We start from the raw sequence: 56,911 nt of genomic DNA, 5'->3' as shown, positions 1-56,911 counted from the left end.
CTCGCTGTCCAGGATGAAGACAAGATCATCTTCATCGAGCCGGACGCCATCCTCTACATATTCCGGGAAGAACGTGAAACGTATATCTGCACGGGGAAAAAACGATATACGTGCCGGCTTCCGATCAAGGAACTCGAGGCAAAGCTTGCCACCTATCCATTCTTCCGTGTCCACAAGAGCTACCTTGTCCAGCTGCCATTTGTAGAGGAACTCATCCCATGGGGGAACGGGGTCTACCAGCTGAAGGTGAGCGGGGCGAAGGAGAAAATCCCGGTTAGCAGGAATTATGTGAAAGAGCTTCGGGAGAGGCTAGAGTTGTGATGAAAAAAAGATGCGAAGCGAGGTGCTTCGCATCTTTTTTGAATTAATTCAGCTTCATTTCCTTCATTGTTTCTTCCAGTACGTCCGGATAATTCGTGAACATCCCGGTTGCTCCCCATTCAAGCAGCTGTTTCATATCCTCTTTGTTATTGACTGTATATGGGTGGATCAAGAGATCATGTTCACGGACTTTTTGTACATAGTCCTGGTTGATTTTCTTGTAGCTCATCCCAAGGCCGGCTGCGTACTCGGAGTAGTGATCAAGCTCCTCATCCGTAATCGTGGCTGTCCCTTTGTAATCAAGCAGCTGGACAAGCGGGATATTTTCATTCAGGTTGTGAACCTTTTGGAGGCTTTCCTCACTGAATGACTGGATGATCACGCGGCTTGACGGACCATTTTGCCTTGTCAGGTTGTAGTCTTTCAAGATCTCAAGCAGCTTTTCCTCCATTCCAGGGTAGACATCCGGTGATTTCGTTTCGATATAATAATTCTTATTTTTACCGAAGTGTTCAATCACTTCCTGAAGCGTCTGAACCTGAAGCCCGTTATATTCATCTTTCGCTTTTTCCGGATATGCTTCATTGAACCATGAGCCGGCATCCAATGACTTGATTTCTTCAAGAGTGTGATCTTTGACCTGGCCGGTGCCGTTTGTGGTGCGGTCGAGTGTCTCATCATGCATGGCGATAAGCTCTCCGTCTTTCGTCATCTGAAGATCAAGCTCTATGTAGTCTCCACCCATTTGGTCGCCAAGTTCGTAAGAAGGCAGTGTATGTTCAGGCGCGTACCCCGAAGCCCCGCGGTGTGAAATGTTCAGGATCTGGTTGTCGTTCAACTGGGGATTATTGCCTGATTGAGCTCCTGCAGGGGTGACGGCACCTGCCCCGATACCGATTACGGCTGCTGATAAACAGATGTTCCTCATGAATTTATTCATTGTCATTCTCCTCTCAAATAACGTTCTATTTAAGGGTAATGAACATACATAAAGAGAGGATGAAAGAGTTGAAAAGGCTGTGTGAAGATTCCATTAAGGGAGCGTTACAGGCAGGGAGAAAGGACTGGGAGGAATGGTCTGTACAGCGCGATTATCGGCATGAAACCCCACTGCACGTCAACCAGTCTGGAACGCATGTCAGTCTGTATTTTTGACATGTTGGACATGAATGTGACGATACTGTGACATTGTTTGATATGATGTAAGCGTATTCATTTTGAACGAAAGGGGATCAGCATCATGGTCACATTTCTTGTTGCAATCGCATTATTAATCGTTGGTTACTTCACATATGGAAAATTCATCGAAAAGCTCTTTGGTGTAAATGAGGGACGTACGACACCTGCTTACGCAAAAGCGGACGGCGTCGATTACGTGCCGATGAACACGAAGAAGAATTCGATGATCCAGCTTTTGAACATCGCCGGTGTCGGGCCGATCTTCGGACCGATCATGGGGGCATTGTATGGACCGGTCGCATTTTTATGGATCGTCCTCGGGGCTATTTTTGCAGGGGCCGTTCATGATTACTTGACTGGTATGATTTCAATCCGCAACGGAGGCGCTCATCTGCCTGCCCTTGCAGGTAAGTTTTTAGGAAAAACAATGAAGCACGTCGTGAATGGATTCTCGATTTTACTTCTGGTTCTTGTAGGTACGGTATTCGTAACAGCACCTGCAGCATTGATCGCCGATTTGACTCCGGCATGGATTTCATTGGGCGTGATCATTGCCGCGATTTTCGTTTATTACCTTTTGGCAACATTGCTTCCGGTCGATAAAATCATCGGCCGCGTGTATCCGCTGTTCGGGGCACTGCTTCTAATCAGTGCTGTCGGTGTCGGTGCAGGACTTGTGATTACAGGTGCTGATATCCCTGAAATCACATTGACAAATATGCACCCTGATTCTGTCGCTATCTTCCCATTATTATTCTTGACGATTTCATGCGGGGCGCTGTCAGGATTCCATGCGACACAGTCTCCTATCATTTCAAGAACGACTCAAAATGAAAAGAATGGACGCAAGATCTTCTACGGCATGATGATCCTTGAAGCCATCATCGCGATGATCTGGGCAGCGGCAGCGATGAGTTTATTCGAGCCGGGTGAACTGAGTGCGATCTTAGCTGAAGGCGGACCTGCTGCAATCGTCAGCGAAGTGTCCATGTTAATGCTTGGTTCCATCGGCGGAACACTTGCGATCCTTGGTGTCATCGTCCTTCCGATCACATCAGGTGACACTTCTTTCCGAAGCGCCCGTATGATCATTGCTGATTATATCAACGTGAAGCAGGTAAAAATGTCAAGCCGACTTTGGATTGCCGTTCCATTATTCGCAATCTCAATCGCTCTGACACAGATTGATTTCAACTTACTATGGAGATACTTCTCCTGGGCAAACCAATCAACGGCCATGATCGCACTGTGGGTAGGCGCCATGTACCTTGCCCTTCAGAAAAAACCTCACTGGGTGGCGAGTGTACCGGCCGTATTCATGACGATGGTCACGTTCACGTATATCCTGAATGCACCGATCGGGTTCGGGTTATCGAAAGGTACTGCTTATGCAGGAGCGACGGCTGGTACGATCGCTGTTATCATTGCCTTTGCTTGGAGCCTGAGAAAACGACTGAACGCAGGCGGTGTGATCCAGGTTGATGAGGATGTTCCTCAGCCAGCGGCGTAAAGGTCGCAGGAGTTACTGGAGGCCGCTTTGGAATATGCCGGCTGCAGCCTGAACGTGGTTTTTGAAGCGGCCGGATGGGAAGAGGTTCCTCATCCGGCGGGGCTGCTGCTGAATTTCACCGGCCAGGATGGAAAATGATTTCAGCACCCTGAGCAATGACATTTTTCTGTTATCCCTGATGAGTTTTCCGGTTATTACCGGGAAGCTCTTTTCTTTTTTTGCACAAAATAAGAATGGTTCATAAAACCATTGTTTTGTTTAGCTGCCGGTACTGGCTCTGGCTGCAGGGATGTATGAGTTGCAGCGGGACGGGGGGACAGGTCCCTTGTCCCGCCACGGACCGGATGCAGATTTTACGACTTGTTTTTAATCTAATGAAACAGGAGTGATTCAGCATGACAAAGAAAACGAAAAAAGACGGCGGAACAAAGCAGAATAAAAACCACAAACCTAAGCAAAAGACATCTGGTTCTGCAAACGGGCAGAATGGATATCACTAGGATTTAGTGAGGGGCCAACCTCTTTGGGGGTTGGTCTTTTTTTGGTTTGGCGGGGTTGTGATGACGGCGACGGTGGTGCGTTCTTATGCTGCCGTTTTGGAAGCAACGCCTCGCAGCGAGGGCGGCGTAAGATTTTTCGACAAGTTGCTTGAAAATCGATGAAAGTGGTTCATAAAATTGAAAAGTGGCACGTAAATTTGGAAAGTGGCACGTAAATTCTGAAAGTGGATCGGAAAATGTGAAAAGTGGCTTGAAAAGAGGTTGGCATCCAAAATTTTCACTTGAAGGGACACGTCGGAGTGCGGGATGACGCTGTTTTTAACCGGAAGCATTCAAAAAACAAGCTGTTTTCCCTGAAAAGATGTATTATAATGGAGAAATAGAAGGTTTTCACCTCAAAAGGGGGTTTCAAGATGACGGAAAAGAAAAAGATCAGCCTGCAGGAAGCGATGAAGCAGCAGCTGGCGAAGAAGAAAGAAGCCCAGTCAGGCGGCAAGCAGTCGAAGAACGGTCTGGCTTCGAATCAGCGCATGCAGAGTCAGCAAACGAAGAAGCCGAGTAATACCCGCCGTAAGATGGGAAGTTAATAGAACGAAGAAGAGCGCTTAGTTTTTGTAGGAGCTCTTTTTTTATTGAATTTTTTATAGTTGGCTGCTCGTAAAGAAATCGGTTTGTCCGCTGCGAACCCCTGCATGGCCCAACTGACTTATTCGAATCAAACTTATGCTGACTAATCCCGTTTTATGCGCAAAAATACTAATATATGCTGACAAAATCAAATATATGCTGAAAAATTTCATTCTATGCTGAAAAATTTTGTTTTGTGATGAATTTTCCATTTTATGGGTATGTCACCACGTACTCTCCTCCCAACTTCTTCAGATTGTCAAAACCTCTTTATAAAAAAATCAAACCAACTACTATCCTCTGTCGTCAAAGGTGTAGAGAACTGGGGTGGATCTATTGGATGCGGACGAATTGCCGAGTGGAAAATTAAACAGGGATGAACTGCTTGAAGAGGCCATGGAACGGTATGGCCGGGCGGTTTTATATATGGCGTACTCGTATGTCAAGGATCACGGGCTTGCGGAGGATATTGCGCAGGAAGTGTTCGTGAAGTTTTACAATAAGATGGATTCATTCAGGGGTGAGTCGGGTCTGAAGACATTTCTGATGCGAATTACAATCAATCAATGCAAGGATCATCTGAAACGCTGGGATACCAGGAAGATCCTTTTCACGAATAAGCTGAGTGAGATCATACAGGAACGCGGAAATCCTGAATCGAAGACAATTCACGGAGAAGAACGGAGTGAGCTGCATTCAAAGCTCTTCAAACTGCCGGTCAAGTATCGGGAGGTATTATTTTTGCATTATTATCAGGAATTAAAGGTAAAAGAGATCGCAGGGGTTCTGGAGCTCAGCCCGGGTACGGTCAAGACGAGGCTGAAAACGGGCAGGGACAGGCTGCATCGCTTGTACGGAGAACGGGGGCGGCATGATGGATAGGGAACTCGAGCGGAAGATCAAGAGAATGATCGATGAGGGGCTGAAGGATCTGGATTTCAATTCCGAGCTGAAGGGGAAAGTCCGCCAAAAAATAAAGCGGGATAAGCCATACCGGAGGCGGTGGTATGCTCCCGTGATCAGTTTGCTGATTGTACTATTGCTGCTGTTCGCTTTTGCGGTGGTGAAGGGGGAGAAGCTCGGCTTCATCGGAAATGAGTGGCTGAGCGGTTTTTTTGAGAACAGTAAGAACTTTGATATTGAAATCAACGCTTCCCACGGTCCGTCGGTAAGTACGTTTGACGGGACGATTACCCGGGAAGACGTTGTAAAACCACTTTCTTTTACAAAAGATGAAAGGGATAGGATTTTTGCCAAGATCGAAAGCATCGATTTTGAAGGGGGCTTGGATCTTCCGGACGATAAGGGCTGTAATATGCAGCCTTACGGGGGATATGAGGTGAAAGCCAGGATCAAGGGTGATGTTTACGAGTACCGATCTTCCGGCTGCCACACGACGGCCGACAGCCGGGCGCTGGATGAGCTGTGGGAGATGATGCTTGAAATGATCGGCAATAAGCCAGGGTATGAAGAGATGGTGGAGCCCTACTTGATCATGTAAAAATAGGTTTACTTCCTCCTCATCAGATGATAATATAGTAAAAATTAACAAATGCGATGACGAGAAGAGTAGCCGGCAGAATCCTTCGCCAGAGAGCCCCGGGAGCTGAAAAGGGGCAGGGAGGCTTTCGGTGAACCAAGACTCTGAGCTGCATACCGGAACCTCGGCGGGGATGGTATGACGGGAGCTCCTGTTATAGAGCTAGGGTATGGGCCCCATGGGCAGTAGCCGAAAAGGCCGGTATGGCGACATATCGGTGAACTGGGGTGGCACCGCGATCAAATCTCGCCCCCAAGACTGAAGAAGTCTTGGGGGTGGGATTTTTTTATTGTCATCCTTCTGAAGATGGGGGACTTTGTGAATAAAATCGCGGGGAGGAATGGTTGATGGGTTGGAAGAATCCGTTGTTGCTGTTGTTGAGTATCGGGTTGTCTAATATCGGGGCATGGATTTTCTTGATCGCTCTGAATCTGATTGTGCTGGATGAGTGGGGTTCGGCACTGGCAGTCGGCATATTATATGTGTTGAAGCCGCTTGCCGCATTGGTTGTGAATGCGTGGGCGGGGAGTGTGGTCGACAGGTTAAATAAGCGGAGGTTGATGGTGTTTTTGGATGTATCCAGGGCTGTCCTGGTGGCAGTGCTGCCGTTCATTTCTTCACTGCCGCTCATGTACGCGGTGGTGTTTGTGGTCAATATGGGGAGTTCTGTTTTTTATCCGGCATCGATGACGTATATGACGATGCTGATCCCGAAGAATAAAAGGCAGAGGTTCAATGCACTCAGGAGTCTGGTGGGTTCCGGTGCATTCATTGTCGGGCCTGCGGTTGCAGGATTGCTTTTCATTGTGGGCACCCCGGAAACCGCCATCTTTTTAAATGGAGCGGCGTTGTTACTCTCCGGGGTGGTGACCCTTTTGCTGCCGGATGTGGAAGTGGGCGCAGCCGAGGAGGCGAAGAAGCTGTCGCTGGACATGATAAAAGAGGATCTGCGGGTGGTCAGGCGTTTCAGCATGCATCGCATCTATGTGATGGTGGTGTACTTTTTATTCAGCTGCATGATTGTGCTCACTGCGGCCGTCGATTCGCTGGAGGCCGCTTTTTCAAAAGAAGTGCTCGGACTTTCGAACAGCACGTATGGATATCTTGTGAGTATTGCGGGAGCGGGATATCTCGCCGGAGCAGTGGTGAATACCGTGATTGCAGACAAGGTCCGGGATGTAAAGCTTATTGCGTTCGGATCGGTCGCGGTATCTGCGGGATACATGGTTTATTCGGTCTCGGGTGGATTTATGGCTGCAGCCATCGGGTTTTCGCTGTTGTCTTTCGCTCTTGCCTTTGCTCAAACCGGGTTTGACACATTCATTCAGGAGCGGATCCCTGTTGAAGTGATGGGACGGGTGAGCAGTGTGTACGACTGGATCGAAGGGTTTATGGTTATCGCTGCAACCATACTGATCGGTGCGGGTGCTCAAGTTTTGTCCATCCGTCACGTCGTGGCAGGCGGTTCCCTGATCATGGCGGTGGTAACCGTTTTACTCTGTATCTATTCATTGAGCCGGGCGGGGGAGAAGCGGGCTGAAAGGGCCGCAATCGAACCTCGCTGAAAATTAAATTGACACTACATGGAAATCTCTATATAATCAGTTCAAATACTTGAAATCTTCGATGAGGATCAGTAGAGTGACCCTGTCTTTTCAGAGAGGGGGCCGATTGGTGCGAGGCTCCTATAGACAATCATTTGAACCTGCCTCTGAGTCTGAATATTCAGCGGTTCATACCGTTATCATGTGAGAGAGTGAAGCTTTGCTTTGAATCAGGGTGGTACCGCCAGTAATGGTCCCTGATGATGAGCGGGGCTTTTTTATTTTATAAAAAAGAGGTGCTTAGTATGGCAAAAGAATTTGTAAAAGATGTCACGGCGATGGACGAGGATTTCGCCCAGTGGTATACAGATGTCGTGAAGAAGGCGGAGCTGGTCGACTACTCGAGCGTCCGAGGATCGATGATCATCCGTCCTTACGGCTATGCGATCTGGGAAAATATCAAGAGTGCGCTCGATGCGAAAATCAAGGAGACAGGGCATGAGAATGTGTATATGCCGCTGTTCATTCCGGAGAGCCTCCTGCAGCGGGAGAAGGATCATATCGAAGGATTTGCGCCGGAAGTGGCTTGGGTGACGCACGGCGGTGAAGAGGAATTGGCTGAGCGATTATGTGTACGCCCGACTTCCGAGGTACTGTTCGGCGAGCATTATAAAAACATCATCCACTCCTACCGCGACCTGCCGAAGCTTTATAATCAATGGGCAAATGTCGTGCGCTGGGAAAAAACGACGCGGCCGTTCCTGCGGACGCTGGAGTTCCTGTGGCAGGAAGGTCATACATGCCATGAGACGGATGAGGACGCCCACGCAGAAACGGTAAGGATGCTCGACGTGTATGCGGAGCTTTGCGAAGAGCTGCTGGCAATCCCGGTGGTGAAGGGTCAGAAGACGGAAAAAGAAAAGTTTGCCGGTGCGAAGTATACGTATACGATTGAGAGCCTGATGCACGATGGAAAAGCACTGCAATCCGGGACGTCCCACCACCTGGGTGACGGATTTGCGAAAGCGTTCGGTATTCAATTCACCGACCGCGAAGGAAAGCTGCAGCATGTGCAACAGACATCATGGGGATTGACGACGCGCATCATCGGAGCGATGATCATGGTGCACGGCGACGACCGGGGACTTGTCGTACCGCCGCGAATGGCACCGACTCAGCTGATGATCGTGCCGATCGCTCAGCATAAAGAGGGCGTGCTTGATTTTGCCTATGATTTAAAAGAGAAGCTGTCAGCCGTGGCGCGTGTCGGGATCGATGCGAGCGATAAAAAACCGGGCTGGAAGTTCAATGAATATGAGATGAAGGGGATTCCATTGCGCCTCGAAGTCGGGCCGCGTGATATCGAGAATGGCCAGGTGATCCTGGCCCGCCGTGATAGCGGTGAGAAAGTGACGGTCTCAGTGGGTGAGCTTCAAACGAAAGTGCCTGAACTTCTCGAAGAAATCCAGAAGAACCTTTTTGAAAAAGCAAAGGAGCATCGCGAAGAAATGACGACCATTGCTGCAGGGTTTGAAGAGTTCAAAAAGGTTGTCTCGGAAAAAGGCGGCTTCGTAAAAGCAATGTGGTGCGGCGAGCTTGCCTGTGAAGAGAAAATCAAGGAAGAAACCGGCGCGACTTCACGCTGCATGCCGTTCGATCAGGAGAAAGTCGGAGACATCTGCGTCTGCTGCGGGAAACCGGCTGAGAAGATGGTGTATTGGGCGAAGGCTTATTAGGAATTGAGGTATGCGATGTGTGTACCAGGTACGGGGGTGTGGGTTTGTACCAGGTACAATGCAGTGTTGGTGTACCTGGTTCAGATGGATGATTTTTACCAGGCACCATGCTGCGGTAATGTATCGGGGACTGGTCGTTGATTTTGTACCTGGTACAATATAGAGGAAATGTACCAGGTACAAGAAATACTATTTGTACCTGGTACATTTTTTTGCAGATGTCTGTGCCTGGCACAATCAAGGAGGTTTGTGCCAGGCACAGCTGCCCGGGTTTGTTCCAGGCACAAACCGCCAATTTGAACCAGGAACAAAAACCCAAATCTGAGCCAGGCTCAACACCCCGACTTTGAGCCTGGCTCAAAACGACGGAATCGAGCCTGGCTCAATCATCCCGAATCGAGCCAGGCACCCCGCAACCCAGCCTCTACACCCTGCACCAGGCACCAACTGGGCCGACGTACCTGTCCTCCCCCGGCCCGCAATCCCCAACCGGGCCGACCCATCCCAATCCACAAGCCCCCTTCCATTACCCAGGCCCAGCCCGCATCTCATCCCAAGCCATGTCGGATATAATTCTTCCGACCCTTCTTTTCAAACCCTCGTCTATTTGGTGGCCCTTCTTAATATAGATAGGTAAGGAGGGGATTAGAAGTGTTCATGGAACTTATTGTGATTCTTATTATTTCATTCGTGGTGATCAGTCTGTGGATGATTAATGTCAGGCTCGGCCGCATTGCCAATTATTTTGATAATGGTGACGACCATTCCCTTTCGGATGAGGAAATAGAGAAGGAGCTTGAGGAAGAGTGGGAAAAGTGGAATCAGCAAAAATGATGGAAGCGAAGCGTTTCTCTTGAGGGGGCGCTTCTTTTTTGTGGAAAAAATTAGAGGATGCGGAATAAGCACAATCTGGGAAGCTGTATCGTAGGCTGATAGGAGAGGATAGCTGTGAGGTGAAACTCAGTGAATAAGATGGTGAGATGGATCATCGGTTGTGCCGCGTTTCTCTTGGCGTGCCTGGTGCTCTATTTAAAATTGAATCCTCCGCTTGCGAGTAATGGCTATGGGTGGAGCAGCGCCCAGCCTGGACTTGTGACGGTGGAGCTGCAGAACGAAAGCTTTCACGGGGTCAAGTTGAAAAAGGTATTTGTCAACGAAGGCGACCGTCCTTGCAAGGTGGACTTGGGGGTGAGCCGTTCCAGTGCGCTGATAGGCATTTTTGCATTAAAGGAAGAAATCGATGGAATCAGTTTTCACCCTATAGATGAGTACGAAATTGAACCAAAGCTGAACCGTGAAGAGGTCATCGAGCTGGAAGAACTGGATAACAGAAGTACGATTCGTCATTACGGCCTGGCGGTCGATCATTGCAAGAAAGTCGACTCCGTGACGGTGAAATATACGTATTTCGGTTTTCCTTATAAAAAAGAAATCAAGATTGAAAGAATGGAGTAAGGGCGCACCTCATAAACTGGTATAATAAGAGAAAAAGAATTTTCCGGGTCCGCCCTGAAAGTGAGGTGCCTCCGTGGATAAAAGGAGTTTAAGCGTTGAGACGGCCAGATTGGTTGTCAGGCCGTTCATGAAGAGTGATTATCATAACTGGCTTCATGAAAATATGAACAAGCTGCCTTCGCAGCATAAATATGATATCGGCTTGCAGGATATGAGCGAGTGTACGGAATTCTGGTTCCACAATATGATCGATCAGCAGAATATCATGATGAATAGCGATGAGGTGTATATATTCGGTATCTTTCTAAAGCAGACGGGTGCTTATATCGGGAGCGTTGATTTCTCTACGCTCATGAGGCTTAATTTTCATTGGGGCCGGGTCGGCTATACGCTGAATAATACGCACTGGCGGCAGGGATATGGGAAAGAAGCCGTCCGCGGGGCGCTGAAGATCGCTTTTGAAAAAATCAATTACCACCGGGTGGAAGCACATATCAATCTTGATAATACCCCTTCGATCAAGCTTGCTGAAGGAATCGGCATGAAGTATGAGTGCACGCGGAAAGGCTTTATAAATGAAAATGGAAAGTGGACGGATAATCACGTGTTCTATATGAATGCGGAGGATTATTACTAAACTCCTTTAAAAAAGAAACGCTCGGATTTCAAATCCCAGCGTTTCTTTTTTCAATGGCCCGGTCCACTTCCCGTTTATGGTGAAGGTCATGTTCAGCCAGCCCCTCGAGATACTTGATCAGGGTTATTTCTTTACTGCCGGGTTTGAGTGTCTGTTCCCAGGATTCAGCAGGTATCTCTTTTAAGCTTTCAATCAATTTTTCTCTTGTAAGGATAAATTGCCGGATGACTGCTGTTTGATTGCTTGTACGTGCCTTGGCAGCAGATTGTTCATTTAACATCTGCGGATCTGGGGCGGTCGGCAGCGGGTCTCCCGTTCCAAGAAAGGGGAGGCGCTTATTCATGACAAAATCATCCCAAGGCCCAAGATGGCCGACTATTTCGGCGATGCTCCACTTGCCTTCTTCAATTGGACGAAGCCATTCTTCCTTGGGAAGAGATTCCAGCGATCGTGCCCATCTGATGAATTCTTGATGATGAAAAAGAATGTTTTCTCTGGGATCTTCCACACCCATCACTTCTTTCAAATAGTATGTATTCAATATTTTACCATAGTTGTAGATTGTCAATGGTATATAAAAGCCCGTCCCTGATCTTACCTTGGAGGGACGGGCAGGATTTTATGCCTTTTGCAAAACATGAGCCGCATCCGGTTCCATCGGATACAGCCGGCCGTCTTTGTCGCGGAACACGATATGCCCGCGATTGAGTTTTACAGGTGTATCGACGCCTGCTGCCGCTGCAAGGTTGTACAGTCCTTCGCGAAGGGACAGCATATAGTTGCAGACACGGAAAGCTTTTTCCTCGACGATCAGGGCCTTTTGAAGTTTGTCGTCGGTTGTTGCGACGCCGACCGGGCAGTTGTTGGTGTGGCATACCTGTGCCTGGATGCAGCCGACGGAGAACATCAGGCCCCTTGCGATGTTGACAAAATCGGCACCGAGGGCGAGAGCGAAGGCGATTCTATCAGGAGTCAAAAGTTTTCCGGATGCGAATATCTTCAACTTGTCGCGGACGCCGAATTTAAGGAGCGTATCATGGACATAAGGCAGGGCCGATTTGATCGGCACACCCGTTGAAGCAGCCAATTCCTGATAGGAAGCCCCGGTTCCGCCTTCGCCGCCGTCCACCGTGATGAAATCCGGGTGTTTTCCCGAAGCAGCCATATAGGAAGCGAGTTTTTCGAAATCATCCGTGTTCCCTATAACGATTTTGATTCCGACCGGCTTTCCGCCGATTTCGCGCATTTTCTCGATGAAATCGAGCATTTCTTCATTGGTCCCGAATTCCTTGAAGCGGTTGGGACTGTCGATCGATTTATGTGGTTCCACGTTTCGGATGTTGGCGATCTCCGGTGTTACCTTGGCCCCGTCGACGTGACCGCCGCGGGTTTTGGCTCCCTGTGCGAGCTTCAGTTCGAATGCCTTCACTTCATCCAGATCGCTCTTTTTCTTGAATTCTTCCCATGAGAACTCTCCGTCCTTGGTACGGACACCGAACAGGCCCGGTCCGATTTGGCAGATGATATCGACACCGCCTTTTAAGTGATGCTTCGATAATCCTCCTTCACCGGTGTTCATCCATGTCCCTTTGGCGAGGGCGAGACCGGTCGACAGGGCGGTGATGGCTTTTTCCCCGAGCGATCCGTAGCTCATCGCCGACTGCCCGACGAGGCTCCTGACTTTGAAGGGGTTCCTGCATGTTTCCTTCCCGATGACAGGGGAATCTTCTTCACGGAGCAGGAAGGGGGAGACCTCTTTTTCCTCGCGGTGTTCCTTCCTCCTGAATAGATTGTCCTTATCGATTTTATATAACATCGAGTTGATTTTCTGACTATTGTCGACACGCAGTTCATCACGCTGGACCGGGAATAATGCATTCCGGATATAATAGCCTTCCTTTTCAAAATCGCGTTCAGAACCGAATCCGAGCATGCGGGATTTGTACTTACCCGAAAGCACGGTCTGCTGGTATTCATTCCGGGAAAATGGTTTCCCTTCATTGTCATTCGAGAAGAGATACTGCCGCATTTCCGGTCCGATTTTCTCTAAAATATACCTCATCTTTCCGAGGATCGGAAAATTACGAAGGACGGCATGTTCTTCTTGTTTTTCATCTTTGAACATAAGATACAGGATCATCACGGCTGGAACCAGGATGATCAGTCCGATAAGTGTTAATAAAATGCCTAATACAATTGAAATTCCATCCATTTGTTTTCCTCCTATTCCAATAAAACCAGATATAAAACCGCAAGGCCGCCGATGAGGAGGCCGCTTGATAACGAAAGCCATTTCCATTTGTTCAGTGGCGGCTTCGCCTTCATCAGCGATGTCAACTGAACCGCGATGGAGACGGCGGCCAGAGCAAGGATCGACAACAGGGCAGCTGCCGGAGATATCTGCTTCCTGCCGTATTCGATCAGCAGATATCCCGCGACGACCGTGCCGATGACAATCACATATAGGATGATCAGCTTCGATTTTTTCATGGTGCTACCCCACCTTCCCGTATAAATAGACGAGTGTGAAAATCAGGACCCATACAAGATCGACAAAGTGCCAGTAAAGGGAGAATACGGCGAGCTTTGACTGCATTTGTTTAGCCGGGCCCTTCATCTTCAGGTGGAGGAGCAGGAGGGCCATCCAGATGCATCCTGCGGCAACATGCGCCCCGTGGGTCCCGACAAGGAGATAAAAAGCGGATAAGAAAGAGCTGTTCTGCATTTCGTAGCCTTTTTCGTAGTAATGGAGAAATTCTCTTCCTTCCATGAATAAAAATAATCCGGCCAAGACCAGTGTCAGCGCAAGAAGTGCGGCCGTCTTACCTGCTTGTTTCCCTTCGGCCGCATGACTTGCGATGTAAATCGTGAAGCTGCTCGAAAGCAGGAGGACGGTCGAAACCATCACTCCTTTCAGTTCCAGCATCTCTTTCGGGGAGGGGCCCCCGTCGGTATGGGAACGCAGTGTCAGATAGACGCCGAATAAAGAAGCGAAGATGACGACCTCTGCAGCGATGAAAAACCACATGGCCATTTTCTTGTCTTCTTTCTGCTCGAGAAGAAAGGACTCTGTGTTCATGATTTCCCCTCCTTTTCTTCAATTTCTGAACGGGTGTGTGCCTGCCAGCTGCTATCCTTGAAAGACCTCAGGATCAGCATGGCTGCAACCCCGATCACACCCGCCCATTGGATGGCGGGCTGATAAAAGATGAAGCCGAATGAGGAGGCGAAAAGGATGCCAGACAGAAACACAGGCTGGGCAGTGTTCTTGGATAAATAAATCGGTCCGTCCTCTCTGATGGTCCGCAGGGTCCCATCTCCTTTCTGCTTTTCATACCATAACTGATCGATTGTCGTGACGACCGGGCGATCGATAAAGTTGCCTTCCGGGGGCGGGGACGGGAGCGCCCATTCAAGCGTACGTCCGTCCCATGGGTCCCCCGTGGTGTCTTTTTCGCCGTGCCGAATGCTCCAGTAGATATTGAACAGGAAGATCATGACGGCAGCGGCCATGATGAAGGCGCCGACCGTGCTTATCAGATTCAGGCTCCCGAGGCCGTCCCTTTCAAAATAGGTGAAGACCCTGCGCGGCATCCCGTTCAGCCCCATGAGATGCATCGGGAAAAAGGTGACATGGAAGCCGATGGTGAACAGCCAGAAATGCCATTTTCCAAGCACCTCGTTTAAAAGGAAGCCGAACATCTTTGGCCACCAGTAGTAGACGCCGGCAAAAATCCCCAAGATGGTGCCCCCTACAATCACATAGTGAAAATGACCGACGACAAAATAACTGTCATGGTACTGATAATCCGCCGGGGCAGCTGAAAGCATGACACCGGTGGCCCCGCCAATCAAGAATGTAGGAATGAAGGCAAGGGAGAAAAGCATGGCCGTCTTGAACCGGATGACGCCACCGCGGAGGGTGAACAGCCAGTTGAAAATCTTGATACCGGTCGGGACGGCGATCGACATCGTCGCCAGTGCGAAAATTGCATTTGAAATGGGCCCGAGACCGACTGTGAACATATGGTGGATCCACACCATGAAGCCGAGGAATCCGATCAGGACCAGCGCGAAGACCATTGCGCCATACGCAAATAAATTTCTTCTTGAAAAAGTCGTGATGACATCCGAAAAGATCCCGAAAGCAGGGAGAATCAATATGTAGACCTCGGGATGGCCGAATATCCAGAATAAATGCTGCCAGATCAACGGATTCCCGTCCGTACCGCTAAGGAATGCCGTGCCGTAGACGCGGTCCATCATCAGGAGCAGCAAAGCAACGGTCAATGCCGGGAAGGCAAATAAAATCAATATCGATGTAACGAATGAGGACCATGTGAAAAGCGGCATCCTCATGAATGTCATCCCTTTTGCACGTTTCCGGATGATGGTGACAAGAAAATTGATGGCCGAGAGCATGGTGCCGACCCCCGCGATCTGGATGCCGAGCGTATAATAGTCAAGACCGGGGCCGGGACTAAATGCATCGAGACTGAGAGGGGAGTACGCCGTCCAGCCGGTTGACGGTGAACCGCCAAGCACAAAGCTCACATTCACCAGCGCCCCGCCCGTCAGGAACAGCCAAAAGCTGAGCAGATTCATATAAGGGAAGGCGAGGTCCTTTGCGCCGATCTGGAGCGGGACGGCCACATTCATTAATCCGATCAAGAGCGGCATCGCCACGAAAAAGATCATGGTCGTCCCGTGCGTCGTCATCATCTGATTGTATTTTTCACCTTGAAAGACCCAGAACTGATTCTCGGGGAGGGCCAGCTGCAGCCGGATGATCAGCGCATCGAGCCCGGCCCTCAGGAAAAATGCACCGCCGGCGGCAAGATACATGATCCCGACCTTCGTGTGGTGGGTGGAGGTCATCCAGTCCCATGCGTATGTCCACTTCTTATACCGGGTCAGGAAAAATACGGCCAGTATTCCCATCAGCAGAATCGAAAGGTCCGCTGCGATGATATCCGACGGGAATACAAACTCCCTGCCGAAAATCGTATATTTGATGTCCATTGGAGTACCCCCTTTTCACCCTGTGGGTTATTTTAAGTTGGATAGGTAGTTTGCGAGTGCATTCAGTTCCTCATCCGTCAGATCATTGAATCCGGGCATTTTTGCCCCGGGCTTGAAGGATTTCGGATCTTTTATCCACTTTTTCATATTCGCCTCGCTGTTAGGAATGACACTCGCGATATAGTCCTTCCTGCCGATGCCGGCAAGGTTCGGACCGTCGCGTTTCTCCGTGTATCCGTCGGCGTGGCAGCTTAGGCAGTTGGATGTGAACAGTTTCTTTCCTTTTTCATATGAATCGGATGCAGCCGCCTCAGGTGCCCGATCCTCCTGTTTGTCACTTATCCATTCATCATATTTTTCCTTGCTGACGGCATGGACTTTGAATCTCATCAAGGAGTGGGAGGCTCCGCAGAGTTCCGCGCATTTCCCTTCATATACCCCGGTTTCAGACGCGTGAAGGGTCAGCCGGTTAGGGTTTGTGCCCCCGGGATTTAAATCCTTTTTTCCACCGAGCTGCGGAACCCAGAAGGAATGGATGACATCATCTGATTTCAGCTTGAATACGACTGGCGTGTCTACCGGTATCCATACCTCATTCGACAGGGTGATCCCCTCATCGCTGTAGTGGAATTCCCACCAGTACTGATGTCCTGTCACGGTGATTTCCATCTTGCCGTCTTCTTTTTCCTGGGAATCTGAAAGTGAAAAAGTTCCCTGGACGGTGGGGACTGCCAGGATCAAGAGAAGGATGATGGGAATCACGGTCCAGGCGATTTCATATTTTCTGTTCCCTTTCACATAGTCAGGGGTTATGTCCCTGCGCTCAGGGGTCTCCCTGTATTTCCATGTGAAAACAACAAACATCGAAAAGACAATGATGAAGACAAGAATCATGATTCCAGTGGAAAGCTGGAACAAGTTTTCCTGCAGTTTGGCTACAGGCCCTTTCGGATCAAGGACCTGAAGCGAACTGCATCCTGAGAGCGGCATTATGGTGATAAAAAGTACCAGGAATAACAGACGTTTCATGTGCATCCTCCTTAAAACAGCCGCTTTAATGCTTTGCGAAGCGGAGGCATTTCTGCTTCATGCTGCTTGAAGAATTTTTTCATCACATGCTTTGAATAACCGGCGGCCTGATCCATTGTGATCTTTCCGGGGAGCGGCGGCTGATCTTCTATGTGAACATCAATAATGACCGGTTTATTCGATTTAGCTGCCATATCGAAAGCGGGTTCGAGGTCTTCATGTTTCACGACCCTGTAGCCTTCACCACCGCAAGATTTGGCAAATTGGGCAAAGTCGATATCCTGAAGGTCGGTTTCATATTCAAGGTGACCAATCGATTCCTGTTCATATTTGATCATCCCGATCTTCCTGTTGTTGAGGATGACGACGATGATTGGAAGCTTGTATTTGACGGCGGTCACAAAATCCTGCATCACCATGGTGAAACCGCCGTCCCCGCATACGGCGATCGACTGCCGGTCAGGGTTGGCCAGGGCGCTGGCGATAGCTCCCGGCAGTCCGCAGCCCATTGTCGCCATCCAGCTGGAAATGATGAATTTCTGGTTGGTCATACGGAAATGCCGGGCCGTCCAGACCGTTACGTTCCCGACGTCAACGGAAAGGGAGGCATCGTGGTCGGTAATCTTCTGGATCATCGGGATGACCTGCGGCGGTTTGATCGGGGTGGTCGCTTCAACTTCATCCTTTTCAACATGCTTCCACCAGTTCTTCATATTGATCTGGCATTCTTTTAAAAAGCCACGGTCTTCCCTGCGGGGGAGGGACTTATTCCATTCTTGGAGAACAAGCTTGGAATCACCTGCAATCCCTGCCGTTACAGGATAGCGTTTGCCTATCTGGGCGGGATCTGCATCGATCTGGACAGCCTTTGCATCATCCGGCAGGAACTCCCGGTAAGGAAAGGACGTGCCGATCATGATGAGCAGGTCGGTTTCCTCCATGGCCTCATAGGCAGGTTTCGTCCCGATCTGTCCGAGCTGGCCGAGATTAAGCGGATGTTCATCAGGGAGGGTCCCCTTTGCCGGAAGGGTGAAAATGATGGGTGCGGCGAGCCTGTCTGCGAACTCTTCCAGTTCATTCACTGCTCCCTTAGCTCCCGTCCCCGCGAGGATGACCGGACGTTTGGCTTCCTGCAGAAGCTGAAGTCCATTCTGTAAATCATCAAGCATCGGTGCCGGCTTTGCCACCGAAGAAACGCTTGAAGTATTGCGGACACTGTCCTTGATTTTTTGTGCAGGCATATCATCCGGGATGACGAGCACGGAAACTCCTTTTCTCGCATAGGCCGTCCGTATTGCCTGATTCAACAGATCCGGGAATGAGTCCGCTGAAGAAACGCGGGCATTGAATACAGATACATCCTGGAACAAACGCTCAAGGTGGACCTCCTGGAACGAGTCCTCCCCAAGCTTGCTGGTCTCCACCTGGCCGGCCAGGACAAGCACCGGTGCCCCGTCGGCCTTGGCATCATACAGCCCGTTGAGAAGATGGATCGCACCTGGACCGCCGATCGACAGGCATACGCCGATTCTGCCCGTCACCTTTGCATATGAAGAAGCAGCGAGTGCAGCGACCTCCTCGTGCCGGACCTGAATGAACTCAAGCTGTTCCTTTTCGCTTCTCAAGTTGTCGACAAAGTGATTGATCGAATCACCGGGCAATCCGAATATATGACGAATATCCCATTCTTCCAGGACCTCTGCAGCTATTTTCCCCGCTAAACGTTCACTCATATCAATCATCCTCCAAAAAAGTGGTTTTTGTAACTCGTTACCACTTATACAGAAAGAGTAAACGGAAGAGGGGAAAAGATTTTTATCATGTGAGGGTAGATGGAGAGGCGGAGAAGTTTCTAGAAGGTGTTTTGTACTAGTGTGATTGGGTATATATGTTAAATTTATAAGCACTAAAAGGTACCTCAGATGAGAGGGATATGAGAGGAAGATGAGATATGAATGAATCAGCCGCAGCCGTCCTTCTTTATCCTCAATTCAGTGAATATGAATGGGGTGCTGCATAGTCGGATCTTATAATATGTGCATTGGAACCAATCTTTAGGTCTTAATGAAATTAGAAAATTCATAGAAGCTATCCAATAAATAAAAGACGAAACCTAACTTACAGGTTTCGTCCTCATCTTTATTTTTTATTCCAATCCCTCAATCTTCAATTCTTTCACCGGCAGGAAGCTTTCGCCTGTATCCATGAAGGTGACGCTCACTTTGTCCTTTTCCTTCAGGTAAATCGCCAGCGGGCTGAGCTCGGAAGAAACGAGGTAGTTCTTGCCGTTATCCAACAGGAAGGAGACAGCCGTGTAGTCACCGACCTTTTCTTTGTATACGCGTACGACGGTTCCGGCTGCTTGCTTTTCTTCAGCCTTGGAGCTGCCGTCCACTGTGCCGCCGCCTTTTTGCAGGGCGGTTTTGTATTTCTTGATGGCCTGGTTCGGCGTATCTGCATAGGCGGAAATCTCCGGATTCGCTGCTGATACGATGAAGTAGTTTTGCAGGAAGCCATTCGCGTCAAGAACCGGTGTCAGCCAGCTTGCTTCACCGAAGAAGTTATATAGAACCGGCATTTCACCGTCCCATTTTTTCTCGATGAATTTCTTCTGGATGATCTGCAGGGCACCCTGTGAATCCATATAAGACTCTTCGAGGTTACCTGTATAGAATGTTGCCTCGCCTGTACGTGAGTTGGTCAGGGAGTACCCGAGCATCGAATCGACGCCTTCCTTCGGTGACGTGAAATCAGTGAAGTAGTACATTTCGCCGTCTTCGGTGAAAATAGGGCTGACATTCGCTTCGGTTCCTTCATCAGACGGCAGCTTTACTTCCGATTTACCGAAAACGCTGTTCCAGAAGCCCTGGACGTAGTTACCGAAGTAGCTGTTCTGCAGGCTGACCGTTTCCGGCGACACCGCCCCGTCTATAAAGTCAGGGGTTTCACTCAGTTTATAGGATTTCGTCGCGCCGTTCTGAGGATCCACGACGACAATTCCTTCCGCCTCAAATCCATTACGGGCAGAGATGAAGTCACCATATGTGCGGATATAGAACGGTTTGCCCTCATCGTCGATTTCTAGCTGCGGATCACCGTTGAAAATATATTTTGGATACTGCATCCGGATATGACGCTCAATATTCTTATTGAAGAAAGAAGATGGAGTATAGGTCATTTCTTCCTTCATGAATTTCGGATTTGCTGATGAATCAGTCGCACTCAGCGTGAAGTAACCAGGAGTTTCGTCTCCTTTGATCCATTTGAAGAATCCGGAGAATTCGACCGGTGCGATGTAGACATACTCACCGTCGACCTTTTGGATTTGCAGGCTCCCGAGTTCATAATAGCTTGTATTCGGTACTTGCCCAAATGCTTTTTTCATTTTGTTGCGTGCAAATTGCGGAGGTACGCTCGCTGGTGTTTCGTTTTCATCAAATGCTTGGATTTCCGTTTTCACATCCATTTTGGCCGATTGATACTTCTCATCGGCATTGAACACGAATGCAGTCAGGAAGTAGGCACCGACACCAAGGCCGATGAGGAAAATCGCTCCTTTGATCATGCGCTCCTTACCGGCTGCAAAAGCGGCTCCGGCACCTGCCGCAATAATGAACAGGATCCACATCGACGTAAAGTTGCGGTCGAGGTTCGTCATGTAATAGAAGATAAAGGCACCGATGACCGTAATGATCATGGTGGCAGCAATCATCCCGACCACGGAAGGATTCGCTTTGCCTTCCTTCTTTTTTGTGAAAGTGACCGGGACCAGGAGCAGCGCCATGATCAATCCGACAATCACTGAAAATAATAATATATTACCCAATGTATGTTCCCCTTTCAAAGGTCTATTTCTGTGTATGGTTTATATACGGATGAGGGGTGGGTGAGGTTTCAACATTTTGCTGGGAACGGGGGTTGGTAACGAATTTTTACCTGACAAGCAAAACGTCCAGACATGAAAACCAGCTTGTAGGGATATTCGACCGCAAATCGAGAGGGAATAGATGATCATTCTGTAAGAAATGGTTGAAGTCACTGCTAATATGTCCCAATCAACGAAATTGTACAGTTCATATAATGAAGTATTCTGAGAAAAAGGGGGAGAGGATAAATGGGTCTTAATGAATGTACTTGTAAGTATAGATTAGGCATTGAAGCAACCGACGCAACGGCGCAGGTAGTCGTTGATGGAGGAGATCCGCAAATGTTCACGGAAACAATCAATTTTTCTGCCGTACAATGCTTTACCGCCGGACCAAACTGCAACCCTGCAGTAAATAACTTTACTATTGACTTCGGAGGGCCTCCAGGGACCACAATCAATTTTACCATGGGCAGACGCGGGATGATTTCGTGTGAAGATAATACGATTGCCTTCATGGTGGACGGTACTGCACAACAAAATGGAAACGTGATGCCAACTGGTGAGTATATTGTGAATTTTTCTTATACAATTCTGCCTGATGATACCGCTGATGTTACGATTGAAGCATCAAATGATGGCAGTTCGTTTTCTACAACATTCAATGCAGAAATTACTCCGCAAACCTTTATAGGGGCTTGTGATGAGACTGTTGGTGGATAGGCAGTTTTAAACAATAAAAAAACAAAATGCCGGATGCTCCCACTGAGGAGTCCGGCTTTTTGTTTTGCTTTGTTGGCTTCCCCATCGAGAAGAGGTTGCTTACCTCCATTTTTCATGATTTTTACCGGGAAGAGAAGGGGTCTTATAAAAAAAATGTACTCGGATATGAGAACTTTTACTTGTAAATTGGGTGAAATCTTAATTGGAAGCAGTTTATGATCCATTCTGCAAAAATATAATTCATTCTCTAAATTTGTGATCCATTTTCAAATTTAGAGAAGAAGCCCGGAACATGGGGGCTCCGGGCTTCTTCTCACAAAGTATTAAAATTAATATTCACTTCAACCCCATAATGATCCGACACCACAGGTTTATTTTTACCGTTGAAAATAACGCTGGATGAGGGTACATCTACTTTTTCACTTGTCAGAATCACATCGATTCGCAAGTCGACTTTATTTTCATCCCAGCCAGCGATTTTTCCTTCGACGGTTATGCCGTCATCGCGAATGGCAGCGAGGTCGTACGTATCTATAAGACCCTTTGATAGAAGGTAATCATAGCCTTCATCCAGGACATGGGCGTTGTTATTGAAGTCGCCCATTAAAAAGTAAGGTGATTCTGTGGTGACTTGTTCGACTAATGAATCTACTTGATACTTGAAAGGTTCCTCTTCGTCCTGCCACCAGCCGAGATGGCAGGAGTAGAAGGAAAGGGGGCGGCCGTGATAGGAAATCGTCGCCCCGACGATCTTGCGGGTCTTCCAGTAGGACTGGTCGTGACTTTTGGATATGAAGAAGCGGTGTTCTTCGACGATATCATGCTTTGTCAAAATCGCGACGCCTTCTTCGTAGACATCATAGCCGATATGAGCGAAATCCCAGACGATCTGGTAATCGGCGACGCCCAGCTTATTAAGTTCATCAAGCAATACAAGGGCGAAATTGTCTTTTTTTACAAGGCCCGATACTGCCTCGCTTTCGGTCAGCTGGCTGACTTCCTGGAGGGCGATGACATCGTAGGATTTCTCTGCGATAGCATGAGCCAGGATCGATATCTTTTCAAGCTGGTTGTCTTCCTGCCACGAGTGGCAGTTCAATGTCAGCAGTTTCATCATTACGCTCCAAGAAGATCCTGGATATCGGATTTGATGACGTCTGCTTTAGGACCATAGATGGCTTGTACGCCTTTATCCTTCAGGATCAGTCCTAGTGCACCATTCTGTTTCCATTCCGCTTCGGTGCCGACAAGGTTTGTGTCTTTGACGGTGACACGAAGGCGGGTCATGCATGCATCCACGTCCACGATGTTTTCCTGACCGCCGAGTAAAGCGACGATCTGCGGGGCGATGGAGTCTTTTTTCACAGCAGAACTTCCGCCTGCTGCTTCATCTTCAATATAGTTACCGTTGCGTCCTGGTGTCGGGAAGTTGAACTTCTTGATCAGGAAGTTGGCAACCCCGAAGTTCAGGAAGAAGAAGACAAGACAAGCAATGACGAAGTTGACAAGGTCCATCCAGAGTCCGGCTTTGACGATCATCGGAACACGTGTCAACAGCTCGATCGATCCGAATGAGTGGACGCGGATGTTGATGATATCGACAATCGCGAACGCAAGACCTGTCATGATGGCGTACACAACGTATAGAAGAGGTGCTGCGAACATGAACATGAATTCAATCGGCTCGGTCACACCTGTCAAGAAGACAGCAAGACCAGCTGAGAAGAACATGGATTTGTATTTTTTCTTTTTATCCTGGTCGACGTTTCTGTACATCGCGAATGCGATACCGATGAGGGCAGCTGATGATAAGATCATCTGACCCACTTTGAAACGTGCAGGTGTTACGTCATTCAATAATAGCTTGTAGCTTTCTGTATCCCCGGCTTTAAGGAAATTGTTCAAATCGGCGATCCAGGCAAGCCACAATGGATCTTGTCCGGCTACCGTTGAACCTGCATTCGATCCGGTGAGAATCTTATAAGTTCCGCCAAGCTCGGTGTAGTTGATTGGAACCGTCAGCATATGGTGAAGTCCGAATGGCAGCAGCAGACGTTCCATGGCACCGAAAATGAATGGTGCGATGATCGGTGCACTGTTGCGTGAAGTCGCAATCCATTGACCGAAATCGTTCAGGGCTCCCTGGATGAACGGCCAGAGGATGGATAGTGCAATCGCTGTAATGACCGATCCGCCGATCACCACGAATGGCACGAAACGCTTACCGTTAAAGAACGAAAGAGCGTCCGGCAGTTTATCAAAGTTGTAATATTTGTTGAAAAGATTCGCTCCCAGGAAACCTGAGATGATCCCGACGAACACACCCATGTTCAAGGCAGGTGCACCAAGAACTGATGTAAAATAGTCAGATACAATCAATGTCTGTCCGAATAGGGAAGAAACGGTTGCTTCCGGGTCGGCAAGCATGTCACCGTTCACTCCGAAAATCGCCCCGGTGATGCGGTTGATCAGGATGAAAGCGATGAGTGCCGCGAACGCCCCGCCGGCACGCTCCTTGGCCCAAGATCCCCCGATGGCGACGGCGAAGAGGATATGTAAATTGGTGATGATCCCCCAACCGATGTCTTCCATTACTCTTGCAACCGTTTGCACTAACGTGATATCTCCACCCGTCATACCGATCAATTTACCGATCGAAATCATGATTCCTGCAGCCGGCATAACAGCCACGACAACAAGCAATGCCTTACCGAATTTCTGCCAGAAATCAAATGACATTAAATTCTTCATAATCCCTGTTTCCTCCTTTAATACCAATATCTATTGTGTATTCGTTTTCAAAAATAATTGTGTGCGTTTTCATTTCTAAATATAAAAAATGAAAGCCGGATTGCAATTGAGTGTAGGGTACTCTGAACACATACAATGAAATGCAACCGTTTGCACTAAAATACGATAAATCTTATTATAAGAAAACTCTTTCCATAAATCAATAGGAAAATATTATTTTGAAAAAATATCGATTCACCGCGCTGCAGTTCGTATGCAGACTGAAGAAGATTTGTAAAAAAAGTATGATTGTAAAATTTTGTATAATACTAAAAGAAATATAGCTCGTAAAGGATATTATAATGATAGGACTCATACTAGCAATCATCATTTTCAATTCGGCAGCTTACTTTTTCAGCGGCCGGTTGACGAGAAACCAAAAACTTCATATATGGACGTTTACTATTGCCTTTCAACTGGCACATGACTTGCTCATCGAATATAAGCATATGGCTTATTCATACTTCGATAAAGGGATCAGTTGGCAGGGGATGTTGGGTCATACTATCTTACTGCCGCCTGTGAACATCCTGTTTCTCAACTTTTTTCCCTTCGGAAAAGGGTTTTTGAAGCAGTTCTCCTACGTGGCAGTATGGACAGCAGGACTGCTGATCTATGAGTTGGTGGCAAGACTGCCTGAACCATGGGGATATTTTCAATACGGCTGGTGGAAATGGGAGTATTCTGCCATTGAAGATCCAATACTTTTATTGTTATTGGTATTGTTCTATAAGTTCATTATCTGGATTGAGAAAGGAACCATGAAAGTGGAAGGTGAACGTGAACATGCAGGATGTTGATTTCCTGGAGATGATCTCCCGGTCAACCGCAAGTTTCCTGGTATTGTTGCTCCTCGCGCGGCTGCTGGGGAGAAAGCAGCTGAGCCAGCTGACTTTTTTTAATTATATCACCGGTATTTCAATCGGTTCGATCGCAGCGGATATAGCAGGGGAATCGGGGACACCTTTTCTGAACGGGCTGACCAGTTTGATCTGGTGGAGCTTCTTGAGCTTCCTGGTTGGATACATCAGTCTTAAGTCTTCCAAAGTGAGAGTAGTTCTTGATGGTGAGCCTTTAATCGTCATTAAGAAGGGGAAAATCCTTGAAGACACGTTAAAAAAGCTGCATCTCAATATGGATGATTTAAGCATGATGCTGCGGGAGAAGGGGTTGTTTTCAATGAAGGCTGTTGAAACGGCCGTCTTTGAACCGGATGGCAAGCTGTCTGTTACCTTAAAGCCAGCTTATCAATCCGTGACGAGGGAGGATCAAAATATAGTGAAAACCCCACCGACGTACATACCATCTGAATTAATCGTGGATGGCAAGGTTGTTGAACAGAACTTGAAGGAAGTGGGAGTGACGAAAGATTGGATTGATATGCAGCTGGACAAATTGCAATTGAATCGAAGCGATGTTTTTTATATGGAGATGCAGGAAGATGGAAGTCTTTTTATCGATCGCAGGATGATGGTTTGAGGGAGTAGCGGACATAGCCAGAGGATTGGGAATGACTAAAGTGAATGCGGACAGTGTAGAGAATGTCCGGAGGGATTACCGCCCTTTCTGTATTAAAAAAGTCGTCCAGTAAATAATGATGGACGACTTTTTTAAGGAGTGCGATTATCTTTCAACTTTCTCGCCTGCGTAAACTTGGACATCTATAGGAGCGGTCATATACTCCGGCGCTCTTCCTGCAAAAGAAGTAAAGTGGCTGCTTGTATTGTGAGCTTCTACGGCAGCCTGATCTTTCCAGATTTCCACCATTGTATAGATGTGGTCAGCGTCAGTAGCTTTCATTAAATCGTATGAGACATTGCCGTCTTCGTTACGTGAAGCAGCGACCAGGGCCTGCATCTCTTCAAGGAAAGCAGCTTCTTTTTCAGGATTGATTTGAAAATGTGCGTGGATGATGATCATATGGATTCCTCATTTCTTTTATAGTTATAGGGGTTAGGGGATGGGACAGTGTACCTGTCCCCTTGTCCCGGTTTATTTCCATTCTGTAATTTTTTCGACAGGCAGGCGGACGGATTTGTAGCCTGCATCGGCTGCTTTACCGATGGAGATGAGCATGACCGGATAGTAGCGGTCTTTGTCCATTCCGTAAGCTTCCGCGATTTGGTCTTTTTCGTAGCCGCCGATCGGGTTGGTGTCGTAGCCATGTGCACGGGCTGCAAGCATCAGCTGCATGGATACGAGGCCGCCGTCAATCAGGTTCATTTCCTTATATTGTCCTGCCGGCATGACATCAAGCAGGCCTTTTATCGAAGGAAGCTGGCGGTCCCTGACTTCAGCCGGCATATAGCCTTTTTCAACGGCTTCGTCATAGATCTCATCCGCGTAATCCAGGCTGTTCATGTCAACAAATACAGCGATGACAGCAGAGGAAGTCTTCACTTGCGTCTGATTGAATTTGGCGAGCGGTGCCAATGTTTCTTTCCCTTCGGCGCTGTCGATGACGAGGAAGCGCCACGGCTGCAGATTGACAGAAGAAGGAGCAAGCGTCGCCTCCTGAAGGATCTCAGTCATTTCCTCCTTGCTGATTTTGATGGATGGATCGTAATTGCGGATCGAGCGGCGTCCTGTGATGATTTCTTGAAAGTCATTGATTCTTGTTGTGTTCATGTTGAAAAAACTCCTTTATATTAGTATTGAATGTTTTTTACATTTTGCTGGATTCGCATGAGCAAATCCGACAGCATCTCTTGTTCATCCGTACTGAAGTCCTTCAGCATCTGTGAGATGAACTGTTTCTTTTCTTTGCATAGAGCAGCAATTCTTTCTCTGCCTTCATCTGTCAGGCTGACAAATGTGATCCGGTTGTCGTCCGGATTCTTTCTGCGGGATACCATTCCCTTTGCTTCGAGCTGCTTCAAATGCCGTGTGACAGCTGCATTGTCTATATTCACTTCCCGCTGCAGGGCTCGCTGGCTGATTTCATCGACTTCCATCAGCTTGTGCAGCAGATCGAGGCGTGACTGGCTGATCCCCGTGCATCGTTCGAACTTCGGGCTCAGCTGTTTATAAATATCATTAAGATGACGTAAAATCGTTTCTTCGCTGGACAAAGCATCCTCCTCCTCTGAATGATTGAGGGGTCAATCATTGATACGTCAACTAATATAATACAGGTCGTATTATGAAGTCAAAGCATCCGGTTTCCCCCCTGTAAATTTGGGCAGTTTTTACTAAAAAGAAAACACCCTGAATCCTTTCAGATCTGGGTGTTTTTTACGTTAACCATCATTCGTTTTCTCCAGAAATTACTAATACATCTTCACCTTCAGAAATCGTTTTTTCAATATGCTGCTCGCCCCATGAACAAAGCATCTGCAGGGCGGGGGCAAGGGAGTTGCCGTATTCAGTCAGTTCATATTCCACTTTCGGCGGCACCTGGTTATAGATGATGCGATTGACGACGCCGTCTGCTTCGAGTTCCCTCAGCTGCTGGGTGAGCATTTTATGCGTGATGTTCGGCATCATCCGCTTCAGCTGGCTGGTACGCAGCGTACCGTTGTCGATGAGATGGCAAAGGATGACGACTTTCCATTTACCGCCGATCACTTCAAGCGCCGCTTCCACGGGGATATTGTACTTCTTCATTAATAACCCTCCTCTAAGGATCTTTTCTTACTGTATATCATGTTCCGTGTAGTAGTATTCATTCGCTTAATTACAGTTGAAATATAACATAACCGATCATACACCGCCTAATGGACGGATTGGCGTCTTATGGGTACTCCCGGGTACCTATTGCACTTTAAAGTGCGTACTTCCCAAGGTTTACGGAAGGATGCATAATCAACTCTGTACTCTGATGGTACGACAAAACGTCGGATCATTCTATAGGGTACTTTGGGGTACCTATGGAACTCCGGGGTGCCTACAGCACTTTAAAGTGCGTAATTCCATTATGGAACCGTACCCCTCATAATGTTGGATAGGCGGGAAAGCGAAAGGCGCCTTCGTGAGTACCGGGTGTTTAGTTTAAGGGTCTTTTGCTGCTGACAGGGCAGCTTCCGTTTTTAAAGACATTTTGCTTTTTGATAATATAATTGGATTTTTGATAATAAATCACTGGTGTTTGATAATATAATCGGATTTTTGATAATAAACTGCCCGTTTTTGATAATAAATCGTTCTGATGGCCAGTGAGGGGCGGTTTTACAACTTCAAAATGGTCTTTCAAGCAATCAATTAACGAAATTCAGATCAAAATGATTCCTTTCAACTGAAATTAAATGAAAAAGTCGTTTCTCACGTCAAATTTAATCAATATAAGGAGGAATTCTCTAATGAGTTCTCATGCACATACAATGAACCACTCAAAAACAAAAGGGGGCACGCCTGCGCTGCTGGCGCTGGCGATCTCCGCTTTCGGAATCGGGACGACTGAATTCGTGCCGGTCGGACTTTTGTCATCGATCGCGGATGACTTGTCGATATCAATCACGCTCGCCGGGTTATTGATTTCCGGCTACGCAGTCGGGGTTGCAATCGGTGCCCCGGTCCTTACAGCTTTGACAAGCAAGATGAGCAGGAAGTCGCTCTTAATGTCGTTGATGATTTTGTTTATCGTCGGCAACTCGGTTTCAGCCCTTTCAACCAGTTTCGGTCTGCTTCTTGTGGCACGCTTCATCACAGCCTTTTCACACGGTATTTTTTTCTCAATCGGTTCGACGATCGCGGCAGATCTGGTCCCTGCCCATAAACGGGCAAGCGCCATCGCCTTCATGTTCACCGGACTGACTGTCGCAACCGTAACGGGAGTACCGCTTGGCACGTTCATCGGCCAGGCGTTCGGATGGAGAGCGACGTTCTGGGGAGTGGCGCTGCTCGGAGTCATCGGCATCATTGCAAGCTCGATCCTTGTACCAAAAAATCTAAAAGAAGCACCACCGGCTAAATTCAGCGAGCAATTAAAGATTTTGCGTAATGGGAAATTACTGTTGGCATTCGCCATCACGGCACTTGGTTACGGCGGTACATTCGTTGCGTTCACGTATCTGACACCGCTTTTGGAAAGTGTCACAGGTTTCAGCTCAAAATGGGTGAGCATCATCCTTCTTGTATATGGAATCGCCGTGGCAATCGGTAACGTGGTCGGAGGGAAAGCATCCGATCGAAATCCCCTTAAGGCATTATTCTGGATGTTCATCCTGCAGGCAGTCATCCTCGTGGGATTGACCTTTGCGGCCCCGTTCAAGATTGCCGGTCTGATTGCCATCTTCCTCATGGGCTTGTTTGCCTTTATGAATGTACCAGGGCTTCAGATGCTGGTCGTTGATCTGGCGGAAAAATATGTGCCGTCAGCCGTTAACGTGGCCTCTGCCCTCAATATTGCGGCATTCAATGTCGGAATCGCGATCGGATCGTTCGTCGGCGGTCTCATCGTAGACGGAATTGGACTGATCCATACACCTTGGATCGGGGCCATCATGGTGGCCGGGGCCGTCCTTCTTACGGCTTGGCTGAGAAAGCTTGAGCAATAATCAATATAAAATAAAAAACGTCCCTTGGATTAAGGGGCGTTTTTTTTCTGAAAAAGAAGCTGAAGGAGAAGTGTACATGGTAAAATAAGGATAGTCTAAACCAGAATTGGAAGGGTGCTTCAGATGAAAAAGTGGTTCCTGATTATCCTGACTATATCAATTCTTGTTTTTTGCGGTTATGTGTTTTTTTACAACGGGATCTCCAATATCGAGCGCATCGAGATTGAAACGTACAACCATAAAACAGAGGCGTATGGTCAAGAGAAAATAGTAACGGACCAGTCTTCCATCAAGACGTTCACCAAAAGTCTGAACAGAGCAAGGCATGAGAAAAATACCATCTATGAAATGGCCAATCATGAAGACTACCTGGTCACCGTCACTTATGAAGACGGCGCCACAGATGATTTCAAGGTATGGGAAAGCTCAGGACGGTATACACATATCATCAGGGCCGGGGAAGGCGATAATTTTAAAATCAGCGGTGATAAGAACAGGGAAAAGCTCATAAAACTATTGAAATAGAACGAACGGGGGAAAAAGAATGAATCGTTTCGTCATCATGACCGTCGGCAAGACCCACAGCGGGAAGTCGACGTTTGCGGATAAACTGGAAGAGCAGATGGAGAATGCCGTCGTGATCGATCAGGACCGCCACGCAGAATTCATCAAAACATATTATAGAAAGTTATTGGCGAAAGAGGGGCCGAATACAATCAAATATGCAGTCTCCAAAGCCATTGTCGATCACGCAGTCGGGCATACAGACTGTCACCTCATCATCTGCAATTCAAACCGGAACAAGGGAGGAAGGGAGGAACTGCTCGACTACTTCAAAAGCAATGGATTCAAAAGCATCCTGGTCCATTTCGATCTGCCTGATGAAATACTCGAGGAGCGTATTGCAGTGAGTACAAGGAGTAAAGTCATATTCCGGAGTGCCGCTACTTTTGAAGAAGTGCTGGCACGTCAAAATAAAGAAACTGGAATTGGCAAGGTGATAGCCCCTGATGAAGGGGAAGCGGACCGTCTATTTGTAATCAGGGATGAAGCGGAAGTGGTAAATGTCATTGGAAAGATAGTGGGAATGGTAGAAGGAGGGGCCATATGAGTCTGGGGAATGAGTATATAAGAGTCATCCTTAAACGATTTAGGAGTGTAAAACGCCTTGGGGATAAAACATTGGAACAACTATCGGAAGAGGAGACCTTCTGGACCGATAACAGTGCGTCGAACAGTGCTGCGATCATCGTAAAGCATATGAGCGGGAATATGGTTTCAAGATGGACGGATTTTTTGACTGCTGATGGTGAAAAAGACTACCGGAACAGGGACGGGGAGTTCCAGAACGATTTATCTTTAAAGTCTGAAGTGGCCATTGTGTGGGAAAAGGGCTGGCAAACCCTGATGGATGCATTAGAGGAACTCACGGAGCAAGATCTATTAAAAACGGTCACCATTCGCGGCGAGCGCCACTTGGTGTTGGATGCCATTGAAAGGCAGCTTGCCCATTATTCTTATCATGTGGGCCAGCTTGTCTATATCGGCAAACTCCTGAAAAATGAACGCTGGGAGAGCCTCAGCATTCCAAAGGGGAAATCAGAGGAGTTTTTAAGAGAAATGTTGAAGAAGCACGGTAAGTGAATAGGAAAAAAACCGCCCTCATACGAAGGCGGTTTTTATTATGATCTCAACAACCGCAGTCCATTCAGAATAACCAGGATTGTACTTCCTTCATGCCCGATGACCCCATATGGAAGGTCAAGCACCTGCAGGAAGTTGGATGCGATCAGGATCATGATGACACCGATTGAGAAGATGACGTTCTGCTGGACGATGCGCTTCATTTTTTTCGATAGTTTGATTGCTTCCGCGATTCGGGTGAGGTCGTTCTTCATCAGGACCACATCCGCAGTTTCGAGTGCGACGTCGGTTCCTTCTCCCATCGCGATGCCAACATTGGCTGTTGCGAGAGCCGGGGCGTCGTTGATTCCGTCCCCGACCATGGCGACCGTCCCAAAATGGTTTTTCAGTTTCTTTAACTCTTCCACTTTCGTTTCAGGAAGACATTCAGCGATGAAGGAGGTGACGCCTGCTTCTTTCGCGATGGCCCGGGCTGTCTTTTCGTTGTCTCCCGTCAGCATGATCGTTTCGATGCCTTCTTGTTTCAGTAATTGCAAGGCTTCGGCCGTTTCCTGACGGACGATATCCTTCAGGGCGATCAAAGCAGCAATTTGACCGTCTATGGAGGCGAAAACCGTTGTCTTTCCGTGTGATGCAAGTTCGCTGTATGCTCCGCTCTTATATGCGGCGGCCAGCTCCTTCCCGACAAATTCAGCTTTCCCGATTTTCCACTCTGATCCGTTCACTATTGCTTTAACACCCCAGCCCGATACGTCCTCGAGTGAATCCGGCTGGATGAGGTCCGCCTTCAGTTCCCTGCGGACATGGCCGGTGATGGCCTGGGCGAGCGGGTGGTTCGATTGATTTTCGATGGAAGCGATGGCGGTCATTACTTCCTTTTCGTCATATCCTTCTGCAACGAGTGTATCGGTTACAACGGGTTTCCCTTTTGTAAGCGTCCCTGTTTTATCAAACGCAATGGCTTTCAGGTTGCTGAGGTTTTCGAGATGAGCCCCGCCTTTAAAAAGGATCCCGTGCCGCGCCCCATTTGAAATCGCGGACAGGCTGGCCGGCATGATCGATGCCACCAGTGCACAAGGAGAAGCGACGACTAGCAGGACCATTGCGCGGTAAAAGGTTTCCGTCCAGCTCCATCCGAGCAGGAAGTGAGGGACGAACATCATCAGGAAGACGACGGCAAGGATCACTTTAACATAGGTGCCTTCAAAGCGTTCGATGAACAGCTGGGAAGGAGATTTCTCACTTTGTGCGGATTGCACGAGGTCGATGATTTTCTGGAACAAGGTTTCGCTGCTCGGCTTTGTCATTTCGACAGTGACAGCACCGTTGATATTGACAGTTCCTGCGAAGACTTCATCGTTTGCTTCCTTTGTCACAGGGACGGCTTCCCCGGATATGGCTGCCTCGTCGATGGACGTCGTCCCTTTTACAATCACTCCGTCAGTCGGTACGCGTTCTCCGGGCTTTATCAGGATGCGATCTCCGATATCGAGCGCAGAGACGTGGACTTTCTTTTCACCTGAGGATGTCACGAGCCAGGCTTCCTCCGGCTGCATTTCCATCAGTGCGGAGATTTCCTTCTGACTTTTGTTCATCGTATATGTTTCGAGCGCTCCTGAGACTGCGAAGATGAAGATGAGGATGGCACCCTCTGTCCAGTAGCCGATGATCGCGGAACCGACCGCGGCAAAAATCATCAGCATCTCGACATTGAGTTCCTTGTTCTCGATCGTTTCTTCAATGCCTTCCTTGGCTTTTGCAAATCCGCCGATGACGAATGCAAGCAGGTAGAAGATGACACTGAGGGTCTCACTGTCTCCTTTTGAGAAAAGCCAGCCGAGTAAGATGAACACACCGCTTATGAGGGCGGCAATCAATTCTGCGTGTGGTTTCATTTTTTCAAGGAAGTGATGTTGTTCCTTCGGTGTTCCGATTGAAAGGGCTTTGGACTGTGAGCTCATATGGTACTCCTCCTTTGATTAACTGAAAATCAGGATTCCTAATTGAGAATAATAATCAACGTCATTATCCCTATAAAACAACGAAAGCTGCCACCTGTTAGGGATGACAGCAAATCTATATGTGTTTTGAATGGACTTTTTAAAGAATCTCTTAATTTATAATTATTATAATCTGATAGTACCATATCTATATGAGAAAGAAAAGGGTTTTGTGCGGATTAATTATTTTGTGAAACTTCCCGGCGCCTGTTTTGCAGGGAGAAGACGAGCAGACTCACAAAAATTAACAGCATCATCAAGCTGATCAGATAGAAGAAGCTTGGTCCGCTGAACCATTCGATGACGATTCCGCCGATGAACGGGCCGATCATGCTTCCGAAACTGAAAAAGATGCCGCACATAATATTTCCCGCCGGAAGCAATTCCTTCGGAAGGAGATCGGTCATATAACTGATGCCGAGTGAAAAAGTCGATCCAACCGCCATACCGGCGAGTGTGAAGCAGGTGAATAAACCAATCGTCGATTCCGAGACGAAGCCTGCAGCGGTAAAGCACATAAATCCGATCAGCATGACAATCAGCAGCACGTTCTGCCTCCCGTATTTATCACTCATGACGCCGAGCGGGACCTGGGAAATGATGCTTCCGACTGCAAATGCAGGCAAGAGGATCGAGACCGCTTCAACCGAGATTCCATTCCGGAGGGCGAATACCGGGAAATTCCCGTTAAGCGATGCTTCAAGGAATCCGTAGCCGAGCGGCGGAAGTAGCGCGACCCAGGCGTATTTCAGGACCTTGCCGAAGCGCTGGAATGATCCGAGGAACGAAGCACTGCCGAGATTCTGCTGTTCAGGGAACTCATTCTTCAGCTTAAAGACGAAACTCCAGACAAGAAGGCTCAAAAGAGAAGAAATGATGAACGGAAGAGCCTGGCTGTATTCGATGAGCTGTGCCATCAGTGGGCCGACTGCAAATCCGATACCGAACGATACGCCATAGATTGAAATGTTTCTCCCGCGGTGTTCTTTTGGTGAAAAAGATGTGATCCAAGTCTGGGTGGCAAAGTGGAGCATATGGTCGCCGATCCCTATGAAGAGGCGGAGTGCAAACCAGAACCAGAATGATTTCCATAATGGAAACAGAAAGAGTGATAATGCAACGACGATTCCGCCAATGATGATCATCGGTTTGTAGCCTATTTTTTGAAGCGGTTTTTCCATGAGAGGTGAAGCAAGTAAGATTCCGATATAAAGTGCGGTGGCGTTCAGGCCGTTCAACGAAGAGGAAAGGCCGTCCTGCTCGAAAATGATGGCGATCAGCGGGAGGAGCATCCCCTGTGAAAAGCCCGAAATCGCCACGATGGCCACAAGCACCCGGAAGCGGAATGAAAGTGATTGATTCATCTGCAAAACTCCTAAACTAGAGATTTTTCCTTATTAGATGGTACCCCGGAATCGATTGTTTGGCAATGGGGCGGGGTATGGAGTAAAATTTAGAGAAATGATGAATGAGGAAGGTGTACTAAATGGAATTCAATATGCAAGAAGGCGGTTTTTATACAGATTTAGGTTTCGGGAAGCTGGAGGTATCGGGCAATGAAGAATACGGATTCCGCCCATTCCAGCTGCTCGTATCATCAGTAGCGGTCTGCAGCGGAGGCGTCCTTCGCAAGGTACTTGAGAAAATGCGCATCGATTTCGAGGATATCCATATCAAAGCGGATGTCGTAAGAAATGAAGACGAAGCGAACCGGGTGGAAGAAATCTCTCTTCACTTCATGATCAAGGGAGAAAACCTCGATGAGAAAAAAATCGAAAAAGCCATGAAGCTTACGCGTAAAAACTGCTCCATGGTCCAATCCGTCCAGGACTCAATCAAAATTGAAGAAACGTTTGAACTGGTTTCAAAGTAAAGCCGTGCAAGCAGCGAAAAACGGGCCTTCGAAGGGAAAGTTACCCTTTGACGGCCCGTTTTTTTGTTTCAACTATAAGAATAGGTGGAATATGGTTGATAGGCTGAAAGAGCGCTCTGTCGTGTATTGCATCGAGCAGAGGCTAAAGCGTCAATTCCTGCGGTTCTTTCCCCGGTTTTTCATAGTAAAGGATGGTGACGGGGTTGAGTTTTAAAAGGAGATATTCAGGATCCTCCGGACTTGCGATCCAGTGCTTAAGCTCTTCCGACCAGAATTTCTTCTTGAGTTCTGCAGATTCTTCAACGGATGCTTCTGCTTCGATTTCTACATAATGTTCATGAGTTGAATCACGGTCGTAGCCGAGAAGGATATGGACATTCGGGTTCTGTGCGATATCCTCAGCTTTATGGGCATGCTCATTTGTGGCGGTATAGAGAGTAAGATCATCATGATTGAACATCATAAAGCGTGAATATGGTTTATTGTCGCGGATAGTGGCCAGTGTCCCGATTTTATGGTGGGAAAATAATTCAGTTACTTTATCTTTCAGAGTGTTCGTCATAAGATTGCCTCCTTATAAAAGTTCTATCTATTAATGTGTCTTTTCATAGTGGTTTCATGAGTTTCTTCGCAAAAAAAATAATACATTCCATACACTAGTAAGGGATCTTACAAATAATAAACAGGAAAAGAGGACTGTACCGTGAATAAAATCTTTTTAATCCTTGTATTGGCCGGTGTTCCGATATCCGTCATCGGAAGCCTGCTTCACTGGCCGACCGTGATGATGTTCGTCATTTACTGCCTGACGATTGTCGCGCTCGCAGGTTTCATGGGCAGAGCGACGGAGAGTCTTGCTGTGATATCTGGTCCGCGAATCGGCGGGCTGCTGAATGCCACATTCGGGAATGCGGTTGAACTCATCATTTCTATTTTTGCATTAAAAGCAGGACTAATCGGTGTCGTTCTCGCTTCATTGACGGGATCTGTACTCGGCAATCTCCTGTTGGTGGCGGGACTTTCATTCTTCGTGGGTGGAATCAAATTCAAGCGGCAGAAATTCAATGTGTTTGATGCACGCCATAACTCAGGGCTCCTGATGTTTGCGGTCATTGTAGCATTCGTCATACCGGAAGTGTTCGCACAGGAAATGAATGAACGTGCCACGATGGTGATGAGTGTCGGGGTGGCAGGGATCCTGATTGCCCTTTATCTGTTCGCCCTTTTCTTCAAGCTCGTCACGCACCGCGGTGTTTATCAGCATGGAGAGGTTGGGGACAAGAATACTCATGAAGAAGAGCCGGAATGGAGCAAGGGGAAAGCCATTCTCATTCTCGCAGTGTCGACAGCGGCCGTTGCGTATGTGTCAGAAAGCCTCGTCCATACATTTGAAGAAGTAGGGGAAGCGTTCGGCTGGAGCGAGCTGTTCATCGGGGTCATCATCGTCGCGATTGTAGGGAATGCGGCAGAGCACGCATCAGCGGTCATCATGGCCTATAAGAACAAGATGGACGTGGCTGTGGAAATTGCGGTCGGGTCAACCCTTCAGGTTGCCATGTTCGTCGCACCGGTGCTCGTTTTCGCCTCCTTGTTATTTGAAACAAACATGCCGCTTGTCTTTACCCTTCCGGAGCTGGTCGCAATGGTATCGGCCGTCCTCGTCACGATTATCATCTCGAATGACGGGGAGACGAACTGGTTTGAAGGACTGACCTTGCTGGCAGCGTACTTTATTATGGGAATCGGGTTTTACTTGTTGTAATGGTGGTCGTTCTAAAATGATTAAAAGGTCAGAGAAGCTCTGATCTTTTTGTTTTGTAGGCGTACGGACTATTTTCCTGCAGTTTAAACCAATTGGACGAACCGCCACCTTTATGCTGAATAATATAAGACAAGAGTCTGTGTAAAGGAATGAATTGTGAGTGAGAACAATCAAAATGAAAAAGATAAAAGTGGTACCAAAGAAAGATGAACATTGTAAAATCACCCCCCCTCCCAAAGGGTGCGGGTTTTTTCCCACCGGCCCATGTGAGAATCCGGTACTGCGCCTTGATGTTATCGTATCAGTCAGCTGTGAGGGAATCATAAGCGGGAGGATACTTTGTGATTTCAGGCCTCTAAAGGGCATCACGGTCAATTTGACATCCTCTTTCCCGGGACTGGTGTTTGAAAATCCGAATCCGGTAACGGACAGCAGCGGCAAGTTTTCTACTCAGGTAACGGTTGTTCCGGGAACGCCGGTCACATCGGATGTAGTCATCACTGCTACTGCACAGGTGGGGGATCTCATACTGATGGATCAAATCGTAATCCGGGTCGATTGCATCAAATGCATCAATCCCCTGCTGACACTCAGTCCTATACCGGATACCGTCAGCTGCAGGGGAACACAGCTGACAGGAAAGCTTATATGTGACGGTGTTCCGATTTCAGGAGCTCTTATAACGTTCATGATTCAGCCGGCGATAAATAAGGTGATTGCTGCACCAAATCCAGCGCTTACTTCAGTGGATGGCACCTATAAAGCGATACTTGTCCCTTTCCCGGATGTGGATGAAACAATCACAATCATCGCGAAATCAGTGATTGGCGGACAACAGGTGTCCGTTTCAAGGCAAGTCACCGTGCGCTGTTTAAAATGTAAGAATCTCTCCATCACATTGAACCCTATGAAGATAAACAAAATCAATTGTCGTGCCGCAATTTCAGGAATATTATCATGTGACGGACAGCCGCTGGCTAACAGGACCGTGACATTGACAGGTTCTCCGTTCCTACAATTCCTGCCGTCTAATCCTGTGGCGGATGAAGAAGGGATCTTCACTTTTGTCGTAGCCGTAAGTGCTGGGACGCCTTTTCAGCCGGCATCTATAAAGGCCAGCGCCATGGTGGATGGGAAACTCGCTTCTGCCACTGTTAATGTGACGGCTGGCTGTAAACCTCCAAGGCCGGTTATGACCCTTGAACTTCCAAACAGTACCGTGACTGAAAAAGGTGCGGAAATTTCGGGGCAGCTGACTTTGGAGGGTTTCCCGCTCAAGTACATCGAGGTGGAACTGAGATCTTCTGAAAATCAAGGGATTATTAAAGAGAGCCATGTCAAGACGGATGAAAAAGGACGTTTCACAGCTAGGATTCAGCCTCAGCCAGGTATGAAGGGTACCGTTAGAGTGAAGGCAATTGCCTCTGTCGGCAAAAAGAAGAAGTCAGTCAAAGGAAAAATCCAGATCGATGCGTAAAAAACAGCGGTACCCATATAGGGAACCGCTGCTTCTTTGGGAAAATAGAAAATTATGAAAAACTGCCAGCATTCCAAGATGTCTGACAACCCTCCAGGTGACCTCATTATAAAATAATTATCGAATTTTGTAAATATTCTTTCAGTTATAAGATTTTATTTTTCCGTGGATAAGCTCCTGCAACATAGAAAAAACTAAAGGCAAACCCTTAAGTTTAAGTTGAAAGGAGTCTACACAAATGAAAATAATGCGTACAGTTCTTATGTTCATTCTCGCATTTCTTGTAGTATCTGCCGGTACCCATGCTGAAAAAAGTCCCGCTCCGCGAAAAGACGCGGACTCCGGGAAAGTCACCATACCTAATTCAGTCCTGGATATCGCGAAAGAAAACACATACCCGAATTCAACACAGGATCAGCCGTATCTTCAGCCAAGCGAATTTACCCAGGAGCTTCTGGATACCGCAAATGTTAAAATTGAAAACCCTAACCTAATCCGAATTTTGAATGAATCTTCCATCAATAAAGCACCTACCATCGGATTGCGTGCGACCATCTATTTAGGGGAATGGCCGCTCAATTATGCTTCAACCGAGACATCCCCGAACTGGGAATACCAGAAAATCAACACGAATTACTATGATAACCGCGGCGGAAAAGGCAACTATCAAATTCACTACGTTCAAGAAGCGCAAAAAGTAGTAAAAGGCGGGCTGACAGCGAAAGTCCCTCATGCTGATGACGTGGAAAAAATGATGATGATCAAAGCCATGGACAACTCCCAGCTTCCACTTGCGTTCCAGACAATCGTAGGTGCAGGTACGAAAAAGAATCAGGTCTATAATATTTCGCCAAAACGCCTGGGTTATCTATACGCATATGCCCCGGCAATCAACGAAAAAGGAAAAGTGACCTACGGAGAAGTGTATCTGCAGATGAAAGGCACCAAACGTTCTGTAGTCGTCAAAAATGTCACTTCCCAAGGGGTAGGAGCCTGGATCCCTATTCAGGACCATGTACATTTCGGATTTATGGCAAGCGAAGTACCGCGATAAAAGAGAAGGCCCGTCCCTCCATAAAAGGATGGGTTTTCTTATGATCATGTTTAAATGGTGTCGAATGGTGGTATATAAATAATTCAGCTGAGCCCTTTAAAATATTTTGATGATATGTTATAATATTCAGAATAATCTAAACAAAAGGAGGTGATGAGAATGGAGTATCTATTAGTATTCGGAGCCGTACTTGTGCTGGCGACGGCTATGAGAATCTGGTTTGGATCCAGACGAGCGAAGTATTACGCAGAAAGAATCAAGCGCTATGGTTTAGGCGAACAGCCATTTGAGAAAGCGGCACGTGAACCCGCACCGATCGATGAAAAAACGATCAAATAAGAAACACTTCGGATACTTTCTTTCCGGGGTGTTTTTTTGTTTTGGTGAAGCGGCTGGGAGCTTTCAATAATGATTCTAAGTTGCGCAATAATCGGGAAAGAGGCGCAATTAATTGGAATCTGGCGCAATTACCAGGAAAAAGGCGCAATTATTGAAAATCTGGCGCAATTATCATATAACTGGCACAATTAACGTTCGCAGCAAAAAAAAATCCCAGCTTCCTTCTGAAGCCGGGACGTTCAATCAACGCTCAATCAATGCACTTCTTTTAGAAAAATCAACATTCTCATAATACATGGACTTCACCAGTACATTCGGTCCAAGACATTTGGCTGCCGGGCAGTGGCAGTTCAATTCCTTCGCAAGCTCCTCATCCTGCCATTTATCGAATATACCAGGCAGTGAGTCATTCGTAATATTCCCGAGCGGCGGCGTATCGCCGAAGTCGGTTACGATCACGTCACCGGTAAAGATATTGACGTTTAATCGCGAGCGGCCATCGGGATCATTCCGTACACTTACATTTTTGGCTGAGTACAGCTGTTTCAATAAGCTGCGGTCTTCTTCCGAGGTGCTGCATGGATAGAATGGCAGCGTGCCGAACAACATCCATACATTTTCATCTCGGAACTCCAGAATGCTTTTAATTGCATCACGCGTCTCATCAAGTGACAGAGTTTCGAGGCTCGAAGCGAAATCTGATGGGTACATAGGGTGAATCTCGTGCCGTCCGCATTTCATCTCTTCGACAACCTGGCGGTGGATCTTTTCGAGATAGGGAAGCGTGTTTTTATTCAGCATCGTTTCAGCAGAAACAAGCACACCAGCTTCAGAAAGCGCGCGGCTGTTCTCAATCATGCGGTCAAAAAGCTTCTGACGCTGCTCCCGGGTCGGCTTCCTCTCCATATTGGCAAAGCCGACATCGATGAACTCATCGGTCGTGCCCCAGTTGTGGGAAATATGTAAAACATCGAGATAAGGGGCAATCAATAAGTAACGGTCAAGGTCGAGGGTCAGGTTCGAATTGATCTGTGTATGTACCCCTCTCGTATGGGCGTACTTCAAAAGCGGCAGCACCACATGTTCCACCGATTTCTTGGAAAGCATCGGCTCCCCGCCGGTAATACTAAGGGAACGAAGCGTAGTGATTTCATCAAGACGCTGAAACACGGTATCCATCGGCAACGTCTCAGGATCCTTCGGCGTCAGCGTGTAACCGACTGCACAGTGCTCACAGCGCATATTGCAGAGCGTAGTCGTGGTAAATTCGATGTTGGAAAGGGTAATGCCTCCGTGCTCCTCAACATCGAGATATGCCTCCCAAGGGTCATGATCAATCGACATCTTCTTGGAGAGAGTAGTTGATTTCATATAGTAAAAACTCCTTTACAATAAGTCACTAACTTATTATTGAAAACTGCTGACCCCTTGTCAATCCGAAAGTTATTGGTTACCATGATAAAGGTATGAAAGGAGAGATTCTCTTGGGCAAAGCCGTAAATGATAAAAACTCACAGGTAGACTACCTGAAACAGCGTTTGAATCTGTTTGTAGATGTGCTGGATTCCATCGACCCTGAACAGGCCGATGTGGAAGATATCGACCGCCTGATTTCCATGATCGATGATATAGAGACGAAATGCGAACAATTTAAGAAGAGCGAATAAAGAGTCCTGATGATGGGGCTCTTTTTTTTATTTTGGGTTGGGAGTGGGCTGTTGTTTGTAGATTGAGCCAGGCTTGGGTTTGGTGTTTTGAGCCAGGCTCAAACCGGGGTCATTGAGCCAGGCTCAGGATCAAGGCTCAGGATCAGGGACGGTGCCTGGCACAATCACAGCCACCAATCCCAGCCACCATTCCCGTTTATTCTTCCTGGCACAGGCAGAATGATATCGTTATTTCCCGGAAAATGATGAACCCTGTCACATATCCTCTAACCCCGGGGAGGATTTTCCTGATTTTAGTCAAATACATAACAGTGGTTCACATATAAAGGAGAGATACATATGCAAATTCAGGCGATACAAAAAGAGCAGTGCCCCGCAGCGAAGGAAGTCATCCTGGCCGGATTCCTTGAGCGGTTCGGTTTCATCGACCACACCCTGAACCCTGATATCCAGGACATCTGGAGTGAGTACATGCAGGGTGATCATTTATTTTATGTGGGGATGGACGGGGATAGAATGATTTGTACCGGGGCGATCAGGAGGGAATCACAAGATACGTTTCAGGTTGTGAGGATGTCTGTGTTGAAGCCTTACCGAAAGCACGGTCTCGGCCGGAGGATGCTCGTGCATTTGGAAGATAAGGCAATATCCATGGGCGCACAGAAGCTGATCCTGGAGACGAATAAACAGTGGGCGGATGCCATTCAATTTTATAAGAAGAACGGGTATTCGGAGACTCATGAAGATGAGGTGTCCTGTTATTTCCAAAAGGAATTTCCTTTGTGAAATCCCTTTCAATCCGATTCTTATAGGAGTATAATGATTGGTGAAAAATCATGAATCGTTTATACAATTCAATTGGTTGAGGGGAAAGGGGAAGAATGATGAATAAAGAGACATTGCAGCAAAGTATGTATGACTTGATCGTGGAAACGTCCACGAACCTGCCGAAGGATGTGCGCCGGGCGATCCGTTCTGCGAAAGAGCGTGAGAATGCGGGGACACGGGCGGCGATGAGCCTTGATACGATTTCGAATAACGTAAAGATGGCGGATGACAATGTATCTCCGATTTGTCAGGATACAGGTCTTCCTACATTTAAAATAAAGACTCCGGTCGGCGTGAATCAGCTCGAGATCAAAGAAGCGATCTACGCCGCGATGGTACAGGCGACGAAAGACGGCAAGCTTCGTCCGAACTCGGTTGATTCTTTGACTGGTGCGAACTCAGGTGACAATCTCGGTCTTGGTACACCTGTCATCAAATTCGAACAGTGGGAAGAGGACTATGTGGACGCTCGCCTGATCCTGAAAGGCGGCGGCTGTGAAAATAAAAACATCCAGTACAGCCTTCCTTGTGAGCTTGAAGGACTGGGACGTGCGGGTCGCGACCTTGACGGAATCCGAAAATGTGTGATGCACTCAGTGTACCAGGCACAGGGTCAGGGATGCAGCGCAGGGTTCATCGGCGTCGGTATCGGGGGAGACCGTTCTTCGGGATACGATCTTGCAAAAGCACAGCTATTCCGTTCAGTGGATGACGTAAATCCTAATGAAGATCTTCGTAAACTTGAAGAATACGTGATGGAAAATGCAAACGAACTTGGCATCGGTACTATGGGCTTCGGAGGGGAAACGACGCTTCTTGGCTGTAAGGCCGGCGTGATGAACCGCATTCCGGCAAGCTTCTTCGTATCGGTTGCCTACAACTGCTGGGCGTTCCGCCGTCTTGGTGTGAAGCTTAATGCCGAGGGTGGAATCGCTGAGTGGCTCTATCAGGAAGGCGAGAAGATCGATCTTACTCAAGGGTCCGAAGCTGAACTTGAGACGGCCGCTGCTGATGCCGGTGAGGCGCCGAATGTTGTGACGCTTCAGGCACCGATCACGGAAGAGCAGATCCGCGAACTTAAAGTGGGGGACGTAGTGAAGATTAACGGCCGCATGTACACGGGCCGCGACGCGATCCACAAACACTTGAGTGACAACGATGCGCCGGTCGACCTTGACGGACAGATCATCTACCACTGCGGACCGGTCATGCTGAAGGACGATGAAGGCAGCTGGCACGTGAAAGCGGCCGGCCCGACGACATCGATTCGCGAGGAGCCTTACCAGGGCGATATCATGAAGCGATTCGGCATCCGCGCGGTCATTGGAAAAGGCGGCATGGGGCCTAAGACGCTTGCTGCTCTTAAGGAGCACGGTGGTGTCTACCTCAACGCAATCGGCGGAGCAGCTCAGTACTATGCTGACTGCATCAAGGGTGTTGACGGTGTCGATTTGATGCAATTCGGTATTCCTGAAGCCATGTGGCACCTGAATGTAGAAGGGTTCACTGCGGTCGTGACAATGGACTCACACGGGAACTCATTGCACGAAGAAGTCGATAAATCATCATTGGAAAAACTGGCTCAGTTCAAGGAGCCGGTATTTAAATAAAGAAGAACAGTGTCCCGTGGAGATACACGGGACTTTTTTGTTATAATTATTCGGAAATTTCCAACAACGGATGAGTTTGTGGTAAAATAAGGATATTGATGCAGCTGGAATGGAGGGAGCACTTTGAGCGAAAATCAACAGGCACAGCAAATTTTTACCCCGCCAAAACATATTGTTTCGGCGGCGACAATTGTTTTAAATGAACAGGGTGAGCTGCTGCTGATCAAAGGACCGGAAAGAGGCTGGGAAATGCCCGGCGGTCAGGTGGAAGAAGGAGAATCACTTAAGAACGCGGCCATCAGGGAAACAATCGAGGAATCGGGGATTGAAGTGGAAATCACGAAGTTCTGCGGAATTTTTCAAAATGTGGCTCAGTCCATCTGCAATACCTTATTTTTAGCGAGGCCTGTAGGGGGGACACCGACTACCTCTGAAGAAAGCCTTGAAGTTGGTTTTTTTCCAGTTGAAGAAGCTTTGGAAATGGTGACTTTCCAAAATTTCAAAGAACGGATCAGGCAGTGCCTTGACGAAGGGACCCACCCGTTTTATGTGGAGTTTTAAGGAGCGCCGGAAGTACATAGGATAGTAAAAAGGAGGCGTCCAATTATTATGTGGTGGTTCTGGATCATGATTGCAGGGATTTTAATTTTTGCTTATTTGATTGATGTTAGGAGAAAGCGGAGAAATAATGATGATCACCTGCCAGGCATCAATCCGGGTGCGAAGCCCGGGGAGGATAGTAATTATACTGGAGGTGATCACCGCGGGAGTTCGGGTGGTCAGTGAAGCAGCATGCGATTTCCTGCTGCTTTTTTTCATTACTTAAGAAACTTTCCATCAATCGCCATTTTTAGTATACTACGGGGAAATGGAGGGATCTTATGAAACGGATTACAGCATTCTTCATCATGATGCTTGCCGCGGCAGTGGTTCTTGCAGCCTGCAGCGAGCCGGCGGATAAAGTTAAGATAACGAAAATTGAAAATGTGAATTTGGACAAGTTAAAGGAAATGACCGGAACCTATGTCGGGGACAATAATAAGGTATACAGCATCGTTCAAAGCTTGCCAGGCGGTGAAACGGTGAAAGGAATCGACTTGTCCGATGGAAGAATCAAGGTTACATACGGTCTTGAAGAAGGCTCCGGCATCTCTGAAGAGCAGTTCAATAAGTACTGGTTCAACGGGAAAAATGTCGATAAGCAGAACTTTTATTATAATGCCATTTATCTGGCGCTTTTAGTTCCTAATTCGAAAGGATACTCGTTTGAAATCGATGATTCCACACTCGATGTCTCGAGACAGCAGGTGGAAAAGGAGTTAAAAGAGGAATTTAAGGATTTTCCAGATGTGAATGACGAAGAAACCGTCACAAAGTTCATAGAGAAAAACAAGGCTAAATTGAAGGAACTTGCCAGTGAAGAGTATCAGGCTTTTTGATATGAGGGCAGGGCTTTAAAGAAAAATCGGCAGCTCGAGCATAAATTCCGGAATTCGAGCACAAATCATTTGCTTTCGAGCTCAAATCCAAATTGCCGAGCAAAAAACGAAGCTTTTCGAGCATAAACTGGACGAGCCGCATCATTTGGATACTTTTAGTAAGAATGAAACCTCTAACTTCTCAAAAACTAAAGAAAATGAATGAGAAGGAAGGTTATTATGGCTAAGTTACTGAAAATCCTATTGATTTCGTCCCTGTTCATCCTGATCCTGCCGGCCAATGCCAAGGCCGTGTCGAACAACCCTATTGGCTGGGGCTTCAAGAAAAGCCGCGATGAAGTACCTGCGGAAGCAGGACCGGCCTATGATGCACTGCTGGAAAAGTACGGGGCTTTCTATAAAGGCTCCCCTGATAAAAAGGATATTTACCTCACATTTGATAATGGCTACGAAAATGGTTACACGGAAAAAGTCCTGGATGTACTTAAAAAAGAAAAAGTGCCTGCGACGTTTTTCGTTACCGGCCACTATCTATTAAGCGCAGAGGACCTGGTAAAACGAATGGTCAAAGAAGGACATATCATCGGGAATCATTCCTGGCACCATCCCGACTTCACCACCACGACTGACCAGCGGATCCGCGAAGAACTTGAAAAAGTGAAGGTGAAGACCGCAGAGCTCACCGGTCAAAAAGAAATGAAGTACCTGCGCCCGCCACGCGGCGTATTCAGCGAACGGACCCTTAAAGTCGCACAGGAAGAAGGGTACAAGCATGTCTTCTGGTCACTTGCCTTCGTCGATTGGAAAACGAACGAGCAGCACGGATGGAGATACTCCTATGACAACATCATGGCCCAGATCCATCCGGGAGCGATCATCCTGCTTCATTCTGTTTCCAAGGATAATGCCGATGCACTGAAAAAAGCGATACAGGATTTGAAAAAACGCGGGTACACATTTAAAAGTCTGGATGAACATCCGGCAATGAAATAGGAGGGACGGGCCTTTAGCTTGCTAAAGGCCCGTCCCTCGATTCATAAGTATCAGTACCAAAGGATAATGGCTTCGGGATCATTACCGCAATCTTTAAGTCTGTACACATTGTCCCCCATTTCACCATTTGTATTTTCAATATTGTTACAGGTGAATTTTTGCACTTTCCCGTCTCCGAACTTATCTCTTCTTGTGTCCATTACCGATTTGAATACTTTACCGTCGAAACGGATGTCGTGCAGGATCGGATCCCCTTCTTCTGTATAGAAAACAATACGGATACTTTCTTCCTTTCCATTTCGTACATTTTCATAAAATTCCTCGAAGCGTTCAAGGTTCTCTAATTTACCATGAGTGTTCACGATATCCGTTTCTTTTGGTTCATAGTCCTCGACCGGTTTCCCCGCTTCCATCCCAGGATCCCCCGGCTCATCACAACCCCCAGCCAGCAGCACAAGCAGCATCCAAGCCGCCATCCACTTCTTCAAACCAACCATCCCCTTTACCTGATACTACCAAATAAGACGGCGTACAACGTTTAAAGGTTACACCGGCCATATGCTATAATACACTTACGAGTTTTGAAGCGGAGGGATGAGGACGATGGTAACGAGGAATGTCAGGATTGAAGGCCCGTACAATTTCGACCGGGTGCTGGACAGGCTTTCGCTGGACCCGCTGAATGCAGTGGATAAGGAAGACCGCAGTGTAAAGGTGCCATATTATTTGCCGCATGGAGATGGAGAGGTTATCAACGTGCAGGCAGTCGGAACTACCGAGGAGCCCGGGTTCACGATCACCTTTGAAAATGATGAACAGCTTGAAGAGAAACACAACCGGATCTCAGAGATTTTTCAGTGGGAAAAAGGCCTTCACGAGGTGCATGAGCATTTCCTGCAAACGGAGCTCAAGCCCATATTCGAAGAACATGCCGGAACACCGATTGTCCTAGAATTCGATCCGTTCGCGAGCATCGTGAAGAGCATCATCCACCAGCAGCTCAACCTGAAGTTCGCTTTCACGCTGACGCACAGGTTTGTCACGACTTACGGCTGGCAGAAGGACGGAGTGTGGTTTTATCCATCTCCTGAAAAAACGGCAGCACTTACGGTGGAAGAACTCAGGGAGCTCCAGTTTTCACAGCGAAAAGCAGAATACGTCATCGGACTCGGACAGAAGGTGGCAAGCGGTGAGCTTAACCTGGACACCCTTCCCGAAAAAAACGATGAAGCCATCATTAAAGAGCTGACAAAGATCCGCGGCATCGGACCCTGGACGGCACAGAGCTATCTTTTATTTGGCCTTGGCCGCCCGAACCTGTTTCCGACAGCCGATATCGGCATTCAGAACGCCATCAGAATTTTATACAATATGGACAGGAAACCCACCCAGGAAGAGCTTGAACAATTCAGCTCGCCGTGGCATCCTTATTTAAGCTATGCATCCCTGTATTTATGGAGAAGTATCGAATAGAACGGACGTGAACCAATGAAAAAGCAATACACGAATAAACGGCAAGGCAACAATAATGAAGTGAAGATCGAGCTGAAACAGCAGTTTCCGCTTACGATAAAAAAGATCGGCATCAACGGTGAGGGCATCGGTTTCTTTAAACGGAAAATCGTCTTCGTCCCGGGAGCCCTGCCAGGGGAAGAAGTGGTGGTCGAAGTCACCAAGGTGCACCCGAAATTCACGGAAGCACGAATCAAGAAAATCCGAAAGAAGTCACCGCAGCGGACAAAGGCTCCCTGCCTCGTTTATGAAGAATGCGGCGGCTGCCAGCTTCAGCACATCACGTATGAAGGTCAGCTCGAAGCAAAGCGCGATATCGTTCTGCAGTCCCTGGAACGCCATACAAAACTGAACCTGGATGAACTGGATTTACGTCAGACGATCGGCATGGACAACCCTTGGCACTACCGCAACAAGAGCCAGTTCCAAGTGGAATCCCATAAAGGGAAAGCATTCGCAGGCCTCTACAGCATGAACTCCAACAAGCTGATCAACATTGACGAATGCATCGTCCAGCACTCGGCAACCAACAAAGTCACAACAGAAATCAAACGCATCATCAATGACTTCAACATTCCTGTCTATGATGAGAAAAAGAAAAAGCCGATCCTGAGAACGATCGTGACGCGCGTCGGATTCGAAACAGGAGAGGTGCAGGTTGTACTGGTAACGAACGACAAAAAGATCCAGCGTAAGGATTTATTGATTTCCGAAATCGAGAAACGCCTGCCGGAAGTTGTATCGATTGCCCAGAACATCAACCCGAAGAAAACGGGCATCATCTTCGGCGATGAAACGATCCATCTTTCAGGAAAAGAAAGCATCGAAGAACGCCTTGATGAATTCACCTATGAACTTTCAGCACGTGCATTCTTCCAGCTAAATCCAATCCAGACGACCAAGCTTTATAACGAAGCGAAAAAAGCAGCGGCTCTGACCGGTGAAGAGAAAGTAGTCGATGCATATTGCGGCGTCGGCACCATCGGACTTTGGTTAGCGGATGGAGCTAAGGAAATCCGTGGGATGGATGTCATTAAGGAAGGAATCGATGACGCCAAAAAGAACGCTGAACGATTCGGAGTCGACCATGCGGATTACTTCGTAGGCAGCGCGGAAGAACTCATGCCGAAGTGGAAAAAAGAAGGATGGAGACCGGACGTAGTCGTTGTCGATCCCCCGCGTACAGGATGCGACCAGAAGTTCCTTGATACAATCAAGGAAGTGAAGCCGAAGAAATTTGTGTATGTGAGCTGTAATCCTTCTACGCTGGCAAAGGATATTGAGTATTTGAAGAAGCAGTACACTGTTGAGTATTTGCAGCCGGTGGATATGTTTCCGCAGACGGCGCATGTGGAGTGTGTGGCGAAGTTGGTTTTGAAATAAACTAATAAAAATAAAAGATAAGGTGTTTGGTCCCTGTATATATCAGCGGACCAAGCATCTTTTTTGTTTGTTAGTGGTTCAGTTTTTCTAATGTGCCGGGGGTAAGGGACCTATTTTCATGTTTCAAGCCTTGCCTTCAATCAGTAGCAAAGCTATGGTAGCATTTATCTTATATATACTAATCATAAGCTGATGGAATGAGGGAGTGCCGAAATGGTTAATTATAAATTCAAATCTCATTTATTAGAAGTCGTAGACAATCAAATAAAACAGGATGATCCAAAGTGCACGAATAAAACCTTAGCCAGATTAGTGGATTTAGGTTTTGAAGAACAGGTGTCCAAAGAGATGATTGCGACTGTCCTGACCGAAGAAATTTACGTTGTGATGAAATACCAAGAAACATTTAACGAAAAACGCTACTGCAAGAAGATGGCTTTACTGCCGGAGTACATAGAAGGTATTGAAAAAAGGAAAGTGATCATGTAGTAATGCCTGTGAAAAAAGGGCCCTCTATTGGGAGGAATGATCCTTGTCCATGCGGAAGCGGTTCGAAGTATAAAAAGTGCTGTGGGAGACAATGAAATATTTAATGATCATCTTCAGTAGAAAAACTTTCAATTATAATTCATTAAGGTGGACCTGAAATGAATATTCATGATTTCAAGAGGTATATAGATAAAACGATTCTAGACAAGGGATATGGCTATTACATTGATGGCAATGTCACGAAGGCGTCTAAACAGAGCGAAAACACTTTTCTATTTCATGTTGAGGGAAGTGATGATTACGAAGTGCTGGTTGAGATGGCAGATGACGGTGAGATTCTTTTTTCCAAATGTGATTGCCCTTATGATTTTGGACCTGTATGTAAACATGAGGTTGCTGCATATTTTAGATTATCGAAGATGTTGAATGAAGATGTTGAAGATATCAAGGGAAATGATGGGCAATCAGACCTTCATATGGTTTTAAAAGGTCTTTCAAAAGAAGAGTTGACTGATATTATCGTAGATATAACGAATCAGGACCCTGCGTTGGAAAACGCTCTCCTGGTTAAATTCTCGAAAGGGGACAATCAGCAGGACCTTGATGGCTGCCGCAGATTAATAGATTCTATCATCAGGAAATATACTGGCAGAGAAGGTTTTATCAGGTATCGTCTTACTAGAGGATTTGTCACAGAAATGGAAGAGGTAGCAGAAAAGGCACGACAAGTTGAAGATACACTTTTGGCCCTGGAAATCGCATTTCTTTTATTTGAGGAAGCGATAGGTGCATTTCAATATGCAGATGATTCTGACGGAGATATTGGCTCCCTGGTTGACGAAACCCTTGAATTAATCGAAGAGATCGTTTTTGGCGTCGATGATACAGATCCTCTCCAGTCAGAAATTTTCGAAGTGCTATTAGGACAGGTTGAAAACGGGGTTCTCGACGGGTGGAGCGATTACAAAATTGATTTGTTGAGCATCTGCTGTGAACTTGTAGATGATATAACGCTGAGGAAGCGGCTGATTGACAAAATTGAATCGATGCTGGATGAAAGATCAAGTGATCGGTATTCACATTATGAGATTGAAAGCATGCTGCAATTATTGCTTGAATTGACAAAGAAATATGGAACACAAGAAGAAGCCGAAGAGTTTATTTATGAGCACTTGCAATATACAGCTTTTAGAGAGCAATTATTGAATAAGCTGCTCCTGGAGAAAAACGATCATAAGGTCATTGAGTTGGCCCAAGAAGGGGAAGCAAAGGACCATCTATATCCGGGGTTAATATCGAAATGGAAAACGTTCAGATACCTAGCCTATAAGAACCTTTCATTACGTGAACAACAGTATATGCTGGCGAAGGAATTTTTGTTTCAAGGAGATTTTCCCTATTACGAAGACTTAAAAGAATTAACCTCAGAAAATAAAAAGGATTTCTATAGACACTTAAAACAAGAACTAAAGTCAGCCAAAAGCTGGCAGGCGAGAAGTGTTTTTCTAAAATTGATAGATGAAGAAAATGACCTGGAAGAATTATTATTGTTTGTTAGAAGCAATCCCAAATATATTGAAGAATACGCACATAAACTAATCGAGCATGATAAAGCAAAGGTTGATGAAGTTTATAAGGAGTATATCCTGGATGCTGCAAGTTCTTCTTCCAATCGGAAAGCTTACCAAAAGGTGTGTCAAAAATTAATTAAATATAAGAGAATTGCAGGCAAGCCGAAACAAGTAGAGTTGATAGATGAGTTAATGGATCTATATAGAAGAAGGCCGGCTTTTCTAAGCGAGTTAGGGAAGATAAAATAAACCTGTCGGCAATACTGTGTTTAGGGTCGCAGTTTTTCATACAAGTAAGACGGTTAAAATATGAAAAAAGAGGGGAACAATGAACCAGGATGCAGGAAGGTTGTTCTTTCACAAGAAAGGAGGGTTCACCATGGCCAAAAAGAAGAATGCTGATGCCTGGGCTGAAGCTAAGAAGCATTGCAGGTTAAATTCAGCTGATATTCAAATGGCGAAAGAACTCGGGATGTCACCGAAGAGTTTGATAAAGAATATTCCTTCAAAGAGTCAGAAGTGGAAAGCTCCAGTGAAGGTCTGGATCAGTGAATTATATGAAGAGAAGTTTGGCCGGATTATAGAAGGTAAGACTGCGCGGATAGACAGTAGTGAAAAGTCTGTAAACAGAAAGAAAATTGACGCCTCTATAAACGATGAGGAGCTGCCGTTTTAATGGACAATCGTATAGAAAAGCTATCCCAAAAAGATATAAAGGCCATCCTAAGGGCCGCAGAATCGATTATTGCACAGGGAGGAAGGTCTCTTCTTTCCAAAATCTTAAAAGGTTCAAAAGATAAGAAAGTGCTCCAGCTGGAATTGGATACCTGTCCAATGTACGGGTATTTCAAGTCGGAGAAGCTTGATGACATCATGAAGAAAGTGGACTGGATGATCGATCATGACTTCCTTGACGTCGAATATTTCGGAAAACTCCCGATGATTGTGTATACAGAGCGGGGCTGGCAGATTGAATCTGATCAGTATGCAGATGAACTGATCGATGAATGGAGAGAGTGGGTAAAAGAGGGGGAACCAGTACCGGACATGACCTATCTTAAAGACCGGGATCGAGGGATGATTCTTTTGATGCTTAAAAAAATCAAGGAATCTGGTGATCGGGCGTTCCTCCCTTTTTTAGAAGCATGGGAGAAAATAGATTATAAAAAGGTTCGGGCTGAAATCAAGGAAGTGATTCATGCGCTGGAGCAGCAGGAAGGAATTGACGGACAAGCTTCACAAGAAAGGGAGGTACTCCTTAAAGAAGCGTTGGAAGGTTCGGCGCCTGAGGACTTAAGATTGAAATGCTGGGAGTGCGGCGAGCGGTTCATGTTTACTGTCGGAGAGCGGAAGTTTTATAAGCAGAAGGGGTTCTCAATGCCAAAGAGGTGTGAAGATTGCAGAAGGTCGGATGATCGGGCTGGATGGTACTTATAAAAAGAATACATGACAAAAGAAAAGGATACTCTTCAATTATTTGAGGAGTATCCTTTTATGTGTTTTTCATTCTCGGAAAGCCTCCCCCGCACAATTTCCCTCCCCCTACATATTTTCTGCAAAAATTCAGGGTAGAATCCAATAGGGTACGAGGTATTTGTTTAAAATGAGGAAAAAGCGTAAATAACACCATCAAAGGAGATGATTTTATGATGAACGGCGGAGGTATGGGTGGAGGATTTTTCGGAACAGGTTTTCTGTTTGTACTTATTGTTATAGCCATTATACCATTTTCATTTGGATGATGAGGTCTAATCCAAAAAATGAATCCCACCATTCTAATCAAAATAGTAACCAGGCATTGAATGTGTTAAAAGAGAGGCTCGCAAAGGGAGATATTACGGAAGAAGAATATGATCGTCTGAAAAGAAAGCTGGATCAATAGAGGGATTGATAACGGCGAATAGTAAGGAGACTCATCGATGAATAAGAAAATAATCGGAACTATTTTAATTGCAATCCTTTTGGTCATTGGAGTAGTGGTTTATCTTAATTCCCCTTGGAGCCAAAGCGGAAGCGGGTCATTACCTGAGGGAGTTAAAAATGGTGGTAAGAGTATATTGGAGGTCGGCGCACAGGAAAAAGGGGACCGGGATGTAAAGACATTCAATTTAACCGCCCAGGAAAAAGAATGGAAAATCAGTGATGGGAAATCCGTAAACGCCTGGACCTATAATGGAACAGTGCCAGGCGAGCCGATCACGGTTACAGAAGGTGATTATGTAAAAGTGAATCTGAAGAACGAGCTTGATGTACCTGTCACGATTCACTGGCATGGTGTCCTCTTGCCAAACAAGATGGATGGAGTTCCCGGACTGACTCAAGATGCGGTGCAGCCTGGAGAAAGTTTCACCTATGAGTTTATTGCAAATGATGCCGGTACTTACTGGTATCATTCTCATCAACAAAGCTCAAAACAGGTGGATAAAGGCTTGTATGGCTCGTTGGTCATTGAAGAAAAAGAAAAAGAGTATGAAAAAGATGAATTTTTCATTCTTGATGAATGGGCAGTAGATCAGGAAAAACGTGATTTATCCAATATGGGGGGAATGATGAAGGGAGCGATGTCCGGTGACGGGGAAGCGGATACGAAACAAATGTATGACACGTTCACAGTGAATGGAAAATCAGCTGATGCCATTGAGACCCTTAAGATGGAAAAAGGTGAAAAAGCAAGATTGCGATTCGTCAATGCGGGTTACCAGGTGCACAAGTTAGTATTCCCCGAAGGTTCCATGCGTGTGATTGCCAGTGACGGAGAAAAAGTTGTGTCAGAAGGGAATACCTCCAATGTACTGGGAATTGCACCGGGTGAACGATTTGATGTAGAGTTTACCAAACTGAACGAAGAAACGATGTTCATCGGCCAGGAACAGAATGTAGAACATGCAGAAGACATGGTGATTCCAATTGTATCAGGGAATAATGCCTCCAATGACAAAGCCGTGCTGGCTTCCGGAAAAGGAGTCTCCAAAGGGATTTCGTATGGAAGTGAAAATACCATATTCAAAGAAATACCTACCCCTGATGTAAATTACACGATGGACTTAAGCATGGGGATGGATATGGGAGAAGGCATGTCATTTCAAATCAATGATAAAACGTTTCCTGATACGCCGCCGATTGAAGTAAACGAAGGAGATATAGTGAAGGTTACATTGAAAAATACAGGCCGGATGAATCATCCTATGCATTTGCATGGCCACCGGTTTCAAGTCAATTCAAAAAACGGGGAAGAATTCGACCAGCCAATCGTGAAGGACCTGATCCATGTGAAACCGGGAGAAGAATACGTTATCTACTTCAAGGCGGAGAACCCGGGCGAGTGGCTGTTCCACTGCCATGATAACAATCATGCCGACAGGGGAATGGTGACGATCGTTGATTATGATGGGGTATATTCACCGTTTGAATTAGGTGGGGATAACGGTAATCAACCTAATTAAAAGCATACGCATCGTCTTGTCTGCGTGTAAACAATGGTTTGGTCCTTGAAGATGACGCATACGCGCATTGGAAGAAGTAAGCCAAATGGCGGCTTTATTTTGGTTTTCTTATCATTCCTGATCATTTGCCTGGCTGCAGAGACTGGTTTCTTCTTATGATAAAGATTATTCGACATGAAGGGCATAATTAACAGCGGGAAGGGCGCAATTATTTTTACGAAGGGCATAATAAAAAAATATGGGGTGTAATTAATCAATTGAAAGGCACAATTCCCTTGATGAAGGGTGCAATTAGCCCCAACTGGCATTCTTCATAACCTTTCTACAGTATGTGATGGCCGGCTACAAGGACCGTTTGCCGGTTTTCATGGATATTCAGTGAAGTTCTAACCTGATTTGTTATAAGTTTTATAGCAAAAAGGAGATGTCCTAATGGATATCTCCTTTAAATTTGATGAATTTTATTATCTGGATAACGTAATGTGATTGATATACTCTTCTGCACTCTCCCTCACCTGATCCTCACCCAGCATCCGCACCCCTTGAAGCACGAAAGAAGGGAGGAAGCGCATCCCTGTCAAATTGGCCGTTGCCTGGAAAGGCTTTGTGAGTTCGCTCATACTGTAGCGGTTGTACCCTCCTGCCTGATAGGCTGCTTCGGGTCCGCCTGTTGAAATGGCCAGCATGAAATCCTTCCCGTGCAGTTTTGTCCCCTCGGAACCGTATGCCCAGCCATATGTGAGTACGGCGTCTTGCCATTCTTTTAATAGTGAAGGACTGCTGTACCAATAGAAAGGGAATTGGAAGACGATTCTGTCATGAGAGAGGAGAAGCGCCTGTTCCCTTTCGATATCGATCTTCTTATCTGGATATTCTTCGTATAAATCGTGGACGGTGATGTCCGTTTCCTCTGATAATCTTTGTTTCCAGGCTTTGTTTATCCTGGATTCGCTGATATTCGGATGTGCGACGATGACGAGTGTTTTCATTGTGATTTTTCCTCCTGTCCATACACCACTTCTGCGGTAGTGCGGTCTATATGCATGTCATGGATGGCTTCGGCAATCTTTTCTGCTGAAAAATAGGTGTCTTCCTGTACAAATCCGTTGATGGTCAAAGTTCCTGCGTATACTCCCTTTGGACTGAGTTCCTGATTCAGGTTGTATGCGAGATTCCGCAGGGCCGCTTTCCCAACAGAAAGGGAAGCATATCCTGCATATGGATTCAGTGCAAGGCCGCCCCCTGTAAGGAGGATGGAGCCTGCGCGCGCTTCTAAGTCAGGCAGGACTTCCTGCACGGCAGTAAGCGCTCCTGCCGTGTTGACTTTGAAATCATATACGAAGTCTTCCGGACTGATCGTTGTCGGGTTTCCGGGTTTGATCGAAGCCGCATTGTAGAGAAGGACATCGATTGTTTCCCCGAAGGCTGCTCTTACTGAACGCAGCGCCTTCCGCAGTGAGGCAGGAGATGAAACGTCTCCTTGAAAACCTTTCGCATTGATCTTCAGCGAAGCCAGATCCTGTTCCAGTATTTCCAACGATTCCTGAGTGCGTGAAATCAGGGCGACGTTAAATCCTTTCGCTCCGAATGTTTTTGCAGCCTGAAAGCTGATTCCTTTGCCTGCTCCGATGATGACGATGGTTTTGTTCATATTTGTTTCCTCCTGATTAGAATAATATTTGTATATGCAAATGATAGAGTAAAAAAATAAGACGAGTATGGTCAGTCATTTTATTTGTATGTGCAAATGATAGAATGAAATAGACCGTGAGAAGAGATTGTTTGTATATGCAAATGAATAGGTAAAAAAAGAGCTCTTCATGCAATCACTCTTCTTTTTCCAGCTTGTTGCTT

At 46.9% G+C, this 56,911-nt stretch carries 62 protein-coding genes and 2 other annotated features (2 of these 64 cut by a window edge); of the genes, 38 read left to right on the top strand and 24 right to left on the bottom strand.

The annotated features are described in order from the left end of the window. Positions 1-321 carry the final stretch of a LytR/AlgR family response regulator transcription factor gene (locus ACKA06_RS00880; protein WP_411158846.1) on the top strand. The gene continues 402 nt to the left of window position 1, outside the view, so only the last 321 of its 723 coding nucleotides appear in the window; the start codon falls outside the window, past its left edge; it ends in the stop codon at positions 319-321. A 43-nt stretch (positions 322-364) separates the two neighbouring features. Here ACKA06_RS00880 and ACKA06_RS00875 read toward each other — a convergent pair whose 3' ends face one another. Then, the gene (locus ACKA06_RS00875) at positions 365-1,261 is read right to left on the bottom strand and encodes a glycerophosphodiester phosphodiesterase (RefSeq protein ID WP_411158845.1); all 897 of its coding nucleotides are present in this window, start codon (positions 1,259-1,261) and stop codon (positions 365-367) included. Positions 1,262-1,561: 300 nt separating this feature from the next. Here ACKA06_RS00875 and ACKA06_RS00870 point away from each other — a divergent pair, with 300 nt between their 5' ends. Next, positions 1,562-3,010 carry a carbon starvation CstA family protein gene (locus tag ACKA06_RS00870; protein ID WP_197670082.1) on the top strand — a complete coding sequence of 483 codons (1,449 nt, stop codon included), beginning with the start codon at positions 1,562-1,564 and terminating at the stop codon, positions 3,008-3,010. Between the two features lie 12 nt (positions 3,011-3,022). Here ACKA06_RS00870 and ACKA06_RS00865 read toward each other — a convergent pair whose 3' ends face one another. After that, positions 3,023-3,172 (bottom strand): hypothetical protein, encoded by a 150-nt coding sequence (locus ACKA06_RS00865; protein WP_197670083.1) that lies wholly within the window; start codon positions 3,170-3,172, stop codon positions 3,023-3,025. Between the two features lie 751 nt (positions 3,173-3,923). On the opposite strand from ACKA06_RS00865, the gene ACKA06_RS00860 reads away from it, so the two are divergent. From ACKA06_RS00860 to ACKA06_RS00825, 8 genes are all read left to right on the top strand, one after another. After that, complete coding sequence (locus ACKA06_RS00860; protein WP_169792813.1) at positions 3,924-4,097, top strand: hypothetical protein; 174 nt, start codon at positions 3,924-3,926, stop codon at positions 4,095-4,097. Between the two features lie 367 nt (positions 4,098-4,464). Then, complete coding sequence (locus tag ACKA06_RS00855; RefSeq protein ID WP_198258729.1) at positions 4,465-5,019, top strand: sigma-70 family RNA polymerase sigma factor; 555 nt, start codon at positions 4,465-4,467, stop codon at positions 5,017-5,019. Then, a complete protein-coding gene (locus ACKA06_RS00850; RefSeq protein ID WP_197670085.1) occupies positions 5,012-5,638 on the top strand; it encodes a hypothetical protein in 627 nt (208 codons plus the stop codon). Before ACKA06_RS00855 ends, ACKA06_RS00850 begins: the two co-directional genes overlap by 8 nt. 47 nt (positions 5,639-5,685) lie before the next feature. Beyond that, positions 5,686-5,934: a binding site (T-box leader), on the top strand. Between the two features lie 90 nt (positions 5,935-6,024). Continuing rightward, positions 6,025-7,242 (top strand): MFS transporter, encoded by a 1,218-nt coding sequence (locus ACKA06_RS00845; protein ID WP_411158844.1) that lies wholly within the window; start codon positions 6,025-6,027, stop codon positions 7,240-7,242. A gap of 49 nt (positions 7,243-7,291) precedes the next feature. Then, positions 7,292-7,483, top strand: a binding site (T-box leader). A gap of 43 nt (positions 7,484-7,526) precedes the next feature. Beyond that, positions 7,527-8,957 carry a proline--tRNA ligase gene (gene proS / locus ACKA06_RS00840; RefSeq protein WP_411158843.1) on the top strand — a complete coding sequence of 477 codons (1,431 nt, stop codon included), beginning with the start codon at positions 7,527-7,529 and terminating at the stop codon, positions 8,955-8,957. Positions 8,958-9,608: 651 nt separating this feature from the next. Further along, the gene (locus ACKA06_RS00835) at positions 9,609-9,791 is read left to right on the top strand and encodes a hypothetical protein (protein WP_032085650.1); all 183 of its coding nucleotides are present in this window, start codon (positions 9,609-9,611) and stop codon (positions 9,789-9,791) included. Between the two features lie 129 nt (positions 9,792-9,920). Then, complete coding sequence (locus ACKA06_RS00830) at positions 9,921-10,412, top strand: hypothetical protein (RefSeq protein WP_197670088.1); 492 nt, start codon at positions 9,921-9,923, stop codon at positions 10,410-10,412. Between the two features lie 73 nt (positions 10,413-10,485). Then, the gene (locus ACKA06_RS00825) at positions 10,486-11,049 is read left to right on the top strand and encodes a GNAT family N-acetyltransferase (protein ID WP_032085652.1); all 564 of its coding nucleotides are present in this window, start codon (positions 10,486-10,488) and stop codon (positions 11,047-11,049) included. Positions 11,050-11,077: 28 nt separating this feature from the next. Here the strand turns inward: ACKA06_RS00825 and ACKA06_RS00820 are convergent, their stop codons facing one another. The 8 genes from ACKA06_RS00820 to ACKA06_RS00785 form a co-directional block, all read right to left on the bottom strand. Further along, entirely contained in the window at positions 11,078-11,557 is a 480-nt protein-coding gene (locus ACKA06_RS00820) for a DinB family protein (RefSeq protein ID WP_411158842.1), read from the bottom strand. A gap of 111 nt (positions 11,558-11,668) precedes the next feature. Continuing rightward, complete coding sequence (locus ACKA06_RS00815; RefSeq protein ID WP_411158841.1) at positions 11,669-13,261, bottom strand: FMN-binding glutamate synthase family protein; 1,593 nt, start codon at positions 13,259-13,261, stop codon at positions 11,669-11,671. An 11-nt stretch (positions 13,262-13,272) separates the two neighbouring features. Next, complete coding sequence (locus ACKA06_RS00810) at positions 13,273-13,539, bottom strand: hypothetical protein (RefSeq protein WP_411158840.1); 267 nt, start codon at positions 13,537-13,539, stop codon at positions 13,273-13,275. Positions 13,540-13,543: 4 nt separating this feature from the next. Then, positions 13,544-14,128: a cytochrome c oxidase subunit 3 gene (locus ACKA06_RS00805; protein ID WP_411158839.1), complete on the bottom strand. Its 585-nt coding sequence runs from the start codon at positions 14,126-14,128 to the stop codon at positions 13,544-13,546. Continuing rightward, the gene (locus ACKA06_RS00800; RefSeq protein WP_411158838.1) at positions 14,125-16,071 is read right to left on the bottom strand and encodes a cytochrome c oxidase subunit I; all 1,947 of its coding nucleotides are present in this window, start codon (positions 16,069-16,071) and stop codon (positions 14,125-14,127) included. The genes ACKA06_RS00805 and ACKA06_RS00800 overlap by 4 nt, the downstream gene beginning before the upstream one ends. Before the next feature lie 27 nt (positions 16,072-16,098). Beyond that, the gene (coxB, locus tag ACKA06_RS00795; RefSeq protein WP_411158837.1) at positions 16,099-17,100 is read right to left on the bottom strand and encodes a cytochrome c oxidase subunit II; all 1,002 of its coding nucleotides are present in this window, start codon (positions 17,098-17,100) and stop codon (positions 16,099-16,101) included. Positions 17,101-17,111: 11 nt separating this feature from the next. Then, positions 17,112-18,833 carry a pyruvate oxidase gene (locus ACKA06_RS00790; RefSeq protein ID WP_411158836.1) on the bottom strand — a complete coding sequence of 574 codons (1,722 nt, stop codon included), beginning with the start codon at positions 18,831-18,833 and terminating at the stop codon, positions 17,112-17,114. A gap of 413 nt (positions 18,834-19,246) precedes the next feature. Next, positions 19,247-20,926, bottom strand: coding sequence for a hypothetical protein (locus ACKA06_RS00785; protein ID WP_411158835.1), 1,680 nt, complete (start codon positions 20,924-20,926; stop codon positions 19,247-19,249). 288 nt (positions 20,927-21,214) lie between these two features. Here ACKA06_RS00785 and ACKA06_RS00780 point away from each other — a divergent pair, with 288 nt between their 5' ends. Beyond that, on the top strand, positions 21,215-21,688 hold the full coding sequence (locus ACKA06_RS00780) for a hypothetical protein (RefSeq protein WP_411158834.1): 474 nt from the start codon (positions 21,215-21,217) through the stop codon (positions 21,686-21,688). Between the two features lie 313 nt (positions 21,689-22,001). On the opposite strand, the gene ACKA06_RS00775 is transcribed toward ACKA06_RS00780, so the two are convergent. Both ACKA06_RS00775 and ACKA06_RS00770 read right to left on the bottom strand, forming a co-directional pair. Further along, the gene (locus ACKA06_RS00775; RefSeq protein ID WP_411158833.1) at positions 22,002-22,802 is read right to left on the bottom strand and encodes an endonuclease/exonuclease/phosphatase family protein; all 801 of its coding nucleotides are present in this window, start codon (positions 22,800-22,802) and stop codon (positions 22,002-22,004) included. A 2-nt stretch (positions 22,803-22,804) separates the two neighbouring features. Beyond that, on the bottom strand, positions 22,805-24,439 hold the full coding sequence (locus ACKA06_RS00770; protein WP_197670098.1) for a PTS transporter subunit IIBC: 1,635 nt from the start codon (positions 24,437-24,439) through the stop codon (positions 22,805-22,807). A gap of 341 nt (positions 24,440-24,780) precedes the next feature. Here ACKA06_RS00770 and ACKA06_RS00765 point away from each other — a divergent pair, with 341 nt between their 5' ends. Continuing rightward, on the top strand, positions 24,781-25,278 hold the full coding sequence (locus tag ACKA06_RS00765; RefSeq protein WP_411158832.1) for a hypothetical protein: 498 nt from the start codon (positions 24,781-24,783) through the stop codon (positions 25,276-25,278). Continuing rightward, positions 25,265-25,957, top strand: coding sequence for a DUF421 domain-containing protein (locus tag ACKA06_RS00760; protein ID WP_411158831.1), 693 nt, complete (start codon positions 25,265-25,267; stop codon positions 25,955-25,957). The genes ACKA06_RS00765 and ACKA06_RS00760 overlap by 14 nt, the downstream gene beginning before the upstream one ends. 144 nt (positions 25,958-26,101) lie before the next feature. Here ACKA06_RS00760 and ACKA06_RS00755 read toward each other — a convergent pair whose 3' ends face one another. The 4 genes from ACKA06_RS00755 to ACKA06_RS00740 all read right to left on the bottom strand — a co-directional run bounded on the left by ACKA06_RS00755 (position 26,102) and on the right by ACKA06_RS00740 (position 28,084). Next, on the bottom strand, positions 26,102-26,398 hold the full coding sequence (locus ACKA06_RS00755; RefSeq protein ID WP_197670099.1) for a putative quinol monooxygenase: 297 nt from the start codon (positions 26,396-26,398) through the stop codon (positions 26,102-26,104). 72 nt (positions 26,399-26,470) lie between these two features. Then, positions 26,471-27,106, bottom strand: a complete 636-nt coding sequence (locus tag ACKA06_RS00750) for a nitroreductase family protein (RefSeq protein ID WP_197670100.1) — start codon at positions 27,104-27,106, stop codon at positions 26,471-26,473. Between the two features lie 20 nt (positions 27,107-27,126). Beyond that, positions 27,127-27,549 (bottom strand): MarR family winged helix-turn-helix transcriptional regulator, encoded by a 423-nt coding sequence (locus ACKA06_RS00745; protein WP_032085669.1) that lies wholly within the window; start codon positions 27,547-27,549, stop codon positions 27,127-27,129. Positions 27,550-27,724: 175 nt separating this feature from the next. Beyond that, positions 27,725-28,084, bottom strand: a complete 360-nt coding sequence (locus tag ACKA06_RS00740) for a winged helix-turn-helix transcriptional regulator (RefSeq protein WP_411158830.1) — start codon at positions 28,082-28,084, stop codon at positions 27,725-27,727. A 692-nt stretch (positions 28,085-28,776) separates the two neighbouring features. Here ACKA06_RS00740 and ACKA06_RS00735 point away from each other — a divergent pair. From ACKA06_RS00735 to ACKA06_RS00720, 4 genes are all read left to right on the top strand, one after another. Beyond that, positions 28,777-29,973, top strand: a complete 1,197-nt coding sequence (locus tag ACKA06_RS00735) for an MFS transporter (RefSeq protein ID WP_197670101.1) — start codon at positions 28,777-28,779, stop codon at positions 29,971-29,973. A 123-nt stretch (positions 29,974-30,096) separates the two neighbouring features. Further along, positions 30,097-30,498: a hypothetical protein gene (locus ACKA06_RS00730; RefSeq protein ID WP_197670102.1), complete on the top strand. Its 402-nt coding sequence runs from the start codon at positions 30,097-30,099 to the stop codon at positions 30,496-30,498. 19 nt (positions 30,499-30,517) lie between these two features. After that, positions 30,518-31,084, top strand: a complete 567-nt coding sequence (locus ACKA06_RS00725) for an ATP-binding protein (protein WP_197670103.1) — start codon at positions 30,518-30,520, stop codon at positions 31,082-31,084. Further along, positions 31,081-31,617 carry a DUF1572 family protein gene (locus ACKA06_RS00720; RefSeq protein WP_032085674.1) on the top strand — a complete coding sequence of 179 codons (537 nt, stop codon included), beginning with the start codon at positions 31,081-31,083 and terminating at the stop codon, positions 31,615-31,617. The genes ACKA06_RS00725 and ACKA06_RS00720 overlap by 4 nt, the downstream gene beginning before the upstream one ends. Positions 31,618-31,655: 38 nt before the next feature. On the opposite strand, the gene ACKA06_RS00715 is transcribed toward ACKA06_RS00720, so the two are convergent. Further along, the gene (locus tag ACKA06_RS00715; RefSeq protein ID WP_197670104.1) at positions 31,656-33,578 is read right to left on the bottom strand and encodes a heavy metal translocating P-type ATPase; all 1,923 of its coding nucleotides are present in this window, start codon (positions 33,576-33,578) and stop codon (positions 31,656-31,658) included. A 218-nt stretch (positions 33,579-33,796) separates the two neighbouring features. Beyond that, positions 33,797-34,981 carry an MFS transporter gene (locus ACKA06_RS00710; protein WP_058298929.1) on the bottom strand — a complete coding sequence of 395 codons (1,185 nt, stop codon included), beginning with the start codon at positions 34,979-34,981 and terminating at the stop codon, positions 33,797-33,799. 122 nt (positions 34,982-35,103) lie between these two features. Here ACKA06_RS00710 and ACKA06_RS00705 point away from each other — a divergent pair, with 122 nt between their 5' ends. Next, positions 35,104-35,490 carry an OsmC family protein gene (locus ACKA06_RS00705; protein ID WP_197670105.1) on the top strand — a complete coding sequence of 129 codons (387 nt, stop codon included), beginning with the start codon at positions 35,104-35,106 and terminating at the stop codon, positions 35,488-35,490. A 142-nt stretch (positions 35,491-35,632) separates the two neighbouring features. Here the strand turns inward: ACKA06_RS00705 and ACKA06_RS00700 are convergent, their stop codons facing one another. After that, a complete protein-coding gene (locus ACKA06_RS00700; protein ID WP_197670106.1) occupies positions 35,633-36,052 on the bottom strand; it encodes a pyridoxamine 5'-phosphate oxidase family protein in 420 nt (139 codons plus the stop codon). A gap of 141 nt (positions 36,053-36,193) precedes the next feature. Here ACKA06_RS00700 and cax point away from each other — a divergent pair, with 141 nt between their 5' ends. From cax to ACKA06_RS00680, 4 genes are all read left to right on the top strand, one after another. Then, the gene (cax, locus tag ACKA06_RS00695) at positions 36,194-37,252 is read left to right on the top strand and encodes a calcium/proton exchanger (protein ID WP_198258747.1); all 1,059 of its coding nucleotides are present in this window, start codon (positions 36,194-36,196) and stop codon (positions 37,250-37,252) included. A gap of 160 nt (positions 37,253-37,412) precedes the next feature. Next, positions 37,413-38,729 (top strand): hypothetical protein, encoded by a 1,317-nt coding sequence (locus tag ACKA06_RS00690; RefSeq protein WP_411158829.1) that lies wholly within the window; start codon positions 37,413-37,415, stop codon positions 38,727-38,729. 238 nt (positions 38,730-38,967) lie between these two features. Next, on the top strand, positions 38,968-39,783 hold the full coding sequence (locus tag ACKA06_RS00685) for a YfkD famly protein (RefSeq protein ID WP_214873084.1): 816 nt from the start codon (positions 38,968-38,970) through the stop codon (positions 39,781-39,783). Between the two features lie 159 nt (positions 39,784-39,942). Then, positions 39,943-40,122, top strand: coding sequence for a hypothetical protein (locus ACKA06_RS00680; RefSeq protein ID WP_032085681.1), 180 nt, complete (start codon positions 39,943-39,945; stop codon positions 40,120-40,122). Positions 40,123-40,365: 243 nt separating this feature from the next. On the opposite strand, the gene yfkAB is transcribed toward ACKA06_RS00680, so the two are convergent. After that, complete coding sequence (gene yfkAB / locus ACKA06_RS00675; RefSeq protein ID WP_411158828.1) at positions 40,366-41,493, bottom strand: radical SAM/CxCxxxxC motif protein YfkAB; 1,128 nt, start codon at positions 41,491-41,493, stop codon at positions 40,366-40,368. Positions 41,494-41,606: 113 nt separating this feature from the next. Between yfkAB and ACKA06_RS00670 the strand changes: the two genes are divergently transcribed. The 7 genes from ACKA06_RS00670 (at position 41,607) to pdaA (ending at position 46,659) form a co-directional block, all read left to right on the top strand. Next, on the top strand, positions 41,607-41,789 hold the full coding sequence (locus tag ACKA06_RS00670; protein ID WP_032085683.1) for an SE1561 family protein: 183 nt from the start codon (positions 41,607-41,609) through the stop codon (positions 41,787-41,789). Between the two features lie 339 nt (positions 41,790-42,128). Then, a complete protein-coding gene (locus tag ACKA06_RS00665; RefSeq protein WP_214873088.1) occupies positions 42,129-42,575 on the top strand; it encodes a GNAT family N-acetyltransferase in 447 nt (148 codons plus the stop codon). A gap of 98 nt (positions 42,576-42,673) precedes the next feature. Continuing rightward, positions 42,674-44,227: a fumarate hydratase gene (locus ACKA06_RS00660; RefSeq protein WP_198258751.1), complete on the top strand. Its 1,554-nt coding sequence runs from the start codon at positions 42,674-42,676 to the stop codon at positions 44,225-44,227. A gap of 123 nt (positions 44,228-44,350) precedes the next feature. Then, positions 44,351-44,788, top strand: a complete 438-nt coding sequence (locus ACKA06_RS00655; protein WP_052011248.1) for an NUDIX hydrolase — start codon at positions 44,351-44,353, stop codon at positions 44,786-44,788. Positions 44,789-44,836: 48 nt separating this feature from the next. Then, positions 44,837-45,013, top strand: coding sequence for a hypothetical protein (locus ACKA06_RS00650; protein WP_198258752.1), 177 nt, complete (start codon positions 44,837-44,839; stop codon positions 45,011-45,013). Between the two features lie 95 nt (positions 45,014-45,108). Then, entirely contained in the window at positions 45,109-45,666 is a 558-nt protein-coding gene (locus ACKA06_RS00645; RefSeq protein WP_032085684.1) for a DUF4825 domain-containing protein, read from the top strand. Positions 45,667-45,885: 219 nt separating this feature from the next. Further along, on the top strand, positions 45,886-46,659 hold the full coding sequence (gene pdaA / locus ACKA06_RS00640) for a delta-lactam-biosynthetic de-N-acetylase (RefSeq protein WP_214873090.1): 774 nt from the start codon (positions 45,886-45,888) through the stop codon (positions 46,657-46,659). A gap of 50 nt (positions 46,660-46,709) precedes the next feature. Here the strand turns inward: pdaA and ACKA06_RS00635 are convergent, their stop codons facing one another. Then, the gene (locus ACKA06_RS00635; RefSeq protein ID WP_214873092.1) at positions 46,710-47,147 is read right to left on the bottom strand and encodes a DUF4362 domain-containing protein; all 438 of its coding nucleotides are present in this window, start codon (positions 47,145-47,147) and stop codon (positions 46,710-46,712) included. A 115-nt stretch (positions 47,148-47,262) separates the two neighbouring features. On the opposite strand from ACKA06_RS00635, the gene ACKA06_RS00630 reads away from it, so the two are divergent. From ACKA06_RS00630 to ACKA06_RS00590, 9 genes are all read left to right on the top strand, one after another. Beyond that, positions 47,263-48,132, top strand: coding sequence for a DNA-3-methyladenine glycosylase family protein (locus ACKA06_RS00630; protein ID WP_214873094.1), 870 nt, complete (start codon positions 47,263-47,265; stop codon positions 48,130-48,132). Between the two features lie 15 nt (positions 48,133-48,147). After that, positions 48,148-49,554, top strand: coding sequence for a 23S rRNA (uracil(1939)-C(5))-methyltransferase RlmD (gene rlmD, locus ACKA06_RS00625; protein WP_411158827.1), 1,407 nt, complete (start codon positions 48,148-48,150; stop codon positions 49,552-49,554). 213 nt (positions 49,555-49,767) lie between these two features. Continuing rightward, on the top strand, positions 49,768-50,043 hold the full coding sequence (locus tag ACKA06_RS00620) for a hypothetical protein (protein ID WP_198258756.1): 276 nt from the start codon (positions 49,768-49,770) through the stop codon (positions 50,041-50,043). A gap of 2 nt (positions 50,044-50,045) precedes the next feature. Continuing rightward, positions 50,046-50,138: an SEC-C metal-binding domain-containing protein gene (locus tag ACKA06_RS00615; RefSeq protein WP_198258757.1), complete on the top strand. Its 93-nt coding sequence runs from the start codon at positions 50,046-50,048 to the stop codon at positions 50,136-50,138. A 63-nt stretch (positions 50,139-50,201) separates the two neighbouring features. Further along, complete coding sequence (locus tag ACKA06_RS00610) at positions 50,202-51,863, top strand: SWIM zinc finger family protein (protein WP_214873097.1); 1,662 nt, start codon at positions 50,202-50,204, stop codon at positions 51,861-51,863. 130 nt (positions 51,864-51,993) lie between these two features. Next, positions 51,994-52,290, top strand: coding sequence for a hypothetical protein (locus tag ACKA06_RS00605; RefSeq protein ID WP_214873099.1), 297 nt, complete (start codon positions 51,994-51,996; stop codon positions 52,288-52,290). Then, a complete protein-coding gene (locus tag ACKA06_RS00600; RefSeq protein ID WP_214873101.1) occupies positions 52,290-53,051 on the top strand; it encodes an RQC-minor-1 family DNA-binding protein in 762 nt (253 codons plus the stop codon). The genes ACKA06_RS00605 and ACKA06_RS00600 overlap by 1 nt, the downstream gene beginning before the upstream one ends. Positions 53,052-53,352: 301 nt before the next feature. Next, positions 53,353-53,496, top strand: a complete 144-nt coding sequence (locus ACKA06_RS00595) for an SHOCT domain-containing protein (RefSeq protein WP_411158826.1) — start codon at positions 53,353-53,355, stop codon at positions 53,494-53,496. Between the two features lie 37 nt (positions 53,497-53,533). Further along, positions 53,534-55,057, top strand: a complete 1,524-nt coding sequence (locus tag ACKA06_RS00590; RefSeq protein WP_214873105.1) for a multicopper oxidase family protein — start codon at positions 53,534-53,536, stop codon at positions 55,055-55,057. 464 nt (positions 55,058-55,521) lie between these two features. Here ACKA06_RS00590 and ACKA06_RS00585 read toward each other — a convergent pair whose 3' ends face one another. From ACKA06_RS00585 to ACKA06_RS00575, 3 genes are all read right to left on the bottom strand, one after another. After that, the gene (locus ACKA06_RS00585; protein WP_411158825.1) at positions 55,522-56,046 is read right to left on the bottom strand and encodes an NAD(P)H-dependent oxidoreductase; all 525 of its coding nucleotides are present in this window, start codon (positions 56,044-56,046) and stop codon (positions 55,522-55,524) included. Then, a complete protein-coding gene (locus ACKA06_RS00580; RefSeq protein WP_411158824.1) occupies positions 56,043-56,708 on the bottom strand; it encodes an SDR family NAD(P)-dependent oxidoreductase in 666 nt (221 codons plus the stop codon). Before ACKA06_RS00580 ends, ACKA06_RS00585 begins: the two co-directional genes overlap by 4 nt. Positions 56,709-56,883: 175 nt before the next feature. After that, positions 56,884-56,911: the final stretch of a MarR family winged helix-turn-helix transcriptional regulator gene (locus tag ACKA06_RS00575; protein ID WP_411158823.1), read on the bottom strand. It continues 410 nt past the right edge of the window; 28 of the gene's 438 nt are visible here — the last part of the coding sequence; the start codon falls outside the window, past its right edge — the gene reads right to left on this strand; it ends in the stop codon at positions 56,884-56,886.

Origin of the sequence: Rossellomorea oryzaecorticis (assembly GCF_045897515.1) — a bacterium.
GTDB lineage: Bacteria > Bacillota > Bacilli > Bacillales > Bacillaceae_B > Rossellomorea > Rossellomorea enclensis.
The sequence above is the reverse complement of the archived record's forward strand: the minus strand, read 5'-3'. Positions and strand labels throughout refer to the sequence as shown.

Coding starts and splice junctions, on each gene's coding strand:
- ACKA06_RS00875 (WP_411158845.1), bottom strand. CDS start 1,261: ATGAATAAATTCATGAGGAACATCTGTTTATCAGCAGCCGTAATCGGT.
- proS (WP_411158843.1), top strand. CDS start 7,527: ATGGCAAAAGAATTTGTAAAAGATGTCACGGCGATGGACGAGGATTTC.
- coxB (WP_411158837.1), bottom strand. CDS start 17,100: ATGAAACGTCTGTTATTCCTGGTACTTTTTATCACCATAATGCCGCTC.
- ACKA06_RS00730 (WP_197670102.1), top strand. CDS start 30,097: ATGAAAAAGTGGTTCCTGATTATCCTGACTATATCAATTCTTGTTTTT.
- ACKA06_RS00645 (WP_032085684.1), top strand. CDS start 45,109: ATGAAACGGATTACAGCATTCTTCATCATGATGCTTGCCGCGGCAGTG.
- ACKA06_RS00870 (WP_197670082.1), top strand. CDS start 1,562: ATGGTCACATTTCTTGTTGCAATCGCATTATTAATCGTTGGTTACTTC.
- ACKA06_RS00680 (WP_032085681.1), top strand. CDS start 39,943: ATGGAGTATCTATTAGTATTCGGAGCCGTACTTGTGCTGGCGACGGCT.
- ACKA06_RS00765 (WP_411158832.1), top strand. CDS start 24,781: ATGATAGGACTCATACTAGCAATCATCATTTTCAATTCGGCAGCTTAC.
- ACKA06_RS00620 (WP_198258756.1), top strand. CDS start 49,768: ATGGTTAATTATAAATTCAAATCTCATTTATTAGAAGTCGTAGACAAT.
- ACKA06_RS00615 (WP_198258757.1), top strand. CDS start 50,046: ATGCCTGTGAAAAAAGGGCCCTCTATTGGGAGGAATGATCCTTGTCCA.
- ACKA06_RS00710 (WP_058298929.1), bottom strand. CDS start 34,981: ATGAATCAATCACTTTCATTCCGCTTCCGGGTGCTTGTGGCCATCGTG.
- ACKA06_RS00845 (WP_411158844.1), top strand. CDS start 6,025: ATGGGTTGGAAGAATCCGTTGTTGCTGTTGTTGAGTATCGGGTTGTCT.
- ACKA06_RS00585 (WP_411158825.1), bottom strand. CDS start 56,046: ATGAAAACACTCGTCATCGTCGCACATCCGAATATCAGCGAATCCAGG.
- ACKA06_RS00650 (WP_198258752.1), top strand. CDS start 44,837: ATGTGGTGGTTCTGGATCATGATTGCAGGGATTTTAATTTTTGCTTAT.
- ACKA06_RS00700 (WP_197670106.1), bottom strand. CDS start 36,052: ATGACGAACACTCTGAAAGATAAAGTAACTGAATTATTTTCCCACCAT.
- rlmD (WP_411158827.1), top strand. CDS start 48,148: ATGAAAAAGCAATACACGAATAAACGGCAAGGCAACAATAATGAAGTG.
- ACKA06_RS00860 (WP_169792813.1), top strand. CDS start 3,924: ATGACGGAAAAGAAAAAGATCAGCCTGCAGGAAGCGATGAAGCAGCAG.
- ACKA06_RS00580 (WP_411158824.1), bottom strand. CDS start 56,708: ATGAACAAAACCATCGTCATCATCGGAGCAGGCAAAGGAATCAGCTTT.
- ACKA06_RS00760 (WP_411158831.1), top strand. CDS start 25,265: ATGCAGGATGTTGATTTCCTGGAGATGATCTCCCGGTCAACCGCAAGT.
- ACKA06_RS00815 (WP_411158841.1), bottom strand. CDS start 13,261: ATGGATGGAATTTCAATTGTATTAGGCATTTTATTAACACTTATCGGA.
- ACKA06_RS00660 (WP_198258751.1), top strand. CDS start 42,674: ATGAATAAAGAGACATTGCAGCAAAGTATGTATGACTTGATCGTGGAA.
- ACKA06_RS00755 (WP_197670099.1), bottom strand. CDS start 26,398: ATGATCATCATCCACGCACATTTTCAAATCAATCCTGAAAAAGAAGCT.
- ACKA06_RS00735 (WP_197670101.1), top strand. CDS start 28,777: ATGAGTTCTCATGCACATACAATGAACCACTCAAAAACAAAAGGGGGC.
- ACKA06_RS00810 (WP_411158840.1), bottom strand. CDS start 13,539: ATGAAAAAATCGAAGCTGATCATCCTATATGTGATTGTCATCGGCACG.
- ACKA06_RS00850 (WP_197670085.1), top strand. CDS start 5,012: ATGGATAGGGAACTCGAGCGGAAGATCAAGAGAATGATCGATGAGGGG.
- ACKA06_RS00805 (WP_411158839.1), bottom strand. CDS start 14,128: ATGAACACAGAGTCCTTTCTTCTCGAGCAGAAAGAAGACAAGAAAATG.
- ACKA06_RS00630 (WP_214873094.1), top strand. CDS start 47,263: ATGGTAACGAGGAATGTCAGGATTGAAGGCCCGTACAATTTCGACCGG.
- yfkAB (WP_411158828.1), bottom strand. CDS start 41,493: ATGAAATCAACTACTCTCTCCAAGAAGATGTCGATTGATCATGACCCT.
- ACKA06_RS00770 (WP_197670098.1), bottom strand. CDS start 24,439: ATGAAGAATTTAATGTCATTTGATTTCTGGCAGAAATTCGGTAAGGCA.
- ACKA06_RS00720 (WP_032085674.1), top strand. CDS start 31,081: ATGAGTCTGGGGAATGAGTATATAAGAGTCATCCTTAAACGATTTAGG.
- ACKA06_RS00750 (WP_197670100.1), bottom strand. CDS start 27,106: ATGAACACAACAAGAATCAATGACTTTCAAGAAATCATCACAGGACGC.
- ACKA06_RS00780 (WP_411158834.1), top strand. CDS start 21,215: ATGGGTCTTAATGAATGTACTTGTAAGTATAGATTAGGCATTGAAGCA.
- ACKA06_RS00665 (WP_214873088.1), top strand. CDS start 42,129: ATGCAAATTCAGGCGATACAAAAAGAGCAGTGCCCCGCAGCGAAGGAA.
- ACKA06_RS00590 (WP_214873105.1), top strand. CDS start 53,534: ATGAATAAGAAAATAATCGGAACTATTTTAATTGCAATCCTTTTGGTC.
- ACKA06_RS00705 (WP_197670105.1), top strand. CDS start 35,104: ATGGAATTCAATATGCAAGAAGGCGGTTTTTATACAGATTTAGGTTTC.
- ACKA06_RS00740 (WP_411158830.1), bottom strand. CDS start 28,084: ATGAAGAAGTACAATATCCCCGTGGAAGCGGCGCTTGAAGTGATCGGC.
- ACKA06_RS00865 (WP_197670083.1), bottom strand. CDS start 3,172: ATGTCATTGCTCAGGGTGCTGAAATCATTTTCCATCCTGGCCGGTGAA.
- ACKA06_RS00715 (WP_197670104.1), bottom strand. CDS start 33,578: ATGAGCTCACAGTCCAAAGCCCTTTCAATCGGAACACCGAAGGAACAA.
- ACKA06_RS00685 (WP_214873084.1), top strand. CDS start 38,968: ATGAAAATAATGCGTACAGTTCTTATGTTCATTCTCGCATTTCTTGTA.
- ACKA06_RS00775 (WP_411158833.1), bottom strand. CDS start 22,802: ATGAAACTGCTGACATTGAACTGCCACTCGTGGCAGGAAGACAACCAG.
- ACKA06_RS00790 (WP_411158836.1), bottom strand. CDS start 18,833: ATGAGTGAACGTTTAGCGGGGAAAATAGCTGCAGAGGTCCTGGAAGAA.
- ACKA06_RS00725 (WP_197670103.1), top strand. CDS start 30,518: ATGAATCGTTTCGTCATCATGACCGTCGGCAAGACCCACAGCGGGAAG.
- ACKA06_RS00600 (WP_214873101.1), top strand. CDS start 52,290: ATGGACAATCGTATAGAAAAGCTATCCCAAAAAGATATAAAGGCCATC.
- pdaA (WP_214873090.1), top strand. CDS start 45,886: ATGGCTAAGTTACTGAAAATCCTATTGATTTCGTCCCTGTTCATCCTG.
- ACKA06_RS00605 (WP_214873099.1), top strand. CDS start 51,994: ATGGCCAAAAAGAAGAATGCTGATGCCTGGGCTGAAGCTAAGAAGCAT.
- ACKA06_RS00595 (WP_411158826.1), top strand. CDS start 53,353: ATGATGAGGTCTAATCCAAAAAATGAATCCCACCATTCTAATCAAAAT.
- ACKA06_RS00610 (WP_214873097.1), top strand. CDS start 50,202: ATGAATATTCATGATTTCAAGAGGTATATAGATAAAACGATTCTAGAC.
- ACKA06_RS00800 (WP_411158838.1), bottom strand. CDS start 16,071: ATGGACATCAAATATACGATTTTCGGCAGGGAGTTTGTATTCCCGTCG.